Here is a 57,671-nt window from a genome sequence, read left to right as displayed (position 1 = left end):
TGAATGAAGTTGGCTTGCTGAGGTTAAAAAGACCGGGCTAGACGGAATCCTAAGTAATCTATGCAAAATGTCGGATGGCTGCGCCGACTACATGAAGCTCCACAACCCATGGCATCCTCAGCCCAGCTGCCTCCTCGAAAAATACGGTAGGTGCCGTACACTTGTTCATCATATAAGTCCCAGCACCATTCCTAAACATTCCCTAACATATCATGCAGCCCCCATGGATTCGGTTCCTTTGTTCCTACTTCATGGATCATGCTCCCTGAATTTTCGTTATACAAGGCAATCTCATTCAGCTCTCCGTATCTATAACCAGCAGTCCCGGCTTTACATGCATAATGCCACTCTGCTTCTGAAGGAAGTCGAAAACCGTTTGATTCCCAATCACAAACAATGTTTTCACCATTTTTAGAATAACACACTCCCAGTCCAGCTTTCTGTGAAAGTAGATTACAAAAAGAAATTGCATCATTCCAAGAAATATTCACAACAGGTTTTTGATCTCGATCAAAAGAATTAGGTGATTTATTTGTAATAGTATAGTAGAAATCCGTAGTAACAGGATAACGGGTAAGAAGGAACGGTCTTATTTCAGCTTTCCATTTGCTTTTAATTCTATCGTCCCTTAATTCTATTTCTCCCCCTGGAATTTTCACCATTGGATAGTCAATGTAACTCATTATTTCCTTAGGCAATCTACCTTCCTCCTACCGATCGTGATTTGAAAATTTCACCACTGGCAGGACATTTAAATCAACATTAATATAAGTTTGTTTTTTAGATAAACTGCCAGAGATTTAAATTAGTACTAAAACGACCGTTTTTGAGACGGGATTTTGAAGCGTAATAATCAGGTTAAGGAAAAATCGACTCCAAGAACACATTAATTTCTTGGTGCATGAACAATCGTGCGGGTAATGGATCAAGTTGAAGCTTCATTACGTCTCCCATTAATTTATATTAATAAGGTTGTAGGTTTAGGAATACAAATTATAAGTGCGTTTCTTATACTTTTAATTATGGGGGAGAGCAAATGAACGAGTTATTGGAGAAAACAGCAAGATTCGAGCATCGATTTTGGCTGCAAATCTTAGGAGACCATTCCAGGTTCATCTTTGAGTCTTTAGCCCCGGTTGAAGTGGAAAACATTGAGATTGCCTCAGAATTCATTCAAGTTTTTGATACTCTCCTTGGTAAAGCCAATTCGGAAGAGATTTCGCAACTTACTGCCATGGCTGAAGAAGAGACATTAAGATTTCGGGAGTTTAAGCTATGCCTTATAAAAGAGCATCTGGTAGGTAAAATTAAAATACATCTTTCACCTTCATTCATTAATCATATGGTGAACGAATTAGAAGAATATTTAAGGTTATTGAAATACTTCAATTCCAATCAAATGCCGCCGGTTTTTCATGAACTTCATCATCATTTGATTTGGCTGTTAGATGCATCAGGGCATGCAGGTGCAATATCATCCAATATGGACGAAGTTGAAAAAAGATTAAAAGAGAAAAGTGACCAATATAAAAAACATTTTAATGATTTTTATTTAAAAGCTGTTGAAATGGCTGGATTTTTACGAACCAATCTGTCAACATTCCCAGCATTGGAAAAAATGAATGCGGATGTTGAATTGGAAATTAAATTCTTTCAGCACTTTCTGCTTGAATTGGAGGAGCTTGACCTCAATGCGCAGGCTCTTGGAACGCTTTCGCCATTAATGGCAGATCATATGTGGCGTGAGGAATGTTATTATTTAACGAAACTCGCTGAATCGACAAACACAGAAAAACCAAACTGCGATCCAACGAAACCTAGGCTAGTGGATTAAAAGTATACATCGGGCCCTTTCTATAAAATGGGCTCTTTTAACTCCAAATCAGTAGGATATGTATAACTTTTTCGAAGAAGCGATCTGTCATTAAGTCTTTTAAGCTTTTTCCATATCGTTAATACGTTTTTCTTGGTTGGTTACCATTAAGGGATGTTATTTATAAAGGAAGTTAATTCCTATCCTTATGTTATACTAAAAGAACTAAAATTAATTATAGAAGTATAGGAGTGCTGAAAGATGTTTGGAAATACTTCCAATTTGACAGATGGCATTTATTTTGGAGAATCGTTACCACAACAAATCGCTAAACACATTTTAAAAAAAATCATTGAAGGTGAAATAGAAGCTGGAGAGAAAATCGTAGAAGAAGACATTTCCAAAGAATTGAATACGAGCCGTGCACCAGTACGCGAAGCCCTTTATCTATTACAGGTTGACGGTATTGTTGAGAGAATACCGAGGAGGGGAACGATCGTCAAGCCATTTTCACAAAAGGAAATCGTTGAGTATAATGATGTTACGATTGGGCTGATCCAAATGGGGATTGAATTTTCCCAAGGGCATTGGCACGAAGAAAATAAGCAATCATTACGAAAGCATTTGGAAAGTGCAACCGATGCGTGTGAAAAAAGTAATGTAATCGAGTATCAAAAAAGGGCAACACAGATATTTCGATATATTTTTTCAATCGCTAAAAACAAGGCTTTATCAAGATTTTTTGAAGAGGCCAGTCATATCCTCATGGTTTTTGCCCAAAGTCAATGGAGTATTGAAACAATGGAAAATTTCCATTTTAGTTTAAAAATGTCCATTGAGGCCATTCTCGAAGACGATTTCATTAAAGCAAAAAGTGAAATTCATGAAGCCTTGAATCGTGGAGTGATGTAGAGTCTTTGACTCTAAAACTAAATTGTCGACAATCGACAAAAATAATGCTATGATGTAACCGTATTCAAGAAAGAATATTTTCACCAAGATCATAGGGAGAAAGGGAGAATATTATGCAAGCATTTGATTTTACAGAAAAAGTAGCAATTGTTACCGGTGGCGGCGGGGGTATCGGCCGGGCAGCGTCTATTACACTTTCAGAAAATGGAGCCAAAGTGGTTGTTGTAGACCTTTCCGAAGAAGCCGGCATGTTAACGGTAAATGCAATCAAAGAAAAAGGCGGCGAAGCGAAATTCGTTAAAGCCGATGTTACTAAGGAAGACGATATAAAAACTTATGTTCAAAAAACGATAGATTCTTATGGGAAAATAGATATTTTCCTGAATAATGCAGGGTGGGAAGGCAAAATAATGCCGCTTGTCGATTATCCTACTGAGGTTTTCGATCAGTTAATGTCAATAAATGTACGCGGCATTTTCTTGGGCTTGAAACATGTATTGCCCCATATGATTGAACAAAAAAGCGGGGCAGTCGTGAATACAGCTTCTGGAGCTGGTTTACTGGCAACGCCAAACATGGTGGCGTATGGCGCAAGTAAACATGCGGTTCTTGGAATCACGAAAACAGCTGGTGTCGAAGTTGCTCCGCATGGTGTACGGGTGAATGCCGTCTGCCCAGGTGTCGTCAACACGGCCATGATGCGGTCGATTGAAAGCGGATTTGGCCAAGGTGATTCCGCAGCAGCTGAAACGGCTAGAAAACAGTTGGAAGCAACGACTCCGGATGGCCGGTATGCTGAGCCGCAGGAAATTGCAAATCTAATGATGTACTTAGTATCCGATCTTTCCAGCCACATTACGGGGCAAGAACTTGTAATCGACGGCGGGGCCATTTTAATCTGATAAGCAACAAACTTTGTTATAGGGGGACGAATATATGAGTTTAAAAGGAAAGGTCATAATAATTACAGGGGCAGGCAGCGGAATTGGAAAGGAAACGGCATATAAATTAGCTGAACAGGGAGCTATTGTCGTAGCGGCTGATTATAATGATGTTGCCGCTAAAGAAACGGCTGAATCTATTCAACAAAAGGGGGGCACGTCTTCTTTTGTGAAAGTGGATGTAGCTAAAGCGGAAGAAGTGGAAGCGATGGTCGAAGCTGCAATTGCCAATCATGGCACCATCAATGGCATTTTCAACAACGCTGGAATTGGACTAGTAAAACCATTTTTAGAGATGGACCCAGAGTCTTACCACAGAGTAGTTGATGTTGACCAACACGGTGTTTATTATGGCATGTATTATGCAGCAAGGAAGATGGTGGAGCTTGGTGTTTCAGGCGCAACGATCGTTAATACAGCCTCAATATATGGGACGATGGTTTCAATTGGCAGCTTTAATTACCATGCTGCTAAAGCTGCAGTCATCGCCATGACTAAATCTGGAGCAATTGAACTAGCGCAATATGGGATTCGTGTTGTCGGTGTGGCACCAGGTTTTATCGAAACACCGATCATTGGTGAAGATCAAGAGTTCCTGGACAGTTTGGCACAACTTCATATGAGGAAAAAATTGATTCAGCCAGAAAAAGTTGCTGAAGTTGTAACGTTCTTGTTCTCTGAAAAAGCGGATGCCATTAATGGACAAGTCATTCCTGTTGATGATGGATTCTTAAGCTTTAAGGGGTAATCGGTATAATCAAATAGATTTTCGAGATAACTTAAAAAGGGAGTTTTGACATATGAGCAAACGATTCGATGGCAAAGTTGTAATCATTACTGGGGCAGGATCAGGTTTAGGACAAGCTGCCGCATTGGAAATGGCTAAAGAAGGGGCTAAACTTTCATTAGTTGATTTAAACGAAGCATCTTTGGAAGTGACAAAAAAATTAATCTTAGAAATTGCACCAAATTCGGACGTGCTTCTGGTCACCGCAGATGTATCGGATGAAGAAGCAGTAAAGAACTATGTAGACCAAACAGTCAGCAAATATGGTAGAGTCGATGGATTTTATAATAATGCGGGTATCGAAGGTAAACAGGCGCCTATGGCAGAATACGATAGCAACGTTTTCAACAAAGTAACGGACATCAATATCAATGGGGTATTCTATGGGATGAAATACATTCTGCCGATCATGAAAGAACAAGGATCAGGGGCAGTGGTGAACGTGGCTTCTGTAGGTGGAATTCGTGCTGTGCTTAACCAAAGTGCGTACGTTGCAAGTAAACATGCTGTAGCAGGCTTAACAAAAACAGCTGCCATAGAATATGGTCAATATGGAATCAGCATAAATGCCATTGCACCAGGAGTAATCTTAACAGCGATGGTAGAAGGTTCATTCAGGCAAATAGGCGGAGAGAATTGGGAAGAAGCAATGGCGGATTTCGTCAGTGTGAATCCTAAGAAACGCTTCGGTAAACCTGAAGAAGTCGGCCGTTTAGTAGCCTTCCTATTATCAGGGGAATCAGAGTTCATCAATGGGGTAGTCATTCCGATTGATGGCGGACAATCTTCACAATACTAATTGAGCAAAGGGAGTGACAGTATTAGGTCACTCCCTTTTTATTGGTTTCCTTTATAGTTAATGACCAAACGTATTCACGGAAAAAACGAAGACTTTCTGGGTTTTCGTTTTTTTGCATATTTAAAAATCAGTTCATATGAAACTATATACGAACATTAGAATAGGATCAATAAGCTCATAACAGATGAACTAATAAAAAACGCCATAAAGGCGCTTAACAGATATTCAAGAAACCAATCGTCACTTTTCTTTATCGTGAAGCTTATCTTCATATTCAGTTTCCAACATACCATACAGACCATTCATTTCCTGTTCATCAGGATCTGCCCCAAACTCGTTTCTATATTTTTTCTTTTTATCATCAAGGATTTCTTCTTTATCAATCTTCTTATCCATACATATCACCTCCAACCAATAGGGTGTCTCATTGTCCGGATAAATATACGTGGGTGAGCTTAGGTGCATTAGGGTTTGACACTAAGGTCAGAAATTGAAGATTGCTTACTAATTTCATTAAGTAATATCTCATTTTATTGAACTATTAATTGGTTTTCTAAATAGTTATTACTCTTACTATTTGTTAAGATATAAATATATAAATATATAACTTAGAGATAACGGAGAGAGAATGTGAAGAAGAAACGTAAGAAATCAAAGAATGTTTTTGTCATTTTTATCCTGATTTTTTCATTTTTGCTCATAAAGGAGATCATGAAAACCCCCTATTCCGAAAATGTTTCCACATCAGTAAATACGCTTGATTCTTTTGCGAACGTAAAAAAGTATAGTTCACTTCTACGAGCCGAGTTGGCTAAATACGGACTTGAGGAGCATACTTCGACATTGATTGCTTTGATGCAGCAGGAAAGCCGAGGACGGGGCGGTGACCCAATGCAGGCATCTGAGTCAGCGGGTCTTGATCCAAATACAATCACAGATCCAACGGAAAGCATTAAGTATGGGGTGAAACATTTTAAGAGGATCAATGAATATGGCAATGAAAGGGGCGTGGATTTTGCCACGATCATTCAAGCCTATAACATGGGAATTGGTTATATTGATTTCGTTGCGAATGAAGGGGGCAAGCATAATGAAGAGCTTGCGAAGAAATTCTCCATGCTGCAGGTCGAAAAAAACCCCACGCTCTATGATTGCGGCGGGGACAAAGGTAATTTTCGATATCCATATTGCTACGGTGACTACACATACAGTGCGAAGGTATCTAAGAACATTGGAGAGCTTGCCGACAGTATATCGGCTCAAGCTGATGGTGAATGAGGGAGAACGACTGGCCTACTGAATGAAGTAGGCTTTTTGTTCATGGTATGGTTTCGCTGTTGTGGAGTTCAAAGAATCAAAACCAGTGTCATTTGTTGTTTAACCATGGAAGGAGGTCTTTATGTTTATAGAGTTTCTCGGATTCTGAAATGATTTGTGAAAGAAGAATCTCATTGGAATTAAGTAAAGAGTTCAGGGCTTGTTTAACATAACCATCCTCAAATTGCTCTAATGGCACAGGTAACTCTTCCTCGTCTAAAATAAAATGTGACCCACCCGGAGGCACTAAGATATCAATGATCAAATCCTCAAAGGATACCAACGTATCCTCCATATATGTATTTCTTACAATATTAAAATAGGATCCTAAATAATTCCCTTCGTTATCTCTCCAAATGTATAAATTATAAGGACGGTCTTTCCAATAATAAGCAATCGTATAACTGCCTATAGGAATGGTTAATTTGGTGGGACCCGCTTTCATCGTGAAGGAATCCGTGATTTCATGAAAAAGGACGACATGTTGATTGTTTGCGTTTAACAGCAAACAGTTATGTTCTACAACTAAGGAGTCATAGCGGATTTTTCTTTCTATTATTTCATCGCCACGTTGATATGCTGGTGTAAATATATTGTCCATCGTTTATATTTCTCCCTTAAAAACAATCTCTATCATCTATACCATTATACTTTAGAAATTCTTTCTTTTCTAATAGGGGTATCTCCACATGCCCATCAAGCTAAGGTGAATTTGTATCATCATAACGAAAAAAACGCTATTTTTTTTGTGGAAAAATACAGGAAGGATGGCGATTTCTATGAGTTTTTCTGTTTCAAACGAAATGAATCTCTTTTCTCAAGAACTTCAAAACTACTTATCTCCATCTTCTCTACAACAATTAGCTAAAGAAGTTGGTTTTGTTCAACGTACAAGTTAATATCAAGCACAAGAATTAATTGCTTTATGTGTATGGCTTAGTCAACAGGTCGCGAGTACACCACTCACACAATTGTGTAGCCGTCTCGAAGCATCTACAGGTGTCCTCATGAGCCCTGAAGGGCTTAATCAACGATTTAGTGGTTCAGCCGTACAGTTTCTTCTACAAGTTTTAGCTAATCTTCTAACGCAAAGAATTCATTCAACACAAGAAATACTTCATCCATACTCCACGACTTTTAAACGTATCGGATCCTAGATTCTACAACATTTCAACTTCCAGATAAGTTTGCTTCACATTATCAAGGTTCTGGCGGAAGTAGCCATACCGCAGGTGTTAAAATCCAACTTGAATATGACTTATTGAGTGGGAAGTTCCTCCACATTTATGTAGGAGAAGGGAGAGAAAATGATAAAACCTTCGGTTCCACAAGTCTACTAACCATTCAACCGAAGACTTATACATAAGGGATTTAGGGTATTTCGACTTACACAACTTACACGTTTGAAGTTGAATTCTCGTATATATCGTAAGAATGATGAACCAGAGTTTTTTCGGAATGGGACTGTGAAGAAAGGTACTCTCTTTATTCAGTTAGACACGGAAGAGCTTATGAATAATTACGACCTGGTCAAACACTTGAAATTTCAGAAGCATACATTGGGCTGTATCAAAAACTACCCGCCCGAGTGATTATTCATCGATTAACTGAGGTACAAACAGAGAAAGATTGAAAGAACAAGCAAAAAAAGAAAAGAAGAAGGGCATTACCTATAAAGACTGAAGCAAACGATTAAGTGGAATGAACGTATATATTACAAATCTTTCTTTAGAAGACGTTCCAACGGAACATATTCATGAACTGTATTCGTTACGTTGGCAGATTGAAATTCTATTTAAGACATGGAAATCTTTCTTTCAAATTGACAAGTGCAAAGAGATTAAGAGGGAACGCTTAGAGTGTCACTTGTATGGGCAACTTATTAGCATTTTACTCTGTTCATCTACGATGTTTAGAATGCGTCAGTTACTTTTAGATAAGAAAAAGAAGGAGTTAAGTGAATATAAAGCCATCTATATGATAAAAGACTATTATTTATTGTTTTATCAAGGATTACAAAAGGACGCCAAAGAATTATCAAAAATTTTTCTACGTCTGTTTCACCTTTTGGAGAAAAACGGACGGAAATGTCATCGTTATAAAACGGTCTTTGATATCTTAGGTATGGTGTATGATTGTACGTCACAAAAACTTAAAGCTGCCTAATATTTTTTTGAAAAACCGATGGTTTTTTTTGTCATGCGTATTTTTAGTGTTACCATAGCACACACTTTTATATTATCTCTTGCGTGCTTAGCTTGATGGCGATGGGGTATCGCCAGGAAAATGCGGACTTACAACTTTAAGGAAATGTAAATATCAAAACCTAATTTCACACCTGCAGTACCGAGTAACTAAGCTTTAGGTTACTTCAAAATCGTACACTTCTCTGGAATAAACACAACTTACAAGATAATTGTTTCTTGGAACCTACCCTATATACGCCTGCTTTAAAGTTTTAATGTCGATTTTCTTCATTTGGAGCAGCGCTTTCATAACTCTTTCCGATTTTTCAGGATTGGAGTCGTTTACCATCTCGGTTAGATTAGCAGGGACTATTTGCCATGACACACCAAATCGATCTTTCAGCCAACCGCAAACTTGCGCCTTTTCGTCTCCGCCTTTGGAGAGTTTTTCCCAATAATAATCCACATCTTCTTGATCCTCGCAATTGATGATAAATGATATTGCCTCGGTAAATTTATATTGCGGACCGCCATTTAATGCTACGAATGCTTGTCCTTCCAGTTCAAATTCCACGGTCATTACTGATCCCTCTGGCATCCCGTGGATTTGATTTCCTTCATTTCCATACCGAGTAATCCTTCCTATCTTAGAATTTTTGAAGATGGAAGTGTAGAACTTCGCCGACTCTTCAGCTTGTGTATCGAACCACAAGTTGGTTGTGATTTTTTGAATTTTGTTTTTCATTATTTCTCCTTTTCGATTTACATATTTAGCAAGTTTTTGATAACTATAACCCTTCTGCTATTGGGTGTATCAGGAAAATGCCGATTTTTCAATTAGATTAAATATCTAGAATGAACCTGCTACTATAAACCATTTATCATGAACCAAGAAAATTTTGTAAGGATTAGGGTGAATTCATAGGTCGTTTTGTGTATTCATTTTTATTAACCCATCATTTAACCCCTTAATTTTAATGACCTATATAGAGCCCCATCTCTAAGGGTTAACGAAAAATTATTTCCCTATGCTAGTTACAATATCTTTGCCTCATGGGTGAAAGAAATACAAAAGGATATAGAAACTTTTCACCAGTGAAAAGTTTCTATATCCCAGTTTCTTTCTCAGCTCTCGAAGTTAAATTGCCATTGGATTCCGAATTTATCGGTTAACTGACCGTACATTTTACTCCAGAATGTTTCTTGTAGCTCTAGACCAACCGTGCCGCCTTCACTTAGTTTGTTAAAGATCGATTTAATATCATCCAAATCATTACCGACATATGCCAGGCTGATATTGTTTCCTTCTACAAAAGGCATACCAGGGAAAGTATCTGAAAACATGATATTGCTTCCATTAATAGTTAGCCTTGTATGCATGACTAAATCTTTCGCTTCTTCTGGAAGGGTAAATTCCGGATTAGGCGGTGTTTCCCCGAAGGTCATGATATTTGGTTGTTCCTCCCCAAAAACCTCTGCGTAGAACTCTACTGCTTCTCGACAATTCCCATTAAAATTAAGGTATGCATCAACTGACATTTGTCTCACTCCTATTTTTTTATTCATGGCTCCAAGTTTAATACATATGGCATGATTACCTGACGAAAAATTCCGGTGGTTCAATTCCGAGCGCTCTAAGATAGATATAACCCTGTCCCCTATGATGGATCTCATTTTCCAAAGCATATTGAAGTCTATCAAAGTGGCTTTGTGAGGGACCGAAAAAAGGATCCTTTTCAACCACTCCAAGTCTTTCCTCGGTCATTTCCTCCCACAGTTTCCTAGTATCATCCCTTACTGCTTCGCATGCAGATACTAGTTCCTCTTTTGTAGAAATTCCAGCAAACGAATCTGGATACTCCCAAACACCAAGTGCAATTCCACGCATATATCCAATCTCAATGTTCATGATTTCTTTAACCATCTCTGCGAAAGGGCGAAGCTTCCCGACCGGTGTATAATGAAACAAATCCTCTTCAGGGAAAGCTTCAACCACCCGCAACGTCAAGCTCCTGTTGCCTTCCAATATATTTAACAAACCCTCTTTTGATAGAACCACCATTTCACTCTCCTTTGAGAAATACTCTGTATAGAAGTTCTGTGAAAAATCTAAAAGTCCTGCAAATTTCTGTATATAAAGATTGCATAGCTTTTTTTATCTACCGATGTAGACTTATAATTAACACTTAGATAATTAATAAAGGGGAAATGTCATATGTTCGGTTCCTTAAATAGAACAAAATTAATAAAAAATGATTTAAAAGGCATTGCGAAATTAATCAAAAGATACTTGGGATCAAGAGAACCTAACAAAGAGAAATTTAGATTTCACTATTGAAAGCATTCGCTATATAGATGCTTATACGAAAAGATTAAGTACTACTCAAATGGACAGTGAACTTTTAAAGCAGCATTTTGATAATTTTGTGAATAGGATAGGTTCTTATATTACTGAAGTTATAAGAAGGCATATAAATCTAGATTATAAATGGTATGAATATGATTCTGTATATCATTTTTCTTCTACACTTGATGGGGTGCATAGGGGCATTAAATCAGAGACGGTTCTTTACTCCAAAAAGAGAGATAGAGTTATCATACCATTAACTGTGGTCGCACAATATCTGGATGGGAATTCGACACATACAGATTTCTTGGATTATGTAGAAGAAATAATTAAGCAAAATTCGTAAGAGATAACTGCTTTTCTTAAGCAATTGTGCAGGTCCAAAAACTTCCCTGAAAATTCAATTTTGGTAAATATTGATTAAATCTTTCATTTATAATACGATTTAATCAGTTATATATTTCCAACCAACATGATGCTTATACATAAATGATTCAAATAATAACGGAACCAGCAGAAAGGGAGAGAAGCAAATGATTAATAAAGTCGGTCAAATTATGTTATATGTAAATAACCAAGACGAGTCATTGAAATTTTGGACGGAAAAATTCGGTTTTAGCGTAATTTCTGAAGAAGATAATGGCCAAGGGCTAAGATGGATTGAAATAGCCCCAACAAAGGAAGCAGAAACGAGTATCATCCTGCATAATAAGGAATTCATTGCTAAAATGCAGCCTGAATTAAATCTTAATACACCTTCGTTAATGTTTTACTCGGATAATCTTGATGAATTATATAAAGACTTTTCAGAGAAGAATATCAAAGTGGGGGAGCTTGTAAATATGCCATCTGGAAGAGTCTTCAATTTTGCTGATAATGAAGAGAATTACTTTGCGGTCATGGAAAAGAAATAATTCCTTTGGCTAAAGATTAAAAAACATCAAAACAATTGTTTTGATGTTTTTTGATTAAACTGAGACACTTATGAAACTATTCAGTCAGCAGGCCTTGGCCCAGCAGGAATTCCAGAGTTTTCTACCGTCTTGATCGGCCGAATGGTTATGTCTCCATTCACGTAAATTTGACAAGATAAACGCAAATGATCTTCCATTCCTTTTTCCTCAAAGATCTCTTTTTCTTTATGTGTGACCTCCAAAAAATCTCCTGCCAATATTTCAACTCTGCAAGTTGTACATTTAGCCTTCCCGCCGCATCGGTGGAGAATGTTTATACCGCTATCTTCCAATGCTAATACTAATTTTTTTCCCATTTCAACTTCAAACGTTCCTTGGTCAAATACTGTTACATTAGGCACCTAATACCACCTCTTATTATAGGATATCTTTCAACAGGTCATTAATATATCTATTCTCTTACCTTGTCCATATGACATAAAAAAATGTAAAGTCATTACTGAATTGATAGTAAAGATGAATAATTAATTATCGTGAAGACAAACTTTAAGTACATTCATAATTATAAATTTAACAAGGCATAAATAAAACTAGGGAAAATAAGAGTGGTCTTTTAGAAGCCAATATTGAAAAAAAGAGAGTGAAATAATAAAAGGGAGGTGCATGCCTGTGAATAATGGCCATTGTGATTTTTCACCAATGAAACAAATGTTAAAAGAGGATTTACGCCAAGTAATATCGGCATTACAGGATAACTTAGATGCAATGGGTGATGAAAATTATTGTCTTCTTGGAAATTTCGAGAAAATAAAGGATAAATTTATATACATCGATATGAAAGCAGCAACATTTTATTTAAACTGTTATTTGTCACCGTTTACAGACAAATATCCAGAATTATCAATTTGTGTACAAAATTTGTCGAATTTGAGACATGGCGGGTTGATTGTGATTCAACGGGGAGATTCTCTTGATTCATTGATTCAACCCGGTATTTCAATAGGAGCGGAGTTAACCCATTCTTTATTGGAATCAATTTTTTTCCCTGGAAATCCACTGCATGATGGTGCCGTTTTAGTCAGTCAAAATCAGATTGTTTCCGCAGCAAATGTCCTCCCGCTTTCAGACAGATCAACAGGGGGAAAAAAACTTGGAACACGCCACCGCTCTGCATTAGGTTTATCTGAACGAAGTGATGCCCTTGTATTGGTAGTATCAGAGGAAACAGGAAGAGTTTCATTTGCGTTAAATGGGAATCTATACCCAATTAATACTCATGGGCCTATATAGAATTTTTGAGACAATTAAATCACATGGTGATAATAATGTTGTAGGTAATTCCCCCTGGAAAAATCATCATTGAGCAATTTTTAAAGGAAAACGTAAAAGTTAGCTTCCATTTTTATCAATTTTGTAATTCAAAAGCTTATTTTTCTCAGAATTACAGATACAGAACAGGTCATGAATTAATGAACCCGGTGATTTTTACCGGGTTTTTGGTTGCTTTTTATATAAAAAAAGGCATATGATAAATAGGGAGTCTCAATCAGAAAAGTTTAAAAACGAAAGAGGATTTTACATGATAACCATTAAAAGTGAACGAGAAATAAATTTGATGCATGAAGCGGGCAAACTTCTTGCTGCGACGCATAGAGAAATCGCAAAAATGATAAAACCGGGCATCACGACTTGGGAAATCGAAGAATTTGTCGATAAGTACTTGGCAGAGCATGGTGCTACACCTGAACAAAAGGGCTATAATGGCTACAAATATGCAACGTGTGCATCCGTGAATGATGTAATATGTCACGGCTTTCCGCAAAAGATAGCCCTGAAAGAGGGAGACATCGTTACGATTGATATGGTGGTGAACCTTAACGGCGGTTTGGCGGATTCAGCTTGGACATACGCAGTCGGTGAAGTTTCCGATGAAGCTCAACGTTTAATGGATGTAACCAAGAATGCTTTATATAGAGGCATCGAAGTTGCAAGGGCAGGAAATCGTCTTGGGGACATCGGGCATGCAATCCAGTCATATGCAGAAGGTGAAAAGTTTTCTGTTGTTCGCGATTTTACAGGACACGGAATCGGTAAAACCATGCACGAGGACCCAACCGTCCTGCATTATGGTAAGCCAGGTAAAGGTGCCCGTCTAAAAGAGGGTATGGTCATCACGATCGAGCCAATGTTGAATGCAGGAACATGGCATATGAAAATGGACCAAGACGGCTGGACGGCGAGAACGGCAGATGGAAAGCTTTCCGCCCAATATGAACATACCCTCGTCATAACAAAAGAAGATCCGATCATTTTAACGGAACAGTAAACAAAAAGAAGAAACGGCCTTATCATGGGCCGTTTCTTCTTTTATTTTAAACTATTTCAAGATAAACCTCGACAGAATATTCTGGATTCACCAGTCCCACAATAGATTCAATTCGAAAAATTAGTACTAGGCATTTAGGCATTAAAAACTTTACTATTATGTGGCAGCACAGGATAATAAGGGGAAGGAAGAAATTATTAATAATATGTTATATAAACAGTACATAAAGGGGGTTTTGACAGTGAAGAAAGGGGAGAAACTGTCTGCAACGGTTGAAACGGTTGGGTTAAGCCAGCGGGAATTTTTAACGATTTTCTTACTTCACTCTTTGAGAATAAAAGCGAATTATCCAAGGGCGATTCATCAGGACCTAAAAAATACGTTCTCAGGAAAAGTGCATAGCTATGACTATTTATGTAAAATATCCAATACGCTAGTCGAATCCAACCATCTATCATTATATACGAATAAGGGAAGAAATTATTATCAAATTACTGAAAAAGGCAAAGAGCTTTACATATGGTACCAAGAAAATTTCCTGGAACGGTTTTCCGAAGTTAAGAAGGTCATTGATCGCTTCATGTTCGATTTAAGGGGTTCTGGTGAAAACCCACCTGTCCTTAATGAGCTTCCTGAAGAATACAGGTCGTATTTCTCGAAAATAATATCGGTAAAGGACCTTGTCCGTTATGTAACTTTAAAAGCCGCTTTCACTAAGAAGCCCATTTACATGGGGGAAATTGGCGATCTGCTTAAAAATCAGTTCGGTTGGATCGCTTCAAACGGCTATTTATACGATTTATCTCATGAAATGGAAGAGAACGGCCTTCTTGTCGGCAGGTGGGAAAGTGAAAAACGAACTAAAAGGTATTTACGAATCACCGATGAAGGACAGCATCATTACAAACAGATTGCGGATTCTGCCGCCTTTCAAGTCCAGGAAATCCAAAAATACATGGCAAGTGTCGTAATGTTCTTAAAAGAAAAGAGTTAAATGAATTTAAGAAATGGAGCCCCTAATTTTGCAAGGAGAATGAAGTTACAGGCTTAAATTGAATCGTTCGAGGGTAAATGTTCCTTAAAACACTTCATAACAAGGGGGAATGAGTGATGGTGGAAAAACACGATGAAATGGGAAGCATATTTCGTTTCATTAAAGGCCAGGTAGATAAGCTGCCCATTTCACAAGTGAAAAAGAATAAAATGCTCGACCAGCTCTTAAAGCTTAAAACGATGACAGTAGATGCAAGGGAACCGCGAATTGCTCTTGTCGGAAGGCGTGGTTCCGGCAAATCGTCACTGATCAATGCGATGTTTGGTCAGGAACGGCAATATGTCAGTTCCGTTAAATCTGGAACGGGTAAGGGAAAATGGCTATGGTACCCGAATGATTCCGTGCCCAAAATTCGTTTGCTGGACTCACGCGGGCTGGGTGAGAGTGAAGCTCCTACGGAAGAGTTTGAAGAAGAAACACCCATGGGTGAGTTGATAAAAGCGGTAACCGAAGAACAGCCTGATGTGTTTCTTTTCTTGATTAAAGCAAAAGAAACGGATTCACGGATTGAAGAAGATTTACAAGAATTGAATAAGCTGCGTAAGATCGTTAAAGAGAACCACCATTATGATGTACCCGTCATCTGTGTGGTCACCCAAGTGGATGAATTAGATCCGCCACATTATAAACAAGTACCTTTTGATGCCAACCCTAAGAAAAAACAGAATATTGATGAAGCCATCGCTTTGATGTCAAAACGATTTAAAGAGAGTGAAATACCACTTTTGAACATCATTCCTATTTGTTCGTATATAGATTTTGATGAAAGCGGAAATATTGAATATGATATGCGTTGGAACATTGATTTGCTTTCTGATTACTTGATCGAGGCCTTACCCAGTGAAGCGAAGCTGAAGACCGCCAAAGCGATGCAGAGCCAATTCGTTAAGAAGAAATTCGCGCGGACGATAGTGGGAACGTTTACGGCAATCGCAGGTTTAGTCGGTGCAGAACCAATTCCTTTTGCCGATTTTCCCATTTTGACCGGCATTCAAGGTTTGATGATTGTGGTGATTGGGTTTATCGCGGATAAAGAAATCAATATAAAAACGGCAAGTGAATTCATTGCAGCATTAGGGATCAATGTTGGAATCGGTCTCCTTGTCAGGGAAGGTGTCAGGGCTGCAGTCCGTTTCATCCCAGGAGCTGGTCTAGCCGTTTCCGGTGCGGTGGCGGGCGCCGTCACATATGGAATCGGGCAAGCAGCGATAGCCTACTTTCTCGAAAACAAAGATATTGATCAGGCGAAGGAAGCTTACAAGAACGCGAACAAAGATTATAAAAATGAAGACATTGACTCTTAATGGGCAGATTCAAACCATAAACTACACTATGGTGATATGATAAAGTGGAGTTCGCAGTTCTGTTTCTGCTGCTGGATGGTTCAGGATTTTGTTTACTACAGGAGGGATGATCTTCATGTCATTTTTTCAATCACAGAAGCAAAAAGAATATATACAAAAATTAGAGGAAGCGATCCAGTCCTTTTCCGGCCGATCTGAAGCACTTGATAATTCAAAGGGATTTCCTTTTGAAAACATTCAGGAGTTAAAAGAATTCGGATATCCCCAATTAACGTTAGCAAAAGAGGATGGAGGATACGGCGGTTCCTTATATGATTTTCTCCTATGCCAAGAAAAAATTGCTCAATATTGCGGCTCAACAGCCTTAGGAATAGGCTGGCATGTCGGAACGGTCCTATCCTTAACGGAGAAGAGACCATGGGAAAAAGGAGTCATGAATGAATTGTTTGATAAAGTGTCGAAAGGCGCTCTCATCAACACGGCAGCATCTGAAGCTGGAACGGGCAGCCCGACGCGCGGAGGCCTTCCTGAAACGATCGCTATCAAAAAGGGTCGAAAATGGTATTTGAATGGCAGAAAGACTTTTACTACACTCTCTCCCGTCCTTGATATTTTTCTAGTAACGGCATGGGTTCCCGAGGATGAGCGGCTAGGCACCTTTTTAGTTCATCGTGATGTAATTGGGGTAAGTATAGAAGAAACTTGGGATATGATTTCCATGCAGGGAACGGGAAGTCATGATTTGGTGTTAAATGACGTCAGCCTGCCTGAAAAGTATTATGTCATGAAAAGCAATCCTGGTGAAAAAAGAAAACCTGAAGCGTGGCTATTACATATACCGGCTTGCTACTTGGGAATCGCAGTGGCTGCAAGAAATTACGCAGTCGAATTTGCGAAAACCTATTCTCCCAATAGCTTACCAGGACCAATCAGGGACCTTCCGAATGTTCAACGGACAATTGGGGAGATGGAACTGGAATTGGGCGAAGCACACCATTTCCTCTACTCTGTCGCAGAAAAATGGGTGCGGCACCCTGAAGATCATGATGAATTATCGAAGCAATTGGGTGCTGTTAAGTTATCAGTCGTCAACAAATCGATTTCCATCGTCGATAAAGCGATGAGAGTCGTCGGAGCCAAAAGTTTACAACGAAATAATCCCCTGCAACGTTATTATAGGGATGTACGCGCAGGACTTCATAATCCTCCGATGGATGATGCGACAATCACCATGCTCGCAAAGTCAGCTCTTTATTAAGTTCGTATTCGGATATTTTTTTGATGGCACTGAAATGACTTCGTCGTTTCAGTGTTTTTTCCAGTATTATATTGTGTTTTCGTTTCAAGTACAGTTTTTAGGAGGGGGCTAGTACCTATTAGGTGTAGCCTTTTTTTGGTACGACTTCTGGAGTGTGGGGGAAATTGGAACAAAACATTTATGAAGTTAAGGTTGGAAAAACCAGGTATTTAACTTGGGGGCAAACAAACATCTGAACAAGTTAAAAAGATTCAAATGCAAAATAAAAAGAGTCAGGAAAAATACTATGAATCTATTCAAAGGGAAGGTGCCCTGCCAGCCAAACATTAGTTAAAGCTAAAAGTGATTAGAAGTAAGCTTTTTTTATGCCCCAAAAAGCATATAATGCATTTACCCATAGGATAATTTTACATATAACGGCCAATAAATTTGTTGGGGATTTATTCCTAGCAATGATACTCTGAAAAATAAAGAAACTAGTAGTTTAAATGAAATGTAATCTAGATACTTAACAATTCCTTGAAAATTTTTAAGGTACTAAAAAAAACCACAACAACAAAATATGTAGAAATTAAGAAGATTACATAAAATTGAATTTAATTTTAAGATGAACTATAGATATATCAATTTATGGAGGATGTTTCTGATTATGAGTATTTTGTCATTTATGCACATATTCTGCATAATTTTGTAATGATAATGTAAATTTAGGAAAATATGTGTGTCACTTAAGGATGATAGAATTATAAAAAAGAGAATTTATTCGGGGGAAATAGCAAATGAAAAAAATAATAGCTTCAGCTGTAGTGACGGGATTGTTACTATCAAATCCGTTGGTTAGTAATGCTGCATTAGGAGATCGTACGTTAAAAAGTGGAATGACTCATACCGAAGTAAAAAAATTACAAGGGGTTTTAAAGGACAAAGGGTACTTCACTAATAAAAACACCACGACATATTTTGGGACAATCACTAAAAGTTCAGTAGTTAAATTTCAAAAAAGCAAAGGCTTGAAAGCTGACGGTATTGCAGGTCCGAATACATTTAAGGCTTTGGGGATTACGAAACGAACTGCGCAAACGGCAAACGGCAATTCATCTACAAACCTGGTAAATAACGCTAAAAAATATTTGGGTGTGCGCTATGTATGGGGAGGGAGTACGCCTAAAGGTTTTGATTGCAGCGGATTTTTAAAATATGTTTTCGGTAAAAGTACCGATGTGACTTTGCCTAGAACTGTTGCAGAAATATATAAGAAGGGGAAAAAGGTTTCTTCGCCAAAAGTTGGTGATCTTGTGTTTTTTGAAACCTATAAACCTGGCGCTTCTCATGCGGGCATTTATATCGGAGGGAACCAATTCATTCATAGTTCCTCCTCCAAAGGTGTAAGTATTACTTCGATGAATAATAGCTATTGGTCAAAAAGATATTTAGGTGCAAAATCATATAATTGATTGGGTGACTTTTAACTCTTATGACATCTAAGGCCAGTTCTTTTTTCAAAGGACTGGCTTTTTTTCATTCATCTACAAATAGGTTTATATCGAGAAGCCCTATGATGATGATGGACACTCCTGCACATTTTTGTATGGCTTTCCTTTTTTATTAAGGAAGCTTCTGCTCCAAAATGCCAAATTAATGGATCTACTTTTGCTTTTGCATAGGAAATCATCCAAGAGTTATAAAAAAAACTATGTCCACTAACTATTTTTTAAGTATAAATAAAAAGGGCTTTACATACTATAGGGGGGTATAGTATTATTTCGTTAAAGGAGTTGAGGAGATTTGTCAATGAATTCAGATAATATTGCTGAAATCGATTCATGTTGCTCATCAGAAAGTGAAAGGAAAAGTCATCATTCAGATAATGTGAAAAATAATTTAGTAACAAGATTAAATCGAGTGGAAGGACAAATCCGAGGAATAAAAGGGTTAATTGAAAAAGATACGTACTGTGACGATGTAATTACACAAATAGCTGCGACCCAATCAGCTTTAAATAGTGTTGCCCGTATTTTATTGGAGGGTCATTTGAAAAGCTGTGTTCTTGAAAGAATTCAAGCGGGAGATACAGAGGTTTTAGATGAGGTACTGGTTACATTTCAAAAATTAATGAAAAAATAGAAGGGGATTGAGTTAGTATGGAAAAAAACACTTTAAATGTAAAGGGTATGTCTTGTGGACATTGCATTAAAGCGATTGAAGGCAGTGTAGGGAAATTATCTGGAGTTAACTCTGTGAAAGTAAACTTGGATTCAGGAACTGTTGAAGTGGAGTTTAATCCCAATGACGTAACCCTTGATTCTATTAAGGAAACAATTGACGACCAAGGGTATGATGTACAATAACATGAATAAAGAACGTGTTGATTAAAGCACGATTTCTTTCTGAAATTCATATACTATACCAGGGTATGGTTTTTGTTTATAAAATAGATCATCTAACATAAATTAAGGAGGACAAAAAAATGGAGAATGTAAAATTATCAGTGAAAGGAATGTCATGCGGGCATTGTATTAATTCAATTGAGGGGAACGTAGGAAAAATGAAGGGCGTTCAGTTTGTAAAGGTTCACTTAAATGAAGGAAAAGTAGATGTATCATTTGATTCGAAAGTAGTTTCTTTAAAGGGGATTACTGACATTATAGAGGACCAAGGTTATGATGTAGAGCTGAGTAAATGACCTAAAGATCAAATTCGTCACTAAGGAATTGAAAAAACGTGCTGACTCGTCCCGGCACGTTTTCTTCCCTGGAAAATATACCCCACTGTAGTATGTGGTGATAGGAGTGTAAGGTTATGAGCGATAAAAAAGAAACAACACTTCAAATAGCTGGCATGACGTGTGCTGCCTGTGCAGTGAGAATAGAAAAAGGTCTCAAAAAAATAGATGGAGTAGAGGATGCAAGCGTAAATTTTGCTTTAGAAAAATCAAAAGTAACATTTGATCCATCCAAATCAAATGTTAATCAACTTAAAGATAAAGTCGAATCCTTAGGGTATAAAGTGGTTAGTGAAAAAGCTGAATTTGATATATCTGGTATGACATGCGCAGCATGTGCTAACAGGATTGAAAAACGTTTAAACAAGTTAGATGGGGTACAAAATGCAACTGTAAACTTCGCATTAGAATCAGCCCTTGTAGAATATAATCCTGATGAAGTCTCGGTCCCAGATATGAAGGGTGCCATTAAGAAATTGGGTTATCGTTTAGAACAAAAGCAAGAAACTACAGGCGAAAAGGTTGATCATAGACAGAAGGAAATTGAGAAACAAACAGGAAAATTCATATTCTCTTCTATTTTGTCCATCCCTTTACTTTGGGCGATGGTCAGTCATTTTGAATTTACATCTTTTATTTGGCTACCAGAGATGTTCATGAATCCATGGGTCCAACTCGCACTTGCGACTCCTGTTCAATTTTTAGTTGGAGGTCAATTTTATGTAGGTGCCTATAAGGCATTAAGGAATAAAAGTGCAAACATGGATGTTTTAGTTGCACTTGGCACCTCTGCAGCTTATTTTTACAGTATTTACTTGAGTATTTTATCAATAGGCTCCGATGAACATATGGTGGAGTTATATTTTGAAACAAGTGCAGTGTTAATTACTCTCATTATATTAGGTAAGTTATTTGAAGCAAAAGCAAAAGGGCGTTCATCAGAAGCCATTAAAAAACTTATGGGTTTGCAAGCCAAAACAGCCACAGTTTTAAGAGATGGTCAAGAAATGAATTTACCTATCGAAGATGTAATGGCTGGAGATATCGTTTATGTTAAACCAGGTGAAAAAGTACCCGTAGACGGAGAAATATTTGAAGGGAGATCTGCCTTAGATGAGTCAATGATTACAGGTGAAAGTATTCCTGTTGATAAAACAGTAGGAGATTTAGTAATTGGCTCAACAATTAACAAAAACGGGTTTCTGAAGGTTAAGGCAACAAAGGTAGGAAAAGAAACTGCCTTAGCTCAAATCATCAAAGTAGTCGAAGAAGCACAAGGATCAAAAGCGCCTATTCAACGCTTAGCCGATGTCATCTCAGGAATATTTGTCCCTATTGTAGTGGGTATAGCGATTATTACATTTCTTGTGTGGTACTTTTTTGTAAGTCCGGGAGAGTTTGCAGTAGCTCTTGAAAAGTTAATTGCCGTATTAGTTATCGCCTGTCCATGTGCTCTAGGCCTAGCTACCCCAACGTCAATTATGGCAGGGTCAGGCCGAGCAGCTGAATATGGGATTTTGTTTAAAGGCGGTGAGCATCTTGAAACCACTCATCGATTGGATACAGTGATCCTTGATAAAACGGGAACTGTAACAAATGGAAAACCAACACTTACAGATGTTATTCTCTCAAATGGGTTTGAAGAAAAGGGATTTTTAAAGTTAGTCGGTGCTGCAGAGAGAAGTTCTGAACATCCGTTAGCTGAGGCAATTGTTGAGGGGATTAAAGAAAAAGGTATTGAACTAGGCAGCTCAGAACACTTCGAAGCCATTCCTGGTTTTGGAATCGAATCTATAGTTGAAACCAAATCCTTGCTTATCGGAACGCGCCGGCTTATGGAGAAAAATAACATTGATGTTGGGAACATATTACCTAAGATGGAAAACTTAGAAAAGCAAGGTAAGACCGCAATGCTAGTTTCAATTGATCATCAATTTGCCGGTGTGATTGCTGTTGCAGATACAATTAAAGATACTTCTCAAAAAGCGATTGAAAGGTTAAAAAATATGGGTCTTGAGATTGTTATGATTACGGGAGATAACAAGCAGACAGCTCAAGCAATTGCAAATGAAGTCGGAATTGACCATGTTATAGCAGAAGTCCTGCCTGAAGGAAAGGCAGAGGAAGTTAAAAAGCTTCAAAAAGATGGAAAGATAGTGGCAATGGTCGGTGATGGAATTAACGATGCCCCAGCGTTAGCTACTGCTGATATTGGCATGGCAATCGGTACAGGTACGGATGTAGCAATGGAGGCTGCTGATATTACCTTAATCAGAGGAGACTTAAATAGTATTGCCGATGCCATCTTTATGAGTAAAATGACGATTCGAAATATCAAGCAAAATTTATTTTGGGCCTTTGCTTATAATGCTATAGGAGTTCCAATTGCAGCACTAGGATTTCTGGCACCGTGGCTTGCAGGAGTAGCCATGGCATTCAGTTCAGTTTCAGTTGTTTTAAACGCACTCAGATTACAAAGGATTAAGTTAAAAGGATAAACTATCTATTTAAAAGAGAGGGTTTTTTCATGAAACGAAAAAACATGTTGACCTGGGCGGTTTCAGCCATTGTGTATCTTGGATTAGTAATTGGCGGATATTCCGTATATGCAAGCTTGAACAGTAATGACGATCACACGGATAACCATGCGGCAAAAACAAATGGTAACGAGGAAAAAGAATCTATTAATGAGCAAGCACATAATGGTAATCATACAAACCAAAAAAGTGATGGTAAGGATTCAGGACATTCAGACCATGTAGCTCATTCAAAAAGTGAATTGGTCACAAACGTAAAGTATGAAGAAGGCTTAATAACCATTGATGTTAAGGATAAAGATCAACATTCACCTAAATTAGAAATATCACATGAAAAGATTATGCATGTAATTATTGTAAGTGCCGACTTAGAAGATTATTACCATCTACATCCTGTGAAAAAAGGAAATGGCATGTATACTCAGAAATTCGCCCTACCTGAAAACTCTTATAAAGTGTTTATCGATATTAAACCAAAAAACCTTGCCTATCAGATAAGTCCGATAGAACTGCAGGTAGGTAAAGGTCATGGTGAACATGAGGAAAACTCACTAAAGGTTGATACAAACTTAACAAAAACAATCAATGAAAAGACAGTTGAATTAACAACTACAGAGCCAGGAATAAACAAAGATGTAACGTTAAGCTTTGATACGAAAGGGATTACTCCAGAGCCCTATCTGGGGGCTTTAGGACATGTTGTTATTTTGGATGATAAGGGTGAGAAATTTGTTCATGTGCACCCTACATCAAAAGAAAAGACACAATTTGAAACAAAATTTGATAAGCCTGGAATCTACAAAGTGTGGGGAGAATTTAAATTTGATGGCAAAGTAGGTAGCTATCCATTTGTTATAGAGGTCAAGTAAAAAGGAAAAATCAAAGGGGAATTTTTATGAACTTAGATGGGATTAGCAAACATCTATTAATTTGCAATGGGAAAACATGCACGAAAAATGGAGCAGAAGAAGTAACAGAGACCATTAGAGGAGAATTGAAAAGCTTAGATCTGCAAAAGGAGATTCACACAACAAAAACATTATGTAACGGCCAATGCAAGCATGGTCCGATCGCTGTTCTATATCCACAAGGAACCTGGTATAAAGAAATGAATAAAACAAAAAGTGAAGAGCTTATACGTCAATTGAAAGAAGAAAGAAATATTAATTTAGGCTCTGAACTTTACTACCATGATGGGAAAACATTTAAGAACCATGAAAGTGAATAAACTGTAACATCTTATTTCTATATCTAAAAAGGCGTTTCTATACATGGCGATTTTATGGAAGGAAATTTGCGATATTCAATAATCTACGGGTTAAGAAAAATTTTTATGGACTGATCATTTTTACCGATCAATCAATATTTCTCAATAGGGTTTACTTCGCCCCATCCAATACTAGAAAATTGTTCTCTCGGAAAAACTGGAAGTTTTGGAAAAGGCATCAGCTTCTATGTCAGAAGTATCGGAGTGTCATTGTTTAACAGGTGAGTATGATTAACGTAAAGTTCGGAAGGAATTACCTATATGGAAAGAAAATACCCGTTCGTAAAAAGACACTTTTACGAACGGGTATTTTTTTATAACATTAACCCAATTTCTTACCTGGATGGCGGAATAGAAACCTTTTAATTCCCACATCATAATTTTACTAGCTTATCATTCTCTATCTTGTTATGATTTATATACCTGTCTAAATCTTCGAAAAATATCGAAAGTTCGGTGTAAAAATGAATCTGATGACAAAAGATTTACTGATTAACTTTTTAATTATCCTTTTTCCGATCTTTTTATTGCAAATGAGTTATCTTGTGAAGTACGTATATCGTTTAGATGCATTAAAAGGATCGTTCTTATCCATTTTCCCTATTCTTTCACTTGTTCTATGTATGCTGTTTCCAGTGATCATAGAAGAGGATTTTGTTTGGGATCTTCGATGGATCCCTTTTCTTTTAGGCGGTTTATATGGAGGCTACCGGTTAGGGTTCCTATTAATAGTCATCACTCTTCTTATTCGCTATTTAACAGGGGGGGAAAATGGATTTTATATATCATGCATCACTTTTCCACTAATTGGTGTTTCCCTGTTTTTTATATCTAAATACTATCTAAAAATGTCTGTCAGTAAAAAAATCTTAATCGGTATATTATTAATCTTTATTGTTCACATTCTCACACAGTTTATTTCAACAGAAGTATTTGAACTTACTATTGGTATAAGCCTATGGAAGCAATACTTCACGATCCAAGTCATAGGAATCGTTGTTGTAATCTTACTATGGGAAGTCATCCTCACTAATTTTCAGGTTCTCGAAAAATTAGTGAAAGCGGAAAAATTGCAGATCGTTAGTCATCTGGCTGCTAGCATATCTCATGAAGTCAGAAATCCCCTTACGGTTACAAGGGGATATATTCAAATGTTAAGCGAAGACGTGTCTTCCCATACAAAGGTCAAATATGCAAATATTGCACTGGAGGAATTAGATCGGGCCACGGATGTCATTAATGATTATTTGACGTTTGCTGCCATAAGCCCTGATAACACAGAACGATTAAGTGTATCCGAGGAAATTCAGCATGTCGTGAACAGCATAAAACCCTTGGCTACCAGTAATGGAATAGAATTGAAGTTGTCCCTATTCGAAGATGGAGCTTATTATATCAAGGGGGAAAGGAAGAAATTCCAGCAGTGCCTGTTCAATATCTTAAAGAATGGGATAGAATCGATGGACCATGATGGCGAAATATACGTACATTTAATTCGTGCTGCCTCCACCATCCAAATTAAGATCCAAGATCAGGGAATTGGAATGTCACAGGAACAAATATACCGTTTAGGTGAGCCTTACTTCACGACAAAAAATAAAGGAACTGGATTAGGCATGATGGTTTCATATAGCGTTATCAAAAGCATGGATGGAACGGTACATGTGTCAAGTGTACAAGGGAAAGGGACATGTTTCTCTATTAACCTGCCCATACATAGATACGAGCCTATTTGAGTTTAGTGTAAATTGACAGTTTTTGAACTCATAGATTACAATTCAAGTAAACTACCAATTATTATGAAATGATTCAATGACGCATTTGATACCTAAGGGAGATGATTGAATGAAACCGCTTACAGATGGACAAATCATTTGGGAACCGACAAAGGAACAAATCAAGCAAACGGTATTGACTCAATATGTAAAATGGTTAAAAGAAAAGAAAGGTTTAACATTTCATGATTATCATGAATTATGGAAATGGTCGGTAGATGAACTGGAGGAATTTTGGGCTTCAATTTGGGATTATTGTGATGTAAAAGCAGCCAGGAAATATGACAGGGTTTTAGCGGAGCAATCTATGCCAGGTGCGAAATGGTTCGAGGGGGCAAGGCTTAATTATGCTGAAAATGCATTATTGAATAATCAAGAAGAGAAAACGGCGATTTTTTTTCGTTCCGAACATATCAAGCAACAAGAGGTTAGCTGGCAAGAGCTGAAAGAAAAAGTAGCTTCTGTCGCCCATTCATTAAGGGAACTTGGTGTGAAATCAGGTGATCGTGTTGTTGCCTATATGCCAAACATACCTGAAGCGGTCATAGCTTTCTTGGCAACAGTAAGCATAGGTGCCATCTGGTCCAGCTGTTCACCTGACTTTGGAGCAAGAAGCGTCATAGATCGTTTCAAACAGATTGAACCGGTTGTATTACTGGCGGTGGATGGGTATCAATACAATGGAAATGTATATGATAAAACACCAGTCGTCTCACAGCTTAAACAGGAATTGGTCACTGTCAAGCATACCGTGTTGGTTCCTTACATAGAAAAAAAGATTTTGGAAGTGAATCTGGCAGATACGATTCCTTGGGATGACCTATTAAAAGAAAAGGCAGAATTATCTTTTGAAAGCGTTCCGTTCGATCATCCGCTTTGGATTCTCTATTCATCAGGTACAACCGGGATGCCAAAACCAATTGTACAAGGTCATGGCGGTATATTATTGGAGCATTTTAAATCAACAAAAATCCATCAAGGCATAACTTCCGAGGATACTGTATTCTGGTTTACGACGACAGGCTGGATGATGTGGAATCTCCTTATGGGTGGTTTGCTTAATGAAGGGACCATTGTCCTTTATGACGGCAGTCCTTCTTTTCCGAATATGGATGCCCTTTGGGAATTGGCGGAAGATACAGGCATGACTTTTTTTGGAACAAGTGCACCATTCCTTACGAATTCCATGAAGTTAGGAAACAAGCCAATGGAAAAATATGATTTATCGAAATTGAAGGCTCTTTTTTCCACTGGAGCTCCATTGTCTGGCGACGGTTATAAATGGGTGTATGAGAATGTCAAGAAAGATATCTGGCTCAGTTCATCCAGTGGCGGAACCGATGTTTGTGCCGGATTTGTAGGTGGTGTTCCAACATTGCCCGTGAGAATCGGAGAGATACAAGGAAGGGCATTGGGTGTTTGCGCGGAAGCCTTTGATGAGCATGGTCAAACATTGATTAATGAAGTCGGTGAATTAGTCATTACCAAACCGATGCCGTCCATGCCGCTATACTTCTGGAATGATCAAGACGGGACAAGATACTACGAGAGTTATTTCGATACGTATCCTGGCATATGGAAACATGGTGATTGGATAAAGATCGACGACAAGGGCAGCTGTATCATTTATGGACGTTCCGACTCGACCATCAACCGTTCTGGTGTACGGATGGGAACTAGCGATATATACCGGGTCGTCGAAGCGATAGACGAGGTGATGGAAAGCCTTGTCATCGATAGGGAAGTGCTTGGCCGCGGTTCCTCACTGCTGCTGTTCGTTGTCCTTAAGCCCGGTAAAATCCTGGATGCAGCATTGACGGCAAAAATCAAGGAACAAATCAGAGGGCATGTATCCCCTCGTTTTATCCCTGACCAAATCCATGTCGTTGAACAAATTCCTAAAACGTTGAACGGAAAGAAAATGGAAGTCCCGATACGTAAAGTGTTATTAGGTTTCGAGTTTGATAAAGTAGTGAATGCAGACTCCATGGGAAATCCAGAATCGCTGCAGTTCTTTAAAGAATTAGCTCTCGAGTTGAATGAGAAAAAAATATTCTAGGATTCAGGCGGAGCAAAAAGCTTCATCTCAAACTGTAGACAAACTCGATGAATATCGAGTTTGTCTACAGTTTTTTTAGGGCTTTGTGTAATCTAAACGTTGATTTCCACTCCAGGCACTCGCTTTCCGCGGGCGGTCCGGGAGCCTCCTCGGCGCCATTGCGCCTGTGGGGTCTCCCCTGGACTCGCTTTTCCCGCAGGAGTCTCGTACCTTCCGTTCCAATCAACTTTGTTTTAATTTTTAGATAGAACCCTTTTGTCTACAAACTGAGGCGGAGCAAAAAGCTCCGTCTTTTTAAATTTCTCTTGAATAAACTTAGAAACGAACAACTTCTCCATTTCTGTATACTGGTCTGGATTGTCGTAGGATAGGCCAATCGGTCTCCCGTTATAACTTGCCATCTATGACATGAAAGGCAGCTCTTATGTAGTCAACTTTCGTATAAAAGCTAGAAAATCGCTAACTGACAAAGCGATAAATGGTTGCACCTTTTCCCGTTCAATCATTCGGATCTGACTTCCATCTGAAAATAGATTTTGTACTGCTGGAATTTTCTTGACAATTTTAAAACAGATGAATAGAATAAAATAAATGGTCAGTAAGTACTGACAGTCCATTTAGAGGAAGTGAGAGCATGAGTAGCGTTAATAAGCTAAGTACAGATGATAAGCTGCTGTTGGCGGCAATCGATTTAATAGCAGAGAAAGGGTACAAAGGTGTTTCTACTCAGGAAATCGCTGGTGCCGCAGGTTTGAGTGAAAAAACACTGTTTCGTCGGTTTGGAAGCAAGCAAAATCTTCTGGAAACGGCATTTGACCGATATCATTATGCCGAAGAGATGACAAAACTTTTTAATGAAGAGCAAATCGTGTGGGATTTACATTCGGACTTACAATTGATTAGTCGAACTTATCATGAAATCATGAATCGTAACCGGAAAATGATTATGATAAGTATCAAGGAGGAAGGCAATTTACCTGGGTTTCGAGAAAAAACACAAAAGCACCCTCGACAGTTACTAGAAATTTTGACAAACTATTTTAACACAATGTATGAAAAAGGAAAGCTTATTCACACAAACCCAGAGCTTCAGGCGTTGTCGTTCATGATGATGAATTTTGGTGCCTTTATGAACAACCTGGATGTTGATGAAAACTATCCAACCGTGTCCCTGGAGGCATTTATTATGGAGAGTGTGCAAACATTTACTAGGGCTTTAACTCCCTAGTTTTTCATGAAGAATAATGACAGTTAGTACTGACTCCCTTTAAAAAAGGTAATGCATGAATTGAAAAAAATAAGGTAATGACAGGAGATTATGAATATGAAATCAAGTAACACAATAGTATGGATTAATGTATTTACGGCTAAACCAGGCAAACTAGATGAATTGGTTGCTATCCAAGCTGAAGAACTACTCAATTTCAAGAAGGGATCTCAAGGAGTTCCTGGTTGGATTAGTAGCCGTTGGCATCGTTCTGTTGATAATAATAAGGCAATTATGGTAACTACCTTTGAGAGTATTGATTTTCATAAAGATTGGTTGAAAAAAAGTGAATTTAGAGAACATCTTAGCAAAATAAACCATCTCATTGAAGATACAGAAGGTGGGTACTACACGTTAGTGGAAGAGATTGAAAATTTGTAAATCCATTAAATTATAAGGTTTTTATGTTTAAGCAAATTATTTGCCGAGCATTAACAAGGAGGAGAAAGCATTGAAAAAATTAAAAATTGGAATTATCTTAGGAAGCACACGTAAAGGACGCGTAAGTCCACAAGTAGGAAATTGGGTAAAAGAAATAGCTGATAAACGAGAAGATGCAAATTATGAAATCGTCGATATCGCAGATTTTAAATTGCCATTTGTTGGAGAAGGTACTGGTGAAGAACCAGGATTATCAGCTTGGCCAGAAAAACTTTCTAGCTTAGATGGTTTTGTGTTTATCGTACAAGAATATAATCACAGTATTACAGGGGCATTAAAAAACGCACTTGATTCCGCACGTGATGAATGGAACAACAAAGCTGCGGGCATCGTGAGCTATGGTTCAACTGGCGGAGCTCGTGCAGCCGAACATTTGCGTGGCATCTTAGGGGAATTACTAGTTGCGGACGTTCGGGTAAATCCAACATTATCATTATTTACAGACTTTGAAAACTTCAAGACATTTAAACCAGCTGATTTACACCTTGGTAATGTCAATGCAATGTTAGATCAAACGATTGCATGGAGCGGTGCATTAAAAAAATTACGATAAGCATGAGTGATTACTACCTAGGCACTCCCCCCAAATAATTTAACAAAAATTCATATTGGTAAGTACTGACACCTAAAAAAATGGTGCATAAAGAGCTTATTACTTAAACAGCTGCTTCCGCATTCAAATATCTTTTCACTTCAAAATTGGATAGTATATTACTAAAAAACGAGACAAAACGAGACAACCATCTCATTTTGTCTCGTTTTGTTTCTGCTGAAAATAGATAAAGTCCTAATTTTACCGCCCCCCATTTTGGCACGGTATTTGCAATATATAAGATTGACTCATTATTAATGATTGGGGGCTGAAAAATGGAAACGGTTCAATCGAATGAAATCAAGTTATCACAGGACAAGGCTCATTGGATGTACAAAAAAATGCTGGAGATCAGAAAATTCGAAGACCAAGTTCATGAATCTTTTGCTAAGGGGATTTTACCAGGGTTTGTCCATTTGTATGCTGGGGAAGAAGCGGTAGCTGTAGGAGTATGTGCTCACCTATCCGAAAAGGACAGCATTACAAGCACTCACAGAGGTCATGGCCACTGTATTGCCAAAGAATGCGACCTTAACGGGATGATGGCTGAAATCTATGGGAAAGTGACAGGGCTTTGCAAGGGAAAAGGCGGTTCCATGCACATTGCCGATTTGGATAAGGGGATGTTGGGTGCGAACGGGATAGTCGGTGGAGGCTTTCCGCTCGCATGCGGTGCAGCTTTAACTGCCAAATATAAAAAGACCGATCACGTTAGTGTTTGTTTTTTTGGTGATGGTGCCAACAATCATGGGACATTCCATGAAGGGATAAATCTGGCGGCAATCTGGAAGCTACCCGTCATTTTCATCGCTGAAAATAATGGGTATGGAGAAGCCACACCTTTCAACTATGCTTCTAGCTGTAAAACGATAGCAGACCGGGCGATAAGCTACAATATCCCGGGTGTCCGGGTGGATGGGAAAGATGTATTGGCCGTGTATAAGGCTGCTGAAGAAGCCGTTCAGAGAGCTCGCAGGGGAGAAGGTCCATCATTAATCGAATGCGTTACTTATCGAAATTATGGACACTTCGAGGGAGATGCACAGAAATATAAAAAAGAACAAGACAAAAAGGAGCATAAAAAAGAGAAAGATGCGATTGCCCTTTTTAGGAATTACTTACTGAATCAGAATCTGCTGGCGGAAAATGAACTGATTTCTCTTGAGAATGCCGTTGAGGAATCTATTAAACAGGCAGTCAAGTTCAGTGAAGATAGCCCGTATCCGGAGGCATCCGATTTATTAAACGATGTTTATGTATCCTATTAAACCATAAAAGGAGGAATCGAGATGAGTAGAAAAATCAGTATGTCACAGGCAATAAATGAAGCAATGGCCATGGCAATGAGAAAAGATGAAAATGTCATCCTTATGGGAGAAGATGTAGCCGGCGGTGCAGAGGTCGATCATTTGCAGGATGACGAAGCATGGGGTGGTGTTTTAGGTGTCACAAAAGGATTGGTCCAAGAGTTTGGCCGGGATAGAATCCTTGATACACCCATTGCGGAAGCAGGTTATATGGGGGCGGCCATGGCAGCCGCTTCGACAGGCTTACGGCCGATTGCCGAGTTAATGTTCAACGATTTCATTGGCAGCTGTTTGGATGAAGTATTGAATCAAGGTGCGAAATTCCGCTATATGTTTGGGGGTAAAGCTCAGGTTCCCGTGACGATCCGTACAATGCATGGTGCAGGGTTCAGGGCTGCAGCTCAGCATTCACAAAGCCTTTATGCCTTGTTCACTAGCATTCCTGGATTGAAGGTCGTCGTTCCATCTTCCCCGTATGATGCAAAAGGGCTCTTACTTTCAGCCATTGAAGATAATGATCCTGTCATCTTTTTTGAAGATAAAACGCTATACAACATGGTTGGAGAGGTTCCGGAAGGCTACTATACAATCCCAATCGGAAAAGCTGAAATTAAACGGAAAGGCTCGGATTTGACGGTCGTTGCCATCGGTAAACAAGTTCACACCGCGATGGAGGCTGCTGAAAAACTTACAGCTAAAGGCATTGAAGTTGAGATTGTCGACCCGCGGAGCTTGTCACCACTGGATGAAGAAACGATTCTCTCCTCTGTGGCAAAAACAAATCGTTTGATCGTGATCGATGAAGCGAATCCAAGATGCAGCATCGCAACGGATATTGCCGCATTGGTGGCGGATAAGGGATTTGACACGCTCGATGCGCCAATTAAGAGGATTACGGCACCACATACACCTGTACCTTTTTCTCCTCCTCTAGAAGATATTTACCTTCCAACATCAGAAAAAGTGATACAAGTCGTTTCAGAATTATTAGGGGAGCCTTCCATACTTGGGATGTAATTAAATCAATATGATGCATGCTCCAGCTTTTTCGCATAGGACTGCAAAAGTTGGAGCAACCAATGATGGACACAGAAACCAATCTGAAGGGAGAAAAAGGATATGGCGGTCGAGGTGGTAATGCCGAAATTGGGCATGGCAATGAAAGAAGGCACTGTTTCGTTATGGAGTAAGGCTGTTGGGGATCCAGTCGAAAAAGGTGAAGCAATAGCCAGCATCAATTCAGAGAAAATAGAAATGGATATTGAATCTCCGGCTGAAGGTACGATTCTGAATATAGCTGTTCAAGAAGGACAAGGAGTCCCTCCAGGAACCGTTATCTGTCATATCGGAAAACCGAATGAAAAAATAATGATCAATGATCATGTTTCTGAAGAAACTCAGTCGGAAATTGATGAACAAGAAAAGCCGAAAACAAAAGAGTCACCCATTTTGCCAATGGGCGATCGATTGCTGATCACCCCGGTTGCGCGAAAAATGGCACAGGCAGCGAATCTTGACATTGAGAAGATTCAAGGCAGCGGGCCAGGCGGAAGAATCACTAAAGAAGATGTACAGAAAGTAATTGAGAAAAGGGATATCATGTCGGTCAATACAGAAGAAAGGAAAGTGAACCCCCAACCTACTTTAGAGAGTCCGCAGCAGATTCCTGTGACCGGAATGAGGAACATCATTGCTACACGTATGAAAGAGAGCTTGCAAAGCAGTGCCCAATTGACTCTAACGTTGAAAGTTGATGTCACTGATCTAGTCATTTTGCAAAAACAGGCTGCTGAAACGCTACAAAAACATGAATCAACTAAATTGACTATAACGGACTTTGTTGCCAAGGCTGTCGTGCTTTCACTTAAAGAGCATCCTAAAATGAATAGTGCTTATATTGAAGATAAAATCAATTTGTATGAGCATATCCATCTTGGATTAGCAGTGGCCTTGGAAAATGGGCTCGTTGTTCCCGTCATAAGAAATGCCGAAAGTTGTAGCCTAAAGCAGTTATCGAATAAGGGTAAAGAATTGGCCCGGTGTGCACGTGACGGTCAATTGCCTATTGAAGACATGCATGGGTCCACTTTTACAATCAGTAATCTGGGGGCATATGGAGTTGAGCATTTTACACCGATTCTCAATACACCGGAAACGGGGATACTTGGAATTGGCTCTGCTTACGATACCCCGCGTTATATTGGCGAAGAATTGGAGAGGAGAACGATCTTGCCACTCAGTTTAACTTTTGATCACCGTGTACTCGACGGGGCACCCGCTGCTGCCTTTTTACAAACACTAAAACGGTATTTAGAAGAGCCGATCACCGTGCTTTTATAGAAAAGGAGGGAAAGCCTTGAATCGCATAGCTATTATAGGCGGAGGTCCTGCTGGGTACGTAGCGGCAATCACTGCTGCCCAGCAGGATAAGGAGGTCATATTGGTAGTCGATGGGCCATTGGGGGGCACCTGTTTAAACGAAGGCTGCATGCCAACGAAGTCATTATTGAAAAGTGCCGATACGTATGACTTGGTGAAAAATGCTGGGCAATTGGGAATTCGCCTGCCCTTCAATTCGATTGAAGTCGATTGGGAAACCGTACAGGAACGAAAGAGAGAGGTCATATCTAAACTAGTGAACGGCATTCGATATTTAATGAGTAAGAATAAAATAAAAGTCATTCAGGGAAGAGCGTCTATCCTTTCGAGCCATCGACTGCGGATCGAGAACGGAAATAAAAAGGAAGAGATTGAAGCAAGTAAGATCATCATTTCAACGGGGTCCGAACCGATTCCCTTACCTTTTGCGCCATTTGATGGTGAATGGATCATCCACAGTGGCCATGCCATGTCACTTCCCGCCATTCCCGATTCGCTGCTAATTGTCGGAGGCGGCGTCATCGGATGTGAATTTGCCAGTATTTATAGCAGGATGGGCACCAAGGTTACCGTTATCGAAATGGGGGAAAAGCTGCTTCCGGGGGAAGATGATGATATTACGAGCATCTTGCATGGAGAATTGAATAACCAAGGCGTTACAGTCCATACCTCCACATCTGTCAAAAACATCAATCCAACCAGTAAGACGGTGTTTTTTGAGAAAAGCGATGGCGAATTGGAAGAACATCATGCTGATTACGTACTCGTATCAATAGGGAGAAAACCAAGAGTGAACGAAATGGGCTTCGAGGGAAACGATATTGATTTTTCCCGACTTGGCATCTCGGTGGATGATCGAATGCAAACAAGCAATCCATCGATTTATGCATGCGGTGATGTGATAGGGGGCATACAACTTGCCCATGTTGCTTTTCATGAAGGGCGAGTGGCGGCTCTGAATGCCTGTGATCAATTTGCACAAGTGAATTACCAGGCAATCCCTCGCTGCATTTATACCTCCCCGGAGATTGCTAGTGTAGGCTTGACTGAAAAAGAAGCGCGTAAAAAATATGGGGAAATTAAAGTTGGTGAATTCGCTTTTTCGGCAAATGGGAAAGCTATCCTTTCCAATAAACCGGTAGGAAAGGTCAAAGTCCTAGTGAACCCGCAATATAATGAAATTCTAGGTTTTTCCATTGTTGGTCAACATGCAACAGAATTGATTGGTCAAGGAACGGTCATGCTGCATGCAGAAATAACGGCAGATATGATGGAAGATTTAGTAGCGGCGCATCCAACCTTGTCTGAATCCATACATGAAGCTCTTTTAAACGTTGTAGGTCAAGCTGTGCATTCATAATAAATTTTTTATGGAAATAAGGTTTTTTACCAGAAGGGGGATTTTTGTATGGCTAGCGGTCAACGGACGGCGGTAGTCACTGGTGCAGGACGGGGTATCGGACGTGCCATTGCATTAAGATTAGCTCAAGATGGATTGAATGTGGTCATTAACGACGTCAATCTGGATACGGCTGAATCGGTCGTAAATGAGATTAGGGAACTTGGACGTGAAAGCTTTGCCGTCAAAGCGGATGTAAGCAATAGACGGGAAGTATTCGAAATGGTGAATCAAGTTGTGGAACGTTTTGGACAACTGGATGTTATGGTTTCAAATGCAGGAATTGCTCAAATAAAGCCTCTTTTGGAAGTAACTCAAAAGGATTTTGAACAGATTTTCAATATAAATGTAAATGGTGTCCTCTTTTGCCTGCAAGCCGCTGCTGATCAAATGAAAAAGCAAGAAGGCGGGAAAATTATAAATGCTGCCAGCATCGCCAGTTATAAAGGTTTTAGCTTACTAGGTACATACTCGGCCACAAAATTTGCCGTTAGAGGCATTACACAAGCGGCAGCACAGGAATTGGCCCAGTTTGGCATTACGGTGAATGCATACTGTCCAGGAATTGTCGGGACGCAAATGTGGGATTTGATCGATGAAAAAATGGGTCAATATATGAATCTTGCTAAAGGGGAAACATTTAAAAAGTTTACAGATTCCATAACCTTAGGACGCTCCGAAACCCCAGAAGATGTTGCGAAATTCGTATCTTACCTTGCTTCAGCGGATTCGGATTATATGACAGGGCAATCCATCATGATTGATGGAGGGGTTATTTTTTCATAAACGCATTATATTGTTTAATGGAGAAGCATCATGTGAATGATCACATGATGCTTTTTTTGTAAACTCCATCTATATATTGTAAGCGAATACATAATCTACTATAATTAAATGGACCTCGATTAACATCCTATTTTATACTCCATGGTATTTTTCCTCTAGATTGACTGGTCAAATGAAGGTTTAAACCAAATGATTAGAGGAGGATTATATGCTATCCACTAGTTGTTATCTGCGTACATGGGAACGCTTTGTCAGTGAAGGGGTTCTCGATTCAAATCGTCTGAACAAACGAATAATGGAATCCTGGCATCGCTGCAAAAAAGATCAAGTCAACCCATACCTTAATAAAGGCAAACACATTTTGACGAATGAATTATTGGACATTCAAAGAGAAAAAAACTCCTTCTTATTAGAAGTGGCATCACCCCAATTATCCAGGATGAATCAATCGATAAAAGAATCTGGAATGATGGCTTTATTAGTCGATCCGGATGGATATGTCCTTTCACTTTCCGGAAACGAGAAAATCCTCGAGGAGGCAGGCAAAATAAATTTTGTGGAAGGTGTATGCTGGACGGAGGGTGAGGTCGGAACGAACGCAATTGGAACAGCCTTGAAAACGGGTGAAGCCGTAATGATTCAAGGTACCGAGCACTATTCAATTGCCTCACACAAATGGAGTTGCTCTGCCATGCCCATTTTAAATGAAGACGGTATGCTATTGGGAGTTTTGGATATATCATGTCCAGTAGAATATTTCCATCCCTCCATGCTGGGTACGGTAGCCAATTTGGCGTATACGATTGAACAGGAAATGGGAGTTCGTTCCTATAAAAAGGAGCTGGCACTGACCCAGCACTCGATAGAACTTGCAGAGACCTATCCAGATCTGCCTTTTATCGTCTGTAATCATAAAGAAAAGATAATCTCCGCCAGTAAACAGATTCGCAAAAAAATTCCGCAATCCATTGGTATGGCATTGGCCGATTTTTTAAATCATGGATATCAAATCAAAAAGGAAAATCCGCTTCTATCCAAAGAGGATAATAGGGTTTCCGGTAAGTGTTTATTCTTATCAGAGAATCATGAACCCAATAGGCTTTTTCCTGCTTCAATGCCATCAGAAAGGTTTGCCTTCAAAGGGGAAAGAGGGATTAGTGAATCGTTTCATAACACATTACATAAAGTGAAGCTTGTTGCACCGACAGAAGCAAATGTGTATATATCCGGTGAAACAGGGGTCGGGAAAGAGCTTATTGCCATGGCTATTCATGAAAATGGCTTTCGTAAAAAAGGACCGTTCGTCACGATAAATTGCGGAGCCATACCTAAAGATTTAATGGAGAGCGAATTATTCGGGTATGTTGATGGTGCTTTTACAGGGGCAAAACGGCAAGGGCACAAAGGGAAGTTCGAGCAGGCAAATGGAGGGACCATTTTTCTCGATGAAATCGGTGAGATCCCTTTAGCGATGCAAGTTGCCTTACTGCGTGTACTTCAGGAAAGAAAAATCGTTCCAATCGGTGGCACAAAAAGCATTTCATTGGATATTCGCATTATCACTGCAACACACCGTAATCTGGAAGAGCTTGTCAATGCAGGGTCCTTTCGTAAAGATTTATACTATCGGTTGAACGTTTACCCCATTCATGTACCTCCCTTAAGGGAAAGGATTGAAGACATTCCTTATCTAGTCAATTACTTGTGTTCGAAGAATAATTGGAATATTCCAGTAACAGAAGAATTATTGAATCGTTTAAAGGATTATAATTGGCCAGGCAATATTAGAGAACTGCAGAATGTACTTCAGCGATTGACCATCTTACTTGCAGAAGGACCTCTGGATTATGTTAAAGTGTTGAATTCCATGCATTCACAGCCCGTTACCTGGCATGATGATTTCCCTACATGGGAGGAACCTGGTAAAAAAGGCTTCAAGGAAAATGAACTGACGATCCGTGAAAAAATTCAACGGGATCTAATGATAGAGGCATTACAAAAATCCAGAGGAAATGTCACTGCTGCAGCAAAGTTGATGGATATACCAAGAAGTACATTTTATAAGCGGCTCCATAGGTATGGAATATAGATGCGGCGTATGTACATGATGTAAAAAGAGTAGATTTATAGAAATCCATGAAAAATGAAAGGGGTATGGCAAATGAAAACGAGGATTACTGAATTATTGGGGATTGAATATCCAATTATTTGCGGCGGGATGTTTCAAGTTGGCCGAGCCCCGCTCGCAGCCGCTGTTTCAGAAGCGGGGGGACTAGGCATCATCACTTCGAAAACACAGGTGACACCAGAAGGTCTTCGTGATGAAATACGTAAAGTGAAAACTTTGACCAAGAAACCCTTTGCTGTCAACCTGAACCTGTTTCCAAGTCAAACGGCAACCCCGAATGATGAGTTCATCGATATTTTGATTGACGAAGATGTAAAAATTGTTGAAACGAGTGGCCGAAGCCCGGAAAGTTTAATGCCCAAACTTAAAGAGCACGGCTTTACCGTGATACATAAGGTAGCGAACGTCAAAAACGCAATGTCGGCAGAGAAATTAGGAGTCGATGCCATTATTATTGTAGGGAATGAAACAGGCGGACATCCAGGAATGGGTGATGTAGGAACGCTTGTCATGCTCCCTAGAGCTGTTGACTCAGTTACTATACCAGTAATAGCAGGCGGGGGATTTTCGGATGGCAGGGGCCTTATTAGTGCCTTGTCGCTCGGTGCTGAAGGTATTGTCATGGGGACTCGCTTTATGGCAACGCAAGAAGCACCGATTCATGATAACGTGAAGCAGTGGATGGTATCGGCCGATGAAATGGATACGGTTGTCATCCAACGGAATATAGGCAGTCCGTCGCGTGTAGCATTAAATGCCGTCAGTGAAGAAGTGGACAAACTTGAAAATGAAGGTGCCACTATAGAGGAATTGATTCCGCTAATTACGGGACAAAGAAGCAAGAAAGTATACTTTGAAGGAGATTTAGACGGTGGAATCTGGTCATGCGGTCAATCCGTAGGACTGATAAAAGAAATATTGACCGTCAATGAACTAATAAAACAAATCGTCCAAGAAGCAAAAAACTCGTTTGAATTCATCCAAAGCCGTATCGAATCCATTCGAACATAAATATAACCTAACAGGAACATGAGATCAATTGCGATTTCATGTTCCTGTTTTATCTATTAAACATAAGGTCCCACAGGTGGTCAAGTATAAGCTTTTTCAAAAATGTTTCTCTTATAGAAGGGAGCATTACCGTTATTACGACAGAAGTTTGAAGGAAAGACTGGTTTATTCGCAACTATAACACGAAAAGCCAATTCAAGACAGAAAAAAAGGTACATATCTCATCAATCAATTGTTAACCAACTTTCGGGAGCTTCTTAATAAAGACTGTTCCATGCAAAAGAATCAAAGAAATAGGTAGTGTTTACATAATAATATTATTCATCTTAATCAGAATACCTTAGATCTTTATACCATTTCTCCAAAAACTGCTTTGATTCCTGAAACTTTTTACATCCTTTTTTATAACATGTAAAAATCGACTTTTACATGTTATATATAAATACATGTTATATATAAATAAATTGCACTCATGATACCAAAGAACTGATTGCTGAAGGTAGGCAGTGTTTCTAAACAAATTCGATTTAAAGGTTTACTTTATAACCCTTTGCAGCTTCCTTATGATTCACTGCATGTTGTTGCACTTATGAAAGCGGTCAAAGCTTGAACATCATTAAGCTTTAAACATTTATTAAAGGTTATTCATGCTATAAGTTAAGTGAATATGTCTTATAGGAGGTGATGGGGTTAAACAGGTATCATCATTCTCAGGAAGAAAGCGGAACTTTCATGATAAAAACCTTTGAATTGTCATCGAGATAAATTATATTTATATAACTTTATAGAAGTGTTAACCCGTGATTTTTCTCATTTCGCCATTTAATTTATATATCAGAATAACAAAATTGATAAATCAAGTCAGTTAAGCAGGATTAATTTAGATTACTACAGAATTATTAGATAACGATTCTTTGAATACGTCTTCAGGAAAGGAAAGGGTAAGCAATATGAAGAAAAGGATTAGTTGGACACTTACCAAAGGTGCTTTTTTAATAGGAGGGGCAATCATTTATCACTTCATTTCTTCATCATACATAACTACAGAAGATTTATACGGATTCCCTGTACCTAGAAAAGCTGAATTGGTTCAGATAAATGAGCAAGGGAATAGATATGAATGGTCAAGGGCTTCTGAAGAAAATGGCATACCATATGGATATGACTTAGCCCTTAAAGCGAATGGATGGAAAAAGGGGAAAAGTGAAGGAGCTTCCGTTTTTTACACGAAGGGAAATCATAAAATAGATTTGATCACTACAACAAGGCAATTAGAGATTCTTAAAGTGAATGACTAAGTAAGATAAATAATAAATAAAATGGCCAAAAATGAAATATGTCAACAATTAGCAGATAAATTAAAATTCAGAATAAAAATCAGGAAATTTAATGACATATGACTTAACTCATTGTGAAATTAGCTTAAGTCTAAGCAAAACTTACTGCCAGTTTAATCTTATTATAAATTGAAGATCAAACATTTTTTAAAAAAATAATGTAGCGATATTTACTTAAAGTTTTAAAAGTATTAATTGTTAACTGTAATTAAATAAAAAGAAAATAATAAATAATTGTAGTGGTTAAATATAAAAATTCGCATTTTGTCTCACTAAGTTAAGTATTCTTAAGATATGAGACGAAATTAACATTAAAAATACAACTTCCTATAATATATATTATGTAAACTAGAATCGAAATAATGAATGATAGTACCAATCTGTTGTCTTTCAATATGACTAATGTCATAAATGTGTTGTGTTGTCTATCTCATCACTAAGTTTACAAAAGACACAAATCTGATGTTTTTGGACCAATATTGTATATTTGATTAGCGAATGAAAAACTCCACTTTTGTGTCGTTAATCAATAACCATTATTGTTTGTTTTTTTACTAATCCACTAAAACCAGTTTATCGGAATGATTTCTCTTACAGTTTCTAACATATTATACGGTCCATCTAATTGATTTTGTTTAGTTGATATGCATAGGATACTATCCCATGCATATTAAAAAGAATAATCACCCATACATTACAATTACTATATCAGCTTTAGGCGCAATGTATTTTTGGTGGTCAAAAAGCTCACGGGCTAAATATCCGCCGAATTGGTCATGGCTAACCCACCATTGATTAAGATAAGAGAATTCTGTATGGTAACAGGACAGTTAGTACAATAATGCAGTTACGCAACCAGAGCCGGTATTTGCTTGAATCAGTTATATAAACATAAGCAAATGCCCCTCATAATGAAAGAATCTCCAACAGAATGCTGGAGGAATCTTGAGATTATTATTTAAACTTATCCGGAAACTGCTTTACAGCTCCCGCAGAGATAGTATCTGCCATTAGGATTATATGTGTGACCCCTTCGTCTATTGAAACGATTCTTCCGTTCCAATTTTTTGCAAGGCTTGCAGATAAATCATTTGTTACTAATTTCAGATGCATATACAGCAAATTTTTTAGATCTTCATTTTTCAAATATGGGTTGGCACTGCTTAGGAAAGCTGCTATTTCATCAGCATTTCTATACCATTCTTTGTTTAGCTGTTTCACCAAGGCTTCATTTCCACTTTTAGCAGCATCTACAATCTTTCCTGCAATAACAATATGCTCCTTAAGCAAATCCGTAAGTTTGTTCCCAGCTTTCTCTCCGTAAACTGGCTTTACAGCATTACCAATATCCTCCTGATTTTTCAGAAGCCTAGCCAGTACCTGTTTTTGATCCTCCGCTCCAGCTGTTGTTGCACTTGTAATATAATTGCTTGTCCACAATACATGATCAATCCAAAGTCTCCTGAATTCATTTACGAACTTTACTTCAGATTGGCTAACATTTTGTACCTGCGGTTTAGAGTATGCACTGGTTGTTCCAGCCACCATGTTTAGAGGAAATAAAAAAATAAATCCCATTAACAATAATTTTTTCATAAAACCATCTCCTTCCATAGTTTAAAAACACCTTTTTATTATTTATATATGGGATTTTTATATTCATAATAATGGTTATACTTACCCAGTTGATTTGAAAATTGGACTTAGATGAACTCACATCGTCCAATGTAAGCTGTTTTCTATAAGATCAGGTCTTCTTTCATAGTATTAATACACGGGCACTACCACTTCGCAATTTGTGCTTAGAATTTGATGAATTAATGGTTTATTACTTGAAACTTAAGGAATGAGACGTCAGGTATTAGTGGATTTAGGGGCAAGTTAATTTAGAATATCAAATGATTTTAGTTCGAGGAAAAGGGAGAAAAGAATGCCTCTTCTCCCTTCATCCCAGTGTCTTGCAGTCATTTCAGGACTATATAGAAACTCTTTTAGAGCAGCAAAAACATTATAGTGAATCGATCTTTTATAATCAGTAAAATATGCCATTAAATCCTCGTGGACTGCACAATATATTTAAAGAGATTTAAGAACTAGCTGGTCACCCCGCTCACCGATTTTCTCTTCATCATTTAAGGCATACGTTTGCTGCCTTACTATTACAAGAAAACATACAAGAAAACAAAGATAAAGAGGTAAAATAACCATAATCAAATCCTTAAGGATTGAAAGTAGTTACTGTGATTATTGATACCCTATATTACTTTAGTAATTCTCTAATACGAAAGTTAGGAAATCCATTGGCTTTCAACAAATAAAAAAGTGGAAATGACCTATTAGAGCATTGATCGTATTTAGAATTATGTTTTATTTGTTTTTCTTTTTTCCATTTCTTTTTTCACCAAAGGGATTACCTTTTCTTTTACTGTTTTTTGTACTTTTGGATCATTTATTAATTTTTTAAATTTGTTTAACACATTCATTCCTCCGATTTATTAAATTGGGATTAAACTAATATGTGCTGTGTACTAAAAGGAATAAACGATTCTTCTTCTTGTCAAACATTTCACAAATGTTAAAAAAGTGGCAGGCAATTCTTAAAGTGAATTACCCGCAAAAAAAAACAATCTAAAGAATTTCAAATGCATAAATATATAATCCTCTTCAAGAGCTGTTTTTAGTCGTTGTATCTACCTTCGTTTAATAACCTTTTTGTATACCATATAGGCAATTACAATTAGAGCTAGAATAAAAATTACTTTCATCGAAATCTACTCCCCATCTACTTTTTCTATCCTCTCTTATATACCCGTAATCTGTATGAAGAAACATTGAGATAAAAGAAAGGTTAAAAAACCATAACTGTTTTGGGAGAAATAAAACATAGTTTTCATAATAAATGTCTTGGTTGTAATAACCCAGATAGAAAATGTATACGACGCTGAAAAATAATGCGTTTAGCACATTTCTATATTCTTTGGTCTTCGAACAGCAATGATGAGATACCAACTTGCAATTTGTAATCAGGCAGTTCCTACATTTCCTATCGTCAATCGGCATGATTACAGGATTTTATTCTGTTAGAGCCAATTTAAAACGAACATTGGCATACATATGACTATCCGCAAGGAGTTATGCACTACTCCTCCCTCCTTTAAGTCTCTTACAGCATCTCGTAAATGGATCCAGAAAGAGAAAAATAAAATTCACTTGGGTGTACATAATATAGGGAATAACCAATGACAGTAAAAGTGTTATGAAAGGGTGAACAAATGGAAAGAAATAACGCGATTGACTTTATTAAATTTTTTGCAATATTTTCCGTTGTAGTCATTCATGTATTCCCAAGGGATAGCCAGATTGGTCTATTTATTCTCGATAACTTCTCAAGGTTTGCGGTGCCGTTCTTCTTTACTGCATCTGGTTATTTGTTCGGTAAAAAGATCATGCATACAAGGGATTCCATTGATTATTTTAAAAGGTATATTATAAAAATCTTGAAACTGTATATATGCTGGCTCTTCTTTTATATAATGTATGATGTTCTAATTCTTTATAAAGTTGCTACCGATGCTCCAAAGGAATTTGAGCAATACATTAATCATTTTTCATTTCTTGACCTTATATATTATGGAACTGGGACTAGCGGATACCAATTGTGGTTTTTAACCGCATTAATTTGGAGTGTTATCATTCTATTCGGTTTTTTTAAGTTAAAAAAAGTAAGGCTTCTTTTAATCATCAGCCTAATATTAAACTTGTTAGGTCTTTTCGGACAATCGTATTCGTTGTTCTATGATTTTCCTCTAAGTACACGGGATTCTTTATTCATTGGTCTTTTTTATACAACTTTGGGATTTTTCTTTGCGCATAAAAAATTCTTTGAAAAGTCAAGATCAATAACAGCCAAAACCTACCTATTATTAATTTTTATCTTCTTTATTGTCCAAGTGGCAGAAGGATACTTATTAGATAAGGTATTATCAGGAAGCCATGGAGAATATTTTATTTCTACTATCTTTTTAACTACATTCCTTTTTTTATTTGCATTAAATAATAAGACATTGGGGAAGGATTTGTTCATTACTAAAGTAGGAGGAAGAGCCCTAGGCATATACATTGTTCATGTAGTCTTCATCAATATTTTTGATTTGATTTTATCGGCAGTAAAAATGGAACATATATCTGACAATTTATTCTTAAAACTATTTGAGACACTCCTTATTATTTCTATGTCGTACATATCTTATGACTTACTTCAATATTTCAAAATGCGTTTGGGGAAACTGATAGAAAACAGTTAGTGGAGAGTTAGAAACCCTTTACTTAGTGATAGGAGTTTATAGGCACAGCAAAAAAGATCCCTGCTGGGAGCATGGGATCTTTTTTCAATTAATGTAATTAAAGCTTGGTCTCCACCGGATGGACTGGCGCTTCCTCTATACTGTCGCCAGCAGACTTTTTTGACCAGTAAGTCGCGAGAATTGGTCCGGAAATGTTGTGCCATGCAGCAGCCAGGACGCTTGGAAGTGCTGCCATAGGGCCGAAATGTGCAGTAGCAAGCGCAACGCCTAACCCTGAGTTCTGCATGCCTACTTCAATCGAAATCGCTCTTCTATTCACTTCATCAAGTCCAAGTACTTTTGCTGCTAAGTAACCAAACAGAAGCCCGAATCCGTTGTGAAGCATCACGGCAGTGAAAATAAGGACCCCGGATGCAGCAATGCTAGCTGCATTCCCTGAGACTACTGCGCTTACAATCGTAATGATAGCTGCTACCGAAATAAGGGGTAAAACGGTTAAGCTTTTTTCAACTATTACTGGGAAAAACCGCTTAATGGCCAAACCTAAAACAATCGGAAGCAGGATGACTTGTATAATGGACTTAAACATATCAAAAAAATCAACTGGCATCCATTGTCCTGCCAGCAAAAGCAGAAGCAGTGGTGTCATGATTGGAGCCAGTAAAGTTGATACCGAAGTCATAGCTATCGACAAAGGTACATTGCCTTTTGCCAGATAAACCATAACGTTAGAGGCTGTTCCGCCTGGTACACAGCCGAGCAAAACCAGACCTGCAGCTAATTCTGCTGGCAAATTCATGAGTTTCGCAATAAGGAATGCCACAGATGGCATGATGATAAACTGGGCGCAAACTCCAATTATCACGGGCAGTGGTTTAGTAATGACGATTTTAAAATCAACGGCCTTCAAAGTAAGCCCCATTCCAAACATGACAACGCCAAGCAATATTGTAATATATCCCCCCAATCCCAAAAATGGCTCTGGAAAAATAAAGGCAATGACGGATATTAAGATAACCCAAACAGCAAAATATTTTCCGGCTAATGCACTGAATGCTTCTAATACTTTCATTTCATCACACTCTTTCTTGCATTAATATTTTATTTGGATTTAATAAATTATCTGGATCAAGAGCTACTTTAATTTTTTCCATCACAAGCAGTGAGTTCCCATGTTCTTTTTTCTGATATTTTTGTTTACCGACCCAACACCATGTTCGCCAGTGCATGTTCCCTTACGCTCAAGGGCATAAAGGACAATTTGTTCATTTAGCTGTTCAGCTCTTTTAATCTCTTCTTGATTATTGTTATCAATCATTAAGAGTACGTGATAGTTTCCATCGCCTACATGGCCGACGATTCCACCAGTAAGGCCTAGGAAATCAACAGCCTCCCTTGCGTGGTGAATGGCACCGGACAGCTCTGATATCGGAAGGCAGACATCTGTCACCATCAGTTTTTTTCCAGGATAGCCTTGAATATAGGCATACGCAAGGTTATGGCGAGCTTCCCATAGGCGGTTCCTGGCAGCATTATCTGTCTCAAATTCAATATCGAGACAATTATGTTCTGCTACTATTTCTTTAGTGAACTCTACATCTTGCTTCAACCCTGCGTCATTACCATGAAACTCCAAAAACAGTGTAGGCGCTTCGTTATAGCTTGTATCACTATAGAGGTTAACCTGCTTCATTGATGGTTCATCGACAAGTTCCACCCTTGCAATTGGAACACCTGACTGCAAAATGGATACAACTGCTTCTGCCGCATGGTTTAATGCCGGAAATGATGCTCTTGCCGCCATAACGTGCTCAGGAATTCCGTAAACTCTCAACGTCAATTCCGTAAAGCAGCCAAGCGTTCCCTCGGAACCAACAAAAAGACCGTTTAGATGGTAACCTGATGACGATTTAGCGGCCAAATTGCCAGTATGTATAATCGAGCCATCTGCAAGAACCACTTCAAGATCACGAACTTGATCACGCATCACACCATATTTAACTGATGTCGTTCCACTGGCATTTGTTGCCGCCATTCCGCCCAGAGTTGCATCAGCTCCAGGATCCACTGAAAAAAACAAACCGTATTTTTTCAATTCTTTGTTCAGTTGTGAACGCGTTACGCCAGGCTGAACCTTTACGAGGAAATCGTTTTCACGCACTTCTAGAATTTTATTCATTAGTGAAAAATCAATAGTTATGCCATGATGGTACGGTATGACGTGCCCCTCAAGGCTTGATCCCAAACCAAAAGGAACCATCGGAATTTTGTGCATATTTGCCAATTTCACAACCTCACTAACTTGCTGTGTTGTTTCTGGAAAAACAACTATATCGGGAAGACTTACAGCATGATATGACTCATCTCTGCCGTGTAATTCTCTTACTGTCTGGTTTTCTGTTACTTGATTTTCCGAAAGAACTTCCTTTAAAGCGTTGATCAAGTTTACACTAGCCGCTTCCGCTTCCATTCAATTCTCCTTCTTTCTGCTATAACCTCTATTTTTCGTTCTATCAAAAGCTTTGGCCGCACCATACCAAGAATTAATTTCATATTCAAATTTTGTATTGATAAATGGTCCCCCTCCTTAAAAACTTAAAATGATATCGCACCCATTAATGAATGGTCGACCTAGACCATTCTTAATCATTTTATAATTGGTCTAACCAATTTTCATTATACTAAATTTTTTGACTTTTTCAACAATTATACTTTTATTACTTTTCTCTATAAATAAATTCTTATTAAGTTAGTGATTATAGTTGATTATCCATCCTTATTACCAAAAATGAAATCACCTGTAATTTCCAAATGAACGGAATTGACTAAAACAAAATAATGATATATTTCTAATATTGGTCTAACCAATTTAAAGGTTTGATTTTTTTCAATAATTACTTATTTTGATTATAATAGTGCGCTTCCCCTTGATTCATAAATGAATGCTTGTTAAAATTATTCGACTAATAGTCGTACCAACATGATTTTAGGGTTGTTGTTGAAGGATGTGAAGAAAGTAATGGATTCTATACCAGTTAAATCCCCAAAAGTGTACGAAATCATCTTCAATCAAATTAAGGAATCTTTTATTAGCGGTGAATTGAAACCTGGAGATAAATTACCCCCTGAACGGGAGTTGTCCAATCGTTTTAAAGTGAGTCGAACATCAATCAGAGAGGCCCTTCGAGTATTGGAGATTAACGGAGTCATTGAGGTCAGACCAGGTGATGGGACATTTATCAGAAAATCTGATGTTCAGTCACTGATCGAACAGCTATCCGCTTCAATCATCAAAGCTGAAGACAACATGGTCTATGAAATGCTTGAAGTCCGTCGAGTAATTGAAACTGAATGTGCTTTTCTTGCTGCACAGAGAGCAAACTCTCTTGATTTACAAAATATCCTTAAAGCTCTAGAAGAAATGGCACGTTCGGAACATGATGAAGAATTAGGCTTGCGAGCAGATTTACATTTCCACTATAGTATCGCACAAGCCACAAACAATTCCATATTTGCTGGATTGGTCCATACCCTTAGTGATCAAATGAAAGATACTATCCGTGCCACCAGGCGACATCGTTTCGCAAAACCAGGTCATTTTCAAGAAACGCTTCAAGAACATAAAGAAATCTTCCATTCTATCGCACTAAAAGAAGCGGACAAAGCCAAGCAATTAATGGATGCCCATATCATTCGCATTAGAGAACAGATGGCCTCGGCTACACTTGAAAGCATTGGCGATGATGTCAAAATTGCTGCTTATCAAAATGAAAAAGACCATCATCGTAATGCTGAAGGTGATAATTAAGGGTCCGCTCGCAATATTACTAACCAGAACATGGAGGCATACCTGATTTTTTTAGGAGACCAATTAAATTTGACATTAAAAAAGCGCCTTTCTCAGAGGGCGCTAGGCTGGTTATTTATAGTTAAAAAATTGATTCCCTATATATATGACAGTAAATGTTGTTTTATCCTTTTGACATGGTGAAAGAATCAGCGTTACATTCTATTAGAGCATGATCAATTAAAGAAAGTTGATCATTAATCAATAATCATTGATAAGTGGGAAATATGATAGTCATTAATTTGTTCCTTTAACTCCAGCAGCAGCGTTTTGTCCCTTCGTACAAGATAAATCTCTTCTGGATGTAACATATCACTTCTCCTTTTAGTCAAGATATTACCTTTTACCCAAATTATTACAATCACTAACTTATAAATGGATGTTTTGTACTATATTCACAAGGGACTGCTCAGTTACAAGTTCCTTCTTATAATATAGATCCGTTAGTTGAAGAAGTACAACGATAAGTATAAAGAATATTTAATAAAAAAGGCTGTCGTATATTAGTCTTTAACGTCGAATATGCCCCCTTCTCCCATTGTTGTGTTAGACTTAATAAATAAAACCATATTTTCTTGGGTTTAACTGACTTTTCTTAATCACACTTGTACAAAGAAAGGAGTGTAAGAAATGGAGAAAATCAGCATTTTTCTGGATGACTACCGGAAAGCACCCGATGGCTATGTTTTAGTCGAGACTATTGACGAATGTATAGAGCTATTGCAAAACTTTGATATAGAACATCTCTCTTTGGACCATGATTTATTAAATAAAACCAGGAATGGTTTTATGCTTGTTCAAAAAATGGTCAAAGAAAAACTATTTGCCAATCGCATTACTATTCACTCTGCCAACTCAGTTGGCGGTAAAGCTATGTACAACTGTTTAAAACAAGCACAACGGAATTTAACAATGCCCCCTGCCATTATTGTATCCTTAAGACCACTGCCCCTCAAATTCTTCCCTCCAAGGGTTCTGCAACATTATATAGAAATAAGGTAAACTCAACTCTCTACCTCTCTGTTACATTTCATCCATGATTATTCATTTTTAAGCCAGTTTATTGGATTGGTAAAACTGGATTCAGAATCATATATATACCTTGTTTTCACTTTAATTACCAATAGACAGTAGGTAAGATAAATAATAGTTCGAAAGGGCAACTTTAGAGGTGCCCTTTTGTATTTTTTTCTTTGACTAATAAATTTTGCCTTAGCTACTCCTGAATATGTATCAATCGAAACCCTGGGTTGTATAAGAAAATATCAAAATTATTTAGTTATAGTTTTTTATAAATAAAGAGCTAAACTCATCCTTATTTTGATACGATAGAAGCTGAATTAGAAAAAAGCATTAGAAGCTCTGTAAAATCTATTACACGTTTCTAAACCTGATTTACATGAGGAACCCTTTGTTCCCAGTGATTTATGTAAGGAGTTAGCTTCTATTTTGTTTTTATTCCAAGAAAAACTTTATAAGGTGGAAATAGAATGGGCTCTAAGTGATACAGAGAGAAAAGTTGTTGGAAAGAGAAATTTATTTCTAAAAGCCTTTTTTAACCTGTTGAAGAATGCAATTGAGGCAATGGATGAAATTCAAGGCAAGGGGAAAATTAGAATTGAACATTATTATAAATATGGACAGATTCATATAAAAGTGAGTGATACAGGAGTAGGAATATTTGAAGATAAATTAAAGCTGCTGGGAACACCATTCTTTTCCACCAAAAACGAAGAAATAGGTTTAGGTCTAACTTAGATCATATAAGTTCGAACAAAGGACCAGTAATCTACGTGTGCCCTCCGTGATCTTACACCCGGCAATCATGCGAAAAAGAGAGCGCAGTGCCCTCTCTTTGATCAGATATGGAAAATGACCTAATCACTTTTACTAGTCAACCTTTACCTTATTCGGATTTATAGTGCCCTCTAAAACTTCTGTCTCCTTCTGTTATATTCCTTTTTAAATCCCTTTGCAAGGCTAAAAGTGCATGTGCAAAATGTCGTATTTCATATGTTTCCAACAATTCATTGATCTGCTGCTCTAGTTCACTTTCCTCCATGCCAGCACTTGGCGCTTCCTTTAATTTATTATCTCCCATTTTAAAATAGGACTTCCTTTTCATTTGGAGGAGTTCTAGATAATAACTCAACAGTCTATTGTATTTACCTATTTCTTGAAGAATATAAAGATCTTCCACGATATGGTTCAACCCTTTTTCGTCAATGGATAGGGAACCACGCAAAAATGTGCATATGCAAGCGAGAACAATATCAATATGTCTAATATCGTTATACTTATTACAAATATATTCAAAGCTTTTAAGGGCCTCACCTCTCATGTAATTTTTTGGATGTGCCTGATGGACGTTTACAATATTCGAGAGTTTAAATTTACAACCAGACTTATATAGCTGAATCCCAAGATCATAGTCCTCAAAACCCCAATTCACAATCTTTTCATCAAACATGCCGACTTCTACTACTTTTTTTCTTGGTGCTGAAGAATTATTGGTGATAAAAAACCTCCAAGGCAAATGGTATCGTTTTAGGTCTGATCCAAATTCTTGAATGACTTTTTCTAAAGAATCGATAAAGGGCGTGTCTTTTCCGAAGCTATATTTTATGAAACTGCCATCGGTAATCTTTTCTGGAGGAATCAATTGCAGTATATCTTGATCGAAATCCTCGGATTGGTAGTGAAATCGATCTTTTACTTTATTAAATTCGGAGATTCTGAAATCCTCAAAATTTTTGTAATAATAGGTGAAAATCTCCTTCCAAATGAACCCGCAAACTACCGTATTCTCATTTTTATGTGCTTCCAAATGTTTTCTGACAAAATTTTTCTCAGCAATCATATCACTGTCATGAAAAATGAGTATATCTCCTGTCGCTTTTGAAATACCCTGGTTTCTTCCATGTGCAATACCTTTATTTTCAGCTACTCTAACAGTTTCAAGTCGGAAACTTGCTGAAAATTCCGATAGCATTTTGGCAGTACTGTCAGTAGAACCATTATCGATGACAATGACTTCAAATTGCTCATGGGGATAGTCCTGAAGATTTAGGGATAGCAGATTATAATAAAGACGTTCACATGCATTGTAAGACGGAATAATAATACTTGCTTTCACACAGGTACACCTCGCTAATGTAGCTTAAAAATCCTAACAAAATAACAAAACAAAAAGGATAATGTCAATTGGGATGATGCTAGTTTAAGGTTAAGCAAAATTCCAGTGTTAGCGTGCAATATCCGGTCTAACCATATCTTGCAGCGTTTTGATACCTTCATGGGAGAGTACCCATTCCACCAATTCCTTTTGCTTTGAAAACTCTAAATCCCCTTTATTAATAAAACTCCCAAAAAACAATCCAAGTTTAGCAATCATAACAGGAAGTACCATTTGTTCTTGTTCAGATAATACGCCATAACCTTGCAAAAAAGGCTTCCCTAATGCTTCGCTTTTATCTTTTAATAAGTAAAAATAAAGGGTGTAGGCCACATCGAAGACACATTCCCCTCGCTGAATCGAATCGAAGTCCAATATACAGCACACTTCACCGTTTTTTTGGTAAAGCTGATTCCCGGGGTGCCAATCGCCATGTAAAATCGTTGTAGGTAGATCTATGGAAATACATTTTAAATTCCGGGAATGATTCAGGATCAATTCATTTATTTGATAGATTTCGAATATGTTCTGACTCGTCCAGTTGTAAAGTGGCTGTAATTTAGACATGTCGTCCAACACACTCCAATTGTAATAATCGTATATAGTCTGTCTTGGTGGAGGATCTTTTTTAACATGCATTAGTGTTTGGTGCATTTTTCGCAGCATGATGCCGCTGAAGTAGGCTTGGTTTGGAATCCACTGGAAATGATTAGCCTGTACGAACGGGGTAACTTCTATAAAATGATCATTGTATGTTGAAAAATAGTTTTCAAATTTATTTTGTATAGGCATTAATGCTGGTACATTGGATGAACGGAGAATCGAAATGATATCATGTGCATAGTGAATACGTTGTGGATCAAACTTTTCTCTATAGATTCGAATGACAAAAAGGCCTTTTACTGTTTTGATCTTTAAATTCGTATTTACAAACCCACCCAGGCGGCCTTCAACTGCTATCAGATCTCCAATTCCAAATTCCCTGCATATCGATTGGAGGTCGCCTAATGGAAAGTCCATGTTGAAAACCCCTTTCACTTTGTCGAAAAACTATTTGAAATATAATTATTTAATGCAAAAAAGGCGTTATAAAAATGAATCATGCCAAATTTTTCATGAATTTCGTTTACCTTTTGGAAAACAATATTAAAATCTATACTTTTACCCAAATCATTTAATTGAATATGCTCCTCTTGTTTCAAATATTTCTTTTTGGCTATTTGTAGCATTTCCCGAAAAACATCTAAAAGATCACTGTACTTTGAGAGTTTACGTATTTCGTATATTTCTTCCATCAAACTGTTTAAATGCGTTGATTCGATAATGGGTTCCATGGGTGGAAAAATAGAAGCGATGTCAAATAGCAGGCTTAAAAGCATATCTATATAATCAATTTCATTATATTTTTCAAACCAATAATCAGTACTTGCTTTAATTTCTTTGGTCGTATAATTTCGCTCATGTTCTTGATGTGCGCTTATAATATCGTGTCTGACAGAAAATTCACTACCGGATTTGTAGAGCCTATAGCCTAAGTCAAAGTCCTCAAATCCCCAATTTGCATTTTTTTCATCAAATAAACCAATTTCCAAAACCCTTTTTCGTTCAACTGAAGCGTTATTTGTTAGAAAATACCTCCATGGAAAATGGTAACCCGTTAAATTCTCCTTATACGTTTGAAGGGTTTGTTTTAAATAGGAAAAGAGAATAACGTTATCAAATTCGAAGCTATAGTTCATAAACGAGCCGTCTTTGATCTGTTTTTCAGATATTAGTTGATAGACACTATCGTTTACTTGTTGAACCCCAGTATATGGGTTGTTTAACCTTTTAAATAGCTGTTGGTGAAAGGATTTAAAATTTTCATAATAAAAACTGTATATTCTCAGCCAACATAATCCACAAACCACCTTGTTTTTTTCTTGATGTGCCTCGATATGCTTTCTTACATAATCTTTTGACGCGATCATATCACTATCATGAAAAATCAGAATATCTCCGTTAGCCTTTAATATGCCTAGGTTCCTCCCATAGGCGATTCCCCTATTCTGATCCACTCGTACTGTTATAAGAGGGAATTTTGCTTCGAATTTGGATAGCATATCAATCGTGTCATCTGTTGATCCATTGTCGATCACAATCACTTCAAAATCCTGATGTGGGTAGTCTTGGTACGATAGAGAGAGCAGGTTTAAATATAACCGTTCCTTTGCATTATAGGATGGGATAATAATACTTGCTTTCATCATTTCACCTTCTTCATTTCGTGATGGGAATCATGTATACATCCAAAGCCATTATTGACAAATTGCGAGTACCCATTCAGCTACCAATACCGTTTCAAATCTTCTTCAGATGCATATCCGTTGAAAGGGGGATCAATTTTTTCTGCCAAATCGATTGCCTCCTGGAGCTTCTGTTGATAATACTCAAAGATAAACGGAACATATTTCTGGTTAAATATTAACTCGATTTTATTTTTATTCACAATTCTCAAACCGCAAAAATGATAAAAGATAAGCCTATCTTTATTTACATAAACTGCACCATCATCTTCATGGAATTGAAATTTCAGGTCATTCCATATACCGATATTGACTCCTGGGGTTGTGATATCACAAACATTGGAAAATAACTTTGGCATTTGATCTAAATATTTCTGATCACCAAAAAACCCCTCACTAGGTACAATTTCACATCGTTCAATGCATTTCTTTTTCCACCACTGCAAACAAGATAGACCAAATTCATCCTTTTTGAAGCTTATATATCCAGAGTTATAAACTCCCGTTATTTTTTGCATATAATGCTTAAAGTTGGGACTCCAAGAGGGGTTGTATTTTTCTTCCGGAGACAATAGGACCGAGCAGTCTGGTTGATTCTTGAATATAATGGAAGGGTCATTCCAAAAATATAAATCACAATCAAGATAGGTTAATCGACTTGCCGAATGATGTTTCATCATAAGATGTTCTAAAAAAATAGGTTTTAACGTCCAACAGTATTCATGGATCTTTCTTTCTGTTTTTAAAGCTAGAACTTCTTCTCCAAGTTCTTTTTCATGAACGACGTGAAGATTTTTAATATTTAATTTTTCCAATAAGTTATACGTCTCATCTTGAATGCAAAGTGCGAATAGATCAAAATCCTCCTTTGACATCTTTTGCAAGGAAAAAACCAAGGCAAGGAATTGGTATACCCTGCCTTTCGATAAAATGGAACAATAAACATTTTCCATTGAAGCACCTCATTTTCTTTTTTAAAGATAAATTAGTTCCTATATAACTACATGTTGAAAAATTTTGAATGTTATGAGTTAAATAGATTTCATATCAATATTACGATACTCATCAATCTGCTTCATGCAAACAGCCATCAAGTCAGAATTAGATTGATAGGCCTGTGTCCATTCAATGACTTTGTCAATTGCACATTCGGTATTCCATTTCGGATACCACCCCAATTTGAATTTCGCTTTTGAGCAATCGAGTCTTAATTGATGGGCTTCATGTAGATGACGTCCGTTTTCAATTTCATATGTGGCATCCTCTCCCCATTTGGAACAAAGACTCTTCACAACCCACTCAACGGTTTTTCCGCTATCATCGTCTGGACCAAAATTCCAGCCTTCCGAATATTGCTTTCCATCACTATATAATTTCTCTACCAATAATAGGTACCCGCTTAACGGATCGAGGACATGCTGCCACGGCCGAATAGCATAAGGATTTCTAATTTTAATTTTTTCTCCCCTTAACAAGGTTTTAATGCAATCCGGTATTAAGCGATCAACCGCCCAATCACCACCGCCGATGACGTTACCGGCTCTTGCAGTTGCGACCCCTACTCCGTGCGATTCATAATCCTCCAAATTAAAAAATGATTTTCGATAAGCTTCAGTGACTAATTCTGAGCAGGCTTTACTGCTGGAATATGGATCATATCCGCCGAGCACATCGTTTTCCCGGTAACCCCAAAACCACTCCTTATTTCCATAGCATTTGTCAGTGGTTACGTTAATCACCGCTTTGATGGGAATGCCCTTGTGGATGGCATTTCGCACGGCTTCTAGTAGGTGAACGGTTCCCATTACGTTAATTTCATAGGTTTCAACTGGGTTTAAGTAGGAGGCTCTAACTAATGGCTGTGCTGCCATATGAATGACAATTTCAGGCTTTAGTTCTAAAATAGTGGTTTGTAATGTGTGGATGTCCCTAATATCCGCATATCGGGTAGGTATCAGCTGGTCGATATGGCATAATTCGAATAAGCTGGGGGAAGTTGGGGGCCTCATACTATACCCTGTTACCTTAGCGCCTAATGAATAAAGCAACAAACATAACCAGGAACCTTTAAATCCGGAATGACCGGTAACAAGTACTTTTTTTCCATACCAAAAATCTTTATTCATAAACTAACACCTTCTTTTCATTCCTCAAAATGTTCAATTCTACTCTCCTAATCGGAAATATTCCTTATACCATTCTATTGTTCTTTTTAAACCTGCATCAAAACTAAAGATTGGTTTCCAGCCTAATACCTCTTCTGCTTTTTGGGCAGACAGAAATTGCTGTTTTGATTCGTTGTTTGCTAATTTTAGAATGATTGGATGCAAATCACTATTCATAACAGTCAATATTTTAGTTACGACATCCGATACACTTAACGGTTTTTCATTACTGAAGTTAAATGCTTCTCCCGCAATCTCCAATTCCTCCATTTTTTCTGCCAACAGCATCATGGCATGTACGGCATCTTCAACATGGAGATAGTCGCGAACAAAAGTGCCATCACTCCTTATTACGGGGGATTCATGATGAATAATAGAGCGGATGGTTTGAGGTATGATCCGATTAAAGTTTAAATCTCCACCCCCGTATACATTTCCGAATCTTGTGATACAAACAGGCAGTTTGTAAGTATAAAAATAGGTATGGGCTATTAGGTCAGCACAGCTTTTTGAAACATCATATGGTTGTCTCCCTTGTAGGGGGAAGGTTTCATCAAGTGGGACTCGTGTATGATGACCATATGATTTTTCACTTGATGTAATGATTATTCTTTTTACCGGATGATGCCGGCAAGCTTCTAATAGGTTCCATGTACCACGTATATTGGTTTCAAAAGTATGAACTGGATTCTGATTCGCTGTCCCCACGATGGATTGTGCAGCCAGATGAAAAACAGTATCTATTTCATATTTCTCCAGTGCCTCTTGGATCATTGGGAGATCCGCTAATGTTCCGTGAACATAGTTGATGTTTGAACATAGGTCCTCGTGAAAAGTAGAGGAGTTCAAACCTTTCCCTCGAATAAGTCCTGTTACATTTACACCTGATTTTGTCAATTCATTTACTAAATACCTTCCCAGAAAGCCTGT

50 protein-coding genes and 4 pseudogenes (1 of these 54 only partly in view) are annotated in these 57,671 nt (G+C 37.9%); 38 read left to right on the top strand and 16 right to left on the bottom strand.

Annotation, left to right across the window (positions count from 1 at the left end; translation table 11 throughout):
* Positions 1–23: 23 nt before the first annotated feature.
* A pseudogene (locus tag Q8G36_RS12105) lies at positions 24–662 on the bottom strand (formylglycine-generating enzyme family protein).
* Positions 663–1,036: 374 nt separating this feature from the next.
* Between Q8G36_RS12105 and Q8G36_RS12100 the strand changes: the two are divergent.
* The 5 genes from Q8G36_RS12100 to Q8G36_RS12080 all read left to right on the top strand — a co-directional run bounded on the left by Q8G36_RS12100 (position 1,037) and on the right by Q8G36_RS12080 (position 5,252).
* A complete protein-coding gene (locus tag Q8G36_RS12100) occupies positions 1,037–1,834 on the top strand; it encodes a DUF2935 domain-containing protein (RefSeq protein ID WP_305160405.1) in 798 nt (265 codons plus the stop codon).
* A 240-nt stretch (positions 1,835–2,074) separates the two neighbouring features.
* Positions 2,075–2,725: a GntR family transcriptional regulator gene (locus Q8G36_RS12095; RefSeq protein WP_305160404.1), complete on the top strand. Its 651-nt coding sequence runs from the start codon at positions 2,075–2,077 to the stop codon at positions 2,723–2,725.
* A gap of 113 nt (positions 2,726–2,838) precedes the next feature.
* Complete coding sequence (locus tag Q8G36_RS12090) at positions 2,839–3,627, top strand: SDR family NAD(P)-dependent oxidoreductase (RefSeq protein WP_305160403.1); 789 nt, start codon at positions 2,839–2,841, stop codon at positions 3,625–3,627.
* Positions 3,628–3,661: 34 nt separating this feature from the next.
* Positions 3,662–4,414, top strand: coding sequence for an SDR family NAD(P)-dependent oxidoreductase (locus tag Q8G36_RS12085; protein WP_305160402.1), 753 nt, complete (start codon positions 3,662–3,664; stop codon positions 4,412–4,414).
* Between the two features lie 52 nt (positions 4,415–4,466).
* The gene (locus Q8G36_RS12080; RefSeq protein ID WP_305160401.1) at positions 4,467–5,252 is read left to right on the top strand and encodes a glucose 1-dehydrogenase; all 786 of its coding nucleotides are present in this window, start codon (positions 4,467–4,469) and stop codon (positions 5,250–5,252) included.
* A gap of 240 nt (positions 5,253–5,492) precedes the next feature.
* Here the strand turns inward: Q8G36_RS12080 and Q8G36_RS12075 are convergent, their stop codons facing one another.
* On the bottom strand, positions 5,493–5,648 hold the full coding sequence (locus Q8G36_RS12075; protein WP_305160400.1) for a DUF4021 domain-containing protein: 156 nt from the start codon (positions 5,646–5,648) through the stop codon (positions 5,493–5,495).
* A gap of 234 nt (positions 5,649–5,882) precedes the next feature.
* On the opposite strand from Q8G36_RS12075, the gene Q8G36_RS12070 reads away from it, so the two are divergent.
* Positions 5,883–6,530: a lysozyme family protein gene (locus Q8G36_RS12070; protein ID WP_305160399.1), complete on the top strand. Its 648-nt coding sequence runs from the start codon at positions 5,883–5,885 to the stop codon at positions 6,528–6,530.
* Positions 6,531–6,618: 88 nt separating this feature from the next.
* Here the strand turns inward: Q8G36_RS12070 and Q8G36_RS12065 are convergent, their stop codons facing one another.
* The gene (locus Q8G36_RS12065; protein ID WP_305160398.1) at positions 6,619–7,170 is read right to left on the bottom strand and encodes a DUF402 domain-containing protein; all 552 of its coding nucleotides are present in this window, start codon (positions 7,168–7,170) and stop codon (positions 6,619–6,621) included.
* Between the two features lie 178 nt (positions 7,171–7,348).
* Between Q8G36_RS12065 and Q8G36_RS12060 the strand changes: the two are divergent.
* A pseudogene (locus Q8G36_RS12060) lies at positions 7,349–8,735 on the top strand (IS4 family transposase).
* A 264-nt stretch (positions 8,736–8,999) separates the two neighbouring features.
* On the opposite strand, the gene Q8G36_RS12055 reads toward Q8G36_RS12060, so the two are convergent.
* The 3 genes from Q8G36_RS12055 to Q8G36_RS12045 all read right to left on the bottom strand — a co-directional run bounded on the left by Q8G36_RS12055 (position 9,000) and on the right by Q8G36_RS12045 (position 10,817).
* Positions 9,000–9,500, bottom strand: a complete 501-nt coding sequence (locus Q8G36_RS12055) for a VOC family protein (protein ID WP_305160397.1) — start codon at positions 9,498–9,500, stop codon at positions 9,000–9,002.
* 380 nt (positions 9,501–9,880) lie between these two features.
* Positions 9,881–10,294: a VOC family protein gene (locus Q8G36_RS12050; protein WP_305160396.1), complete on the bottom strand. Its 414-nt coding sequence runs from the start codon at positions 10,292–10,294 to the stop codon at positions 9,881–9,883.
* 55 nt (positions 10,295–10,349) lie between these two features.
* Positions 10,350–10,817, bottom strand: coding sequence for a DinB family protein (locus Q8G36_RS12045; RefSeq protein WP_305160395.1), 468 nt, complete (start codon positions 10,815–10,817; stop codon positions 10,350–10,352).
* 818 nt (positions 10,818–11,635) lie between these two features.
* Here Q8G36_RS12045 and Q8G36_RS12040 point away from each other — a divergent pair.
* Entirely contained in the window at positions 11,636–12,016 is a 381-nt protein-coding gene (locus tag Q8G36_RS12040; protein WP_305160394.1) for a VOC family protein, read from the top strand.
* Positions 12,017–12,096: 80 nt separating this feature from the next.
* Here Q8G36_RS12040 and Q8G36_RS12035 read toward each other — a convergent pair whose 3' ends face one another.
* A complete protein-coding gene (locus Q8G36_RS12035; RefSeq protein ID WP_305160393.1) occupies positions 12,097–12,417 on the bottom strand; it encodes a 2Fe-2S iron-sulfur cluster-binding protein in 321 nt (106 codons plus the stop codon).
* 262 nt (positions 12,418–12,679) lie between these two features.
* On the opposite strand from Q8G36_RS12035, the gene cdaS reads away from it, so the two are divergent.
* The 26 genes and pseudogenes from cdaS (at position 12,680) to Q8G36_RS11905 (ending at position 40,926) form a co-directional block, all read left to right on the top strand.
* Positions 12,680–13,306 carry a sporulation-specific diadenylate cyclase CdaS gene (gene cdaS / locus Q8G36_RS12030; protein ID WP_370694052.1) on the top strand — a complete coding sequence of 209 codons (627 nt, stop codon included), beginning with the start codon at positions 12,680–12,682 and terminating at the stop codon, positions 13,304–13,306.
* 289 nt (positions 13,307–13,595) lie between these two features.
* Positions 13,596–14,342 carry a type I methionyl aminopeptidase gene (gene map / locus Q8G36_RS12025; RefSeq protein WP_305160391.1) on the top strand — a complete coding sequence of 249 codons (747 nt, stop codon included), beginning with the start codon at positions 13,596–13,598 and terminating at the stop codon, positions 14,340–14,342.
* Between the two features lie 241 nt (positions 14,343–14,583).
* Complete coding sequence (locus Q8G36_RS12020; protein ID WP_305160390.1) at positions 14,584–15,336, top strand: helix-turn-helix transcriptional regulator; 753 nt, start codon at positions 14,584–14,586, stop codon at positions 15,334–15,336.
* A gap of 116 nt (positions 15,337–15,452) precedes the next feature.
* On the top strand, positions 15,453–16,700 hold the full coding sequence (locus Q8G36_RS12015; RefSeq protein ID WP_305160388.1) for a GTPase family protein: 1,248 nt from the start codon (positions 15,453–15,455) through the stop codon (positions 16,698–16,700).
* Positions 16,701–16,815: 115 nt separating this feature from the next.
* Entirely contained in the window at positions 16,816–17,958 is a 1,143-nt protein-coding gene (locus Q8G36_RS12010; RefSeq protein ID WP_305160387.1) for an acyl-CoA dehydrogenase family protein, read from the top strand.
* A 779-nt stretch (positions 17,959–18,737) separates the two neighbouring features.
* On the top strand, positions 18,738–19,412 hold the full coding sequence (locus tag Q8G36_RS12005) for an NlpC/P60 family protein (protein WP_305160386.1): 675 nt from the start codon (positions 18,738–18,740) through the stop codon (positions 19,410–19,412).
* 337 nt (positions 19,413–19,749) lie between these two features.
* Entirely contained in the window at positions 19,750–20,082 is a 333-nt protein-coding gene (locus Q8G36_RS12000; RefSeq protein ID WP_305160385.1) for a metal-sensitive transcriptional regulator, read from the top strand.
* Between the two features lie 17 nt (positions 20,083–20,099).
* Positions 20,100–20,306, top strand: coding sequence for a copper chaperone CopZ (copZ, locus tag Q8G36_RS11995; protein ID WP_289315987.1), 207 nt, complete (start codon positions 20,100–20,102; stop codon positions 20,304–20,306).
* 119 nt (positions 20,307–20,425) lie between these two features.
* On the top strand, positions 20,426–20,641 hold the full coding sequence (gene copZ / locus Q8G36_RS11990; RefSeq protein WP_305160384.1) for a copper chaperone CopZ: 216 nt from the start codon (positions 20,426–20,428) through the stop codon (positions 20,639–20,641).
* Between the two features lie 116 nt (positions 20,642–20,757).
* Positions 20,758–23,178, top strand: a complete 2,421-nt coding sequence (locus Q8G36_RS11985) for a heavy metal translocating P-type ATPase (RefSeq protein WP_305160383.1) — start codon at positions 20,758–20,760, stop codon at positions 23,176–23,178.
* A gap of 29 nt (positions 23,179–23,207) precedes the next feature.
* Entirely contained in the window at positions 23,208–24,086 is an 879-nt protein-coding gene (locus tag Q8G36_RS11980) for a hypothetical protein (protein WP_305160382.1), read from the top strand.
* A gap of 26 nt (positions 24,087–24,112) precedes the next feature.
* Complete coding sequence (locus Q8G36_RS11975) at positions 24,113–24,445, top strand: (2Fe-2S) ferredoxin domain-containing protein (RefSeq protein ID WP_305160381.1); 333 nt, start codon at positions 24,113–24,115, stop codon at positions 24,443–24,445.
* A 190-nt stretch (positions 24,446–24,635) separates the two neighbouring features.
* A pseudogene (locus tag Q8G36_RS11970) lies at positions 24,636–24,716 on the top strand (Lrp/AsnC family transcriptional regulator); the annotation flags it as partial.
* A gap of 313 nt (positions 24,717–25,029) precedes the next feature.
* Positions 25,030–26,220 carry a sensor histidine kinase gene (locus tag Q8G36_RS11965; RefSeq protein ID WP_305160380.1) on the top strand — a complete coding sequence of 397 codons (1,191 nt, stop codon included), beginning with the start codon at positions 25,030–25,032 and terminating at the stop codon, positions 26,218–26,220.
* A gap of 109 nt (positions 26,221–26,329) precedes the next feature.
* Positions 26,330–28,318: an acetoacetate--CoA ligase gene (locus tag Q8G36_RS11960; protein ID WP_305160379.1), complete on the top strand. Its 1,989-nt coding sequence runs from the start codon at positions 26,330–26,332 to the stop codon at positions 28,316–28,318.
* 634 nt (positions 28,319–28,952) lie between these two features.
* Positions 28,953–29,546, top strand: a complete 594-nt coding sequence (locus Q8G36_RS11955; RefSeq protein WP_305160378.1) for a TetR/AcrR family transcriptional regulator — start codon at positions 28,953–28,955, stop codon at positions 29,544–29,546.
* A 96-nt stretch (positions 29,547–29,642) separates the two neighbouring features.
* Positions 29,643–29,966: an antibiotic biosynthesis monooxygenase family protein gene (locus tag Q8G36_RS11950; RefSeq protein ID WP_305160377.1), complete on the top strand. Its 324-nt coding sequence runs from the start codon at positions 29,643–29,645 to the stop codon at positions 29,964–29,966.
* Positions 29,967–30,036: 70 nt separating this feature from the next.
* Complete coding sequence (locus Q8G36_RS11945; protein WP_305160376.1) at positions 30,037–30,579, top strand: NADPH-dependent FMN reductase; 543 nt, start codon at positions 30,037–30,039, stop codon at positions 30,577–30,579.
* A 314-nt stretch (positions 30,580–30,893) separates the two neighbouring features.
* Positions 30,894–31,886, top strand: coding sequence for a thiamine pyrophosphate-dependent dehydrogenase E1 component subunit alpha (locus Q8G36_RS11940; protein WP_305160375.1), 993 nt, complete (start codon positions 30,894–30,896; stop codon positions 31,884–31,886).
* 21 nt (positions 31,887–31,907) lie between these two features.
* Complete coding sequence (locus Q8G36_RS11935) at positions 31,908–32,942, top strand: alpha-ketoacid dehydrogenase subunit beta (protein ID WP_305160374.1); 1,035 nt, start codon at positions 31,908–31,910, stop codon at positions 32,940–32,942.
* A gap of 102 nt (positions 32,943–33,044) precedes the next feature.
* A complete protein-coding gene (locus tag Q8G36_RS11930; protein ID WP_305160373.1) occupies positions 33,045–34,265 on the top strand; it encodes a dihydrolipoamide acetyltransferase family protein in 1,221 nt (406 codons plus the stop codon).
* A gap of 16 nt (positions 34,266–34,281) precedes the next feature.
* Complete coding sequence (lpdA, locus tag Q8G36_RS11925) at positions 34,282–35,664, top strand: dihydrolipoyl dehydrogenase (RefSeq protein WP_305160372.1); 1,383 nt, start codon at positions 34,282–34,284, stop codon at positions 35,662–35,664.
* Between the two features lie 48 nt (positions 35,665–35,712).
* Positions 35,713–36,489, top strand: coding sequence for an acetoin reductase (locus tag Q8G36_RS11920; RefSeq protein ID WP_305160371.1), 777 nt, complete (start codon positions 35,713–35,715; stop codon positions 36,487–36,489).
* A gap of 208 nt (positions 36,490–36,697) precedes the next feature.
* On the top strand, positions 36,698–38,578 hold the full coding sequence (locus Q8G36_RS11915; RefSeq protein ID WP_305160370.1) for a sigma-54-dependent Fis family transcriptional regulator: 1,881 nt from the start codon (positions 36,698–36,700) through the stop codon (positions 38,576–38,578).
* Between the two features lie 72 nt (positions 38,579–38,650).
* Positions 38,651–39,628 carry an NAD(P)H-dependent flavin oxidoreductase gene (locus Q8G36_RS11910; protein ID WP_305160369.1) on the top strand — a complete coding sequence of 326 codons (978 nt, stop codon included), beginning with the start codon at positions 38,651–38,653 and terminating at the stop codon, positions 39,626–39,628.
* 950 nt (positions 39,629–40,578) lie between these two features.
* On the top strand, positions 40,579–40,926 hold the full coding sequence (locus tag Q8G36_RS11905) for a hypothetical protein (RefSeq protein ID WP_305160368.1): 348 nt from the start codon (positions 40,579–40,581) through the stop codon (positions 40,924–40,926).
* A 993-nt stretch (positions 40,927–41,919) separates the two neighbouring features.
* Here Q8G36_RS11905 and Q8G36_RS11900 read toward each other — a convergent pair.
* Entirely contained in the window at positions 41,920–42,561 is a 642-nt protein-coding gene (locus tag Q8G36_RS11900) for a glycosyltransferase (protein ID WP_305160367.1), read from the bottom strand.
* Between the two features lie 1,676 nt (positions 42,562–44,237).
* Here Q8G36_RS11900 and Q8G36_RS11895 point away from each other — a divergent pair.
* A complete protein-coding gene (locus Q8G36_RS11895; RefSeq protein ID WP_305160366.1) occupies positions 44,238–45,269 on the top strand; it encodes an acyltransferase family protein in 1,032 nt (343 codons plus the stop codon).
* Positions 45,270–45,366: 97 nt separating this feature from the next.
* Here Q8G36_RS11895 and Q8G36_RS11890 read toward each other — a convergent pair whose 3' ends face one another.
* The gene (locus Q8G36_RS11890) at positions 45,367–46,341 is read right to left on the bottom strand and encodes a bile acid:sodium symporter family protein (protein WP_305160365.1); all 975 of its coding nucleotides are present in this window, start codon (positions 46,339–46,341) and stop codon (positions 45,367–45,369) included.
* 4 nt (positions 46,342–46,345) lie between these two features.
* Positions 46,346–47,739, bottom strand: a pseudogene (locus tag Q8G36_RS11885) (FAD-binding oxidoreductase).
* Positions 47,740–48,288: 549 nt separating this feature from the next.
* Here Q8G36_RS11885 and Q8G36_RS11880 point away from each other — a divergent pair.
* The 3 genes from Q8G36_RS11880 to Q8G36_RS11870 all read left to right on the top strand — a co-directional run bounded on the left by Q8G36_RS11880 (position 48,289) and on the right by Q8G36_RS11870 (position 50,874).
* Positions 48,289–49,077 (top strand): FadR/GntR family transcriptional regulator, encoded by a 789-nt coding sequence (locus Q8G36_RS11880; protein WP_305160364.1) that lies wholly within the window; start codon positions 48,289–48,291, stop codon positions 49,075–49,077.
* Between the two features lie 669 nt (positions 49,078–49,746).
* A complete protein-coding gene (locus Q8G36_RS11875; RefSeq protein WP_305160363.1) occupies positions 49,747–50,118 on the top strand; it encodes a cyclic-phosphate processing receiver domain-containing protein in 372 nt (123 codons plus the stop codon).
* Between the two features lie 447 nt (positions 50,119–50,565).
* Complete coding sequence (locus tag Q8G36_RS11870) at positions 50,566–50,874, top strand: ATP-binding protein (protein WP_305160362.1); 309 nt, start codon at positions 50,566–50,568, stop codon at positions 50,872–50,874.
* A gap of 148 nt (positions 50,875–51,022) precedes the next feature.
* Here Q8G36_RS11870 and Q8G36_RS11865 read toward each other — a convergent pair whose 3' ends face one another.
* From Q8G36_RS11865 to Q8G36_RS11840, 6 genes are all read right to left on the bottom strand, one after another.
* Complete coding sequence (locus Q8G36_RS11865) at positions 51,023–52,252, bottom strand: glycosyltransferase family 2 protein (protein ID WP_305160361.1); 1,230 nt, start codon at positions 52,250–52,252, stop codon at positions 51,023–51,025.
* Between the two features lie 108 nt (positions 52,253–52,360).
* On the bottom strand, positions 52,361–53,311 hold the full coding sequence (locus Q8G36_RS11860; protein ID WP_305160360.1) for a phosphotransferase: 951 nt from the start codon (positions 53,309–53,311) through the stop codon (positions 52,361–52,363).
* 14 nt (positions 53,312–53,325) lie between these two features.
* Positions 53,326–54,537, bottom strand: a complete 1,212-nt coding sequence (locus tag Q8G36_RS11855; RefSeq protein WP_305160359.1) for a glycosyltransferase family 2 protein — start codon at positions 54,535–54,537, stop codon at positions 53,326–53,328.
* 80 nt (positions 54,538–54,617) lie between these two features.
* Complete coding sequence (locus Q8G36_RS11850; RefSeq protein WP_305160358.1) at positions 54,618–55,529, bottom strand: glycosyltransferase; 912 nt, start codon at positions 55,527–55,529, stop codon at positions 54,618–54,620.
* Between the two features lie 78 nt (positions 55,530–55,607).
* On the bottom strand, positions 55,608–56,702 hold the full coding sequence (rfbG, locus tag Q8G36_RS11845) for a CDP-glucose 4,6-dehydratase (RefSeq protein WP_305160357.1): 1,095 nt from the start codon (positions 56,700–56,702) through the stop codon (positions 55,608–55,610).
* A gap of 39 nt (positions 56,703–56,741) precedes the next feature.
* On the bottom strand, positions 56,742–57,671 hold the 3' portion of the coding sequence (locus Q8G36_RS11840; protein WP_305160431.1) for a GDP-mannose 4,6-dehydratase. It continues 45 nt past the right edge of the window; the window shows 930 of its 975 coding nt (coding positions 46–975); its start codon lies beyond the right edge, outside the window — the gene reads right to left on this strand; its stop codon occupies positions 56,742–56,744.

This window comes from Peribacillus frigoritolerans (assembly GCF_030676415.1).
Lineage (GTDB): Bacteria > Bacillota > Bacilli > Bacillales > DSM-1321 > Peribacillus > Peribacillus frigoritolerans_A.
The sequence above is the reverse complement of the archived record's forward strand: the minus strand, read 5'-3'. Positions and strand labels throughout refer to the sequence as shown.

Coding starts and splice junctions, on each gene's coding strand:
- Q8G36_RS11915 (WP_305160370.1), top strand. CDS start 36,698: ATGCTATCCACTAGTTGTTATCTGCGTACATGGGAACGCTTTGTCAGT.
- Q8G36_RS11930 (WP_305160373.1), top strand. CDS start 33,045: ATGGCGGTCGAGGTGGTAATGCCGAAATTGGGCATGGCAATGAAAGAA.
- Q8G36_RS11920 (WP_305160371.1), top strand. CDS start 35,713: ATGGCTAGCGGTCAACGGACGGCGGTAGTCACTGGTGCAGGACGGGGT.
- Q8G36_RS12100 (WP_305160405.1), top strand. CDS start 1,037: ATGAACGAGTTATTGGAGAAAACAGCAAGATTCGAGCATCGATTTTGG.
- Q8G36_RS11850 (WP_305160358.1), bottom strand. CDS start 55,529: ATGGAAAATGTTTATTGTTCCATTTTATCGAAAGGCAGGGTATACCAA.
- Q8G36_RS11975 (WP_305160381.1), top strand. CDS start 24,113: ATGAACTTAGATGGGATTAGCAAACATCTATTAATTTGCAATGGGAAA.
- Q8G36_RS11955 (WP_305160378.1), top strand. CDS start 28,953: ATGAGTAGCGTTAATAAGCTAAGTACAGATGATAAGCTGCTGTTGGCG.
- Q8G36_RS11880 (WP_305160364.1), top strand. CDS start 48,289: ATGGATTCTATACCAGTTAAATCCCCAAAAGTGTACGAAATCATCTTC.
- Q8G36_RS11875 (WP_305160363.1), top strand. CDS start 49,747: ATGGAGAAAATCAGCATTTTTCTGGATGACTACCGGAAAGCACCCGAT.
- Q8G36_RS12090 (WP_305160403.1), top strand. CDS start 2,839: ATGCAAGCATTTGATTTTACAGAAAAAGTAGCAATTGTTACCGGTGGC.
- copZ (WP_289315987.1), top strand. CDS start 20,100: ATGGAAAAAAACACTTTAAATGTAAAGGGTATGTCTTGTGGACATTGC.
- Q8G36_RS11890 (WP_305160365.1), bottom strand. CDS start 46,341: ATGAAAGTATTAGAAGCATTCAGTGCATTAGCCGGAAAATATTTTGCT.
- Q8G36_RS11905 (WP_305160368.1), top strand. CDS start 40,579: ATGAAGAAAAGGATTAGTTGGACACTTACCAAAGGTGCTTTTTTAATA.
- Q8G36_RS12075 (WP_305160400.1), bottom strand. CDS start 5,648: ATGGATAAGAAGATTGATAAAGAAGAAATCCTTGATGATAAAAAGAAA.
- Q8G36_RS11860 (WP_305160360.1), bottom strand. CDS start 53,311: ATGGACTTTCCATTAGGCGACCTCCAATCGATATGCAGGGAATTTGGA.
- Q8G36_RS12080 (WP_305160401.1), top strand. CDS start 4,467: ATGAGCAAACGATTCGATGGCAAAGTTGTAATCATTACTGGGGCAGGA.
- Q8G36_RS11900 (WP_305160367.1), bottom strand. CDS start 42,561: ATGAAAAAATTATTGTTAATGGGATTTATTTTTTTATTTCCTCTAAAC.
- Q8G36_RS12065 (WP_305160398.1), bottom strand. CDS start 7,170: ATGGACAATATATTTACACCAGCATATCAACGTGGCGATGAAATAATA.
- Q8G36_RS11895 (WP_305160366.1), top strand. CDS start 44,238: ATGGAAAGAAATAACGCGATTGACTTTATTAAATTTTTTGCAATATTT.
- cdaS (WP_370694052.1), top strand. CDS start 12,680: ATGCCTGTGAATAATGGCCATTGTGATTTTTCACCAATGAAACAAATG.
- Q8G36_RS12040 (WP_305160394.1), top strand. CDS start 11,636: ATGATTAATAAAGTCGGTCAAATTATGTTATATGTAAATAACCAAGAC.
- Q8G36_RS11950 (WP_305160377.1), top strand. CDS start 29,643: ATGAAATCAAGTAACACAATAGTATGGATTAATGTATTTACGGCTAAA.
- Q8G36_RS11985 (WP_305160383.1), top strand. CDS start 20,758: ATGAGCGATAAAAAAGAAACAACACTTCAAATAGCTGGCATGACGTGT.
- Q8G36_RS11960 (WP_305160379.1), top strand. CDS start 26,330: ATGAAACCGCTTACAGATGGACAAATCATTTGGGAACCGACAAAGGAA.
- Q8G36_RS12085 (WP_305160402.1), top strand. CDS start 3,662: ATGAGTTTAAAAGGAAAGGTCATAATAATTACAGGGGCAGGCAGCGGA.
- map (WP_305160391.1), top strand. CDS start 13,596: ATGATAACCATTAAAAGTGAACGAGAAATAAATTTGATGCATGAAGCG.
- copZ (WP_305160384.1), top strand. CDS start 20,426: ATGGAGAATGTAAAATTATCAGTGAAAGGAATGTCATGCGGGCATTGT.
- Q8G36_RS11935 (WP_305160374.1), top strand. CDS start 31,908: ATGAGTAGAAAAATCAGTATGTCACAGGCAATAAATGAAGCAATGGCC.
- Q8G36_RS12045 (WP_305160395.1), bottom strand. CDS start 10,817: ATGGTGGTTCTATCAAAAGAGGGTTTGTTAAATATATTGGAAGGCAAC.
- Q8G36_RS12015 (WP_305160388.1), top strand. CDS start 15,453: ATGGTGGAAAAACACGATGAAATGGGAAGCATATTTCGTTTCATTAAA.
- Q8G36_RS12050 (WP_305160396.1), bottom strand. CDS start 10,294: ATGTCAGTTGATGCATACCTTAATTTTAATGGGAATTGTCGAGAAGCA.
- Q8G36_RS12055 (WP_305160397.1), bottom strand. CDS start 9,500: ATGAAAAACAAAATTCAAAAAATCACAACCAACTTGTGGTTCGATACA.
- Q8G36_RS12005 (WP_305160386.1), top strand. CDS start 18,738: ATGAAAAAAATAATAGCTTCAGCTGTAGTGACGGGATTGTTACTATCA.
- Q8G36_RS12095 (WP_305160404.1), top strand. CDS start 2,075: ATGTTTGGAAATACTTCCAATTTGACAGATGGCATTTATTTTGGAGAA.
- Q8G36_RS11980 (WP_305160382.1), top strand. CDS start 23,208: ATGAAACGAAAAAACATGTTGACCTGGGCGGTTTCAGCCATTGTGTAT.
- Q8G36_RS11855 (WP_305160359.1), bottom strand. CDS start 54,537: ATGAAAGCAAGTATTATTATCCCATCCTATAATGCAAAGGAACGGTTA.
- Q8G36_RS12000 (WP_305160385.1), top strand. CDS start 19,750: ATGAATTCAGATAATATTGCTGAAATCGATTCATGTTGCTCATCAGAA.
- Q8G36_RS11910 (WP_305160369.1), top strand. CDS start 38,651: ATGAAAACGAGGATTACTGAATTATTGGGGATTGAATATCCAATTATT.
- Q8G36_RS12010 (WP_305160387.1), top strand. CDS start 16,816: ATGTCATTTTTTCAATCACAGAAGCAAAAAGAATATATACAAAAATTA.
- rfbG (WP_305160357.1), bottom strand. CDS start 56,702: ATGAATAAAGATTTTTGGTATGGAAAAAAAGTACTTGTTACCGGTCAT.
- Q8G36_RS11940 (WP_305160375.1), top strand. CDS start 30,894: ATGGAAACGGTTCAATCGAATGAAATCAAGTTATCACAGGACAAGGCT.